Origin of the sequence: Candidatus Methylopumilus planktonicus (assembly GCF_006364715.1) — a bacterium.
Classification (GTDB): Bacteria; Pseudomonadota; Gammaproteobacteria; order Burkholderiales; family Methylophilaceae; genus Methylopumilus; species Methylopumilus planktonicus_A.
Window position 1 is genome coordinate 1211104 of record NZ_CP040984.1, and the last position, 57671, is coordinate 1268774.

The 57671-nt window shown below is 38.4% G+C and carries 57 protein-coding genes and 1 riboswitch (2 of these 58 only partly in view); of the genes, 31 read left to right on the forward strand and 26 right to left on the reverse strand.

What is annotated here, in order from left to right; translation table 11 throughout:
• The 8 genes in view from lipA to lysA are tightly spaced (at most 50 nt apart) and all read left to right on the forward strand, a layout consistent with a single transcriptional unit that may run on beyond the window.
• Positions 1-897: the 3' portion of a lipoyl synthase gene (gene lipA, locus FIT63_RS06340; protein WP_140007054.1), read on the forward strand. It extends 57 nt beyond the left edge of the window; the window shows 897 of its 954 coding nt (coding positions 58-954); its start codon lies beyond the left edge, outside the window; it ends in the stop codon at positions 895-897.
• Entirely contained in the window at positions 898-2193 is a 1296-nt protein-coding gene (gene gshA / locus FIT63_RS06345; RefSeq protein WP_140007055.1) for a glutamate--cysteine ligase, read from the forward strand.
• The gene (gene gshB, locus FIT63_RS06350) at positions 2193-3116 is read left to right on the forward strand and encodes a glutathione synthase (protein WP_223259906.1); all 924 of its coding nucleotides are present in this window, start codon (positions 2193-2195) and stop codon (positions 3114-3116) included. The genes gshA and gshB overlap by 1 nt, the downstream gene beginning before the upstream one ends.
• Positions 3103-4152 (forward strand): FAD:protein FMN transferase, encoded by a 1050-nt coding sequence (locus FIT63_RS06355; protein ID WP_140007056.1) that lies wholly within the window; start codon positions 3103-3105, stop codon positions 4150-4152. Before gshB ends, FIT63_RS06355 begins: the two co-directional genes overlap by 14 nt.
• Positions 4136-4510 carry a NusG domain II-containing protein gene (locus tag FIT63_RS06360; RefSeq protein ID WP_189342289.1) on the forward strand — a complete coding sequence of 125 codons (375 nt, stop codon included), beginning with the start codon at positions 4136-4138 and terminating at the stop codon, positions 4508-4510. Before FIT63_RS06355 ends, FIT63_RS06360 begins: the two co-directional genes overlap by 17 nt.
• Positions 4491-5012, forward strand: coding sequence for a Gx transporter family protein (locus FIT63_RS06365; RefSeq protein WP_140007058.1), 522 nt, complete (start codon positions 4491-4493; stop codon positions 5010-5012). Before FIT63_RS06360 ends, FIT63_RS06365 begins: the two co-directional genes overlap by 20 nt.
• Positions 5013-5062: 50 nt before the next feature.
• Positions 5063-5209 (forward strand): LPS translocon maturation chaperone LptM, encoded by a 147-nt coding sequence (lptM, locus tag FIT63_RS06855; RefSeq protein ID WP_189342291.1) that lies wholly within the window; start codon positions 5063-5065, stop codon positions 5207-5209.
• Complete coding sequence (gene lysA / locus FIT63_RS06375) at positions 5206-6453, forward strand: diaminopimelate decarboxylase (protein ID WP_140007060.1); 1248 nt, start codon at positions 5206-5208, stop codon at positions 6451-6453. Before lptM ends, lysA begins: the two co-directional genes overlap by 4 nt.
• Here the strand turns inward: lysA and purU are convergent.
• Positions 6450-7304 (reverse strand): formyltetrahydrofolate deformylase, encoded by an 855-nt coding sequence (purU, locus tag FIT63_RS06380; protein WP_140007061.1) that lies wholly within the window; start codon positions 7302-7304, stop codon positions 6450-6452. The two genes, lysA and purU, sit on opposite strands and share 4 nt — an antisense overlap.
• Before the next feature lie 97 nt (positions 7305-7401).
• Between purU and ispH the strand changes: the two genes are divergently transcribed.
• The 4 genes from ispH to FIT63_RS06400 are packed head-to-tail and all read left to right on the forward strand — an operon-like array spanning position 7402 to position 10322.
• Entirely contained in the window at positions 7402-8343 is a 942-nt protein-coding gene (gene ispH, locus FIT63_RS06385) for a 4-hydroxy-3-methylbut-2-enyl diphosphate reductase (RefSeq protein WP_140007062.1), read from the forward strand.
• 2 nt (positions 8344-8345) lie between these two features.
• A complete protein-coding gene (nudB, locus tag FIT63_RS06390) occupies positions 8346-8795 on the forward strand; it encodes a dihydroneopterin triphosphate diphosphatase (RefSeq protein WP_140007063.1) in 450 nt (149 codons plus the stop codon).
• 12 nt (positions 8796-8807) lie between these two features.
• Entirely contained in the window at positions 8808-9905 is a 1098-nt protein-coding gene (gene nadA, locus FIT63_RS06395) for a quinolinate synthase NadA (RefSeq protein ID WP_140007064.1), read from the forward strand.
• Positions 9906-10322 carry an HIT family protein gene (locus FIT63_RS06400; protein WP_140007065.1) on the forward strand — a complete coding sequence of 139 codons (417 nt, stop codon included), beginning with the start codon at positions 9906-9908 and terminating at the stop codon, positions 10320-10322. It begins immediately after the preceding gene.
• Here the strand turns inward: FIT63_RS06400 and FIT63_RS06405 are convergent.
• The 5 genes from FIT63_RS06405 to FIT63_RS06425 form a co-directional block, all read right to left on the reverse strand.
• Positions 10311-10619 (reverse strand): (2Fe-2S) ferredoxin domain-containing protein, encoded by a 309-nt coding sequence (locus FIT63_RS06405; RefSeq protein WP_140007066.1) that lies wholly within the window; start codon positions 10617-10619, stop codon positions 10311-10313. The two genes, FIT63_RS06400 and FIT63_RS06405, sit on opposite strands and share 12 nt — an antisense overlap.
• Positions 10620-11489, reverse strand: coding sequence for an energy transducer TonB (locus FIT63_RS06410; protein WP_189342293.1), 870 nt, complete (start codon positions 11487-11489; stop codon positions 10620-10622). It lies immediately after the preceding gene.
• Positions 11490-11498: 9 nt separating this feature from the next.
• Complete coding sequence (gene mpl / locus FIT63_RS06415; RefSeq protein WP_140007068.1) at positions 11499-12863, reverse strand: UDP-N-acetylmuramate:L-alanyl-gamma-D-glutamyl-meso-diaminopimelate ligase; 1365 nt, start codon at positions 12861-12863, stop codon at positions 11499-11501.
• Positions 12864-12868: 5 nt separating this feature from the next.
• Entirely contained in the window at positions 12869-16636 is a 3768-nt protein-coding gene (metH, locus tag FIT63_RS06420; RefSeq protein WP_420886437.1) for a methionine synthase, read from the reverse strand.
• Positions 16637-16717: 81 nt separating this feature from the next.
• Positions 16718-16954, reverse strand: a complete 237-nt coding sequence (locus FIT63_RS06425; RefSeq protein WP_139868619.1) for an accessory factor UbiK family protein — start codon at positions 16952-16954, stop codon at positions 16718-16720.
• A 210-nt stretch (positions 16955-17164) separates the two neighbouring features.
• On the opposite strand from FIT63_RS06425, the gene FIT63_RS06430 reads away from it, so the two are divergent.
• The 5 genes from FIT63_RS06430 (at position 17165) to pqqA (ending at position 21420) form a co-directional block, all read left to right on the forward strand.
• Positions 17165-18025, forward strand: a complete 861-nt coding sequence (locus FIT63_RS06430; RefSeq protein ID WP_140007070.1) for a TorF family putative porin — start codon at positions 17165-17167, stop codon at positions 18023-18025.
• Between the two features lie 72 nt (positions 18026-18097).
• On the forward strand, positions 18098-18436 hold the full coding sequence (locus tag FIT63_RS06435) for a P-II family nitrogen regulator (protein WP_046489006.1): 339 nt from the start codon (positions 18098-18100) through the stop codon (positions 18434-18436).
• A 16-nt stretch (positions 18437-18452) separates the two neighbouring features.
• Positions 18453-19943 (forward strand): ammonium transporter, encoded by a 1491-nt coding sequence (locus tag FIT63_RS06440; RefSeq protein WP_140007071.1) that lies wholly within the window; start codon positions 18453-18455, stop codon positions 19941-19943.
• Between the two features lie 93 nt (positions 19944-20036).
• On the forward strand, positions 20037-21236 hold the full coding sequence (locus FIT63_RS06445; RefSeq protein WP_140007072.1) for a hypothetical protein: 1200 nt from the start codon (positions 20037-20039) through the stop codon (positions 21234-21236).
• A 112-nt stretch (positions 21237-21348) separates the two neighbouring features.
• Positions 21349-21420: a pyrroloquinoline quinone precursor peptide PqqA gene (gene pqqA / locus FIT63_RS06450; RefSeq protein WP_012777389.1), complete on the forward strand. Its 72-nt coding sequence runs from the start codon at positions 21349-21351 to the stop codon at positions 21418-21420.
• A gap of 48 nt (positions 21421-21468) precedes the next feature.
• Here pqqA and mltA read toward each other — a convergent pair whose 3' ends face one another.
• Genes mltA through thiS form a run of 4 tightly spaced genes read right to left on the reverse strand, consistent with a single transcriptional unit; the run spans position 21469 to position 24107 of the window.
• Positions 21469-22722 (reverse strand): murein transglycosylase A, encoded by a 1254-nt coding sequence (gene mltA, locus FIT63_RS06455; RefSeq protein WP_140007073.1) that lies wholly within the window; start codon positions 22720-22722, stop codon positions 21469-21471.
• Positions 22723-23106: a Co2+/Mg2+ efflux protein ApaG gene (gene apaG, locus FIT63_RS06460; protein ID WP_046489013.1), complete on the reverse strand. Its 384-nt coding sequence runs from the start codon at positions 23104-23106 to the stop codon at positions 22723-22725.
• Between the two features lie 4 nt (positions 23107-23110).
• A complete protein-coding gene (locus FIT63_RS06465; protein ID WP_140007074.1) occupies positions 23111-23902 on the reverse strand; it encodes a thiazole synthase in 792 nt (263 codons plus the stop codon).
• A gap of 1 nt (position 23903) precedes the next feature.
• The gene (gene thiS / locus FIT63_RS06470) at positions 23904-24107 is read right to left on the reverse strand and encodes a sulfur carrier protein ThiS (protein WP_140007075.1); all 204 of its coding nucleotides are present in this window, start codon (positions 24105-24107) and stop codon (positions 23904-23906) included.
• 108 nt (positions 24108-24215) lie between these two features.
• Here thiS and FIT63_RS06860 point away from each other — a divergent pair, with 108 nt between their 5' ends.
• Complete coding sequence (locus tag FIT63_RS06860; RefSeq protein ID WP_189342295.1) at positions 24216-24377, forward strand: hypothetical protein; 162 nt, start codon at positions 24216-24218, stop codon at positions 24375-24377.
• On the opposite strand, the gene FIT63_RS06475 is transcribed toward FIT63_RS06860, so the two are convergent.
• From FIT63_RS06475 to FIT63_RS06500, 6 genes are all read right to left on the reverse strand, one after another.
• Positions 24374-25111 carry a dienelactone hydrolase family protein gene (locus FIT63_RS06475; RefSeq protein WP_140007076.1) on the reverse strand — a complete coding sequence of 246 codons (738 nt, stop codon included), beginning with the start codon at positions 25109-25111 and terminating at the stop codon, positions 24374-24376. The genes FIT63_RS06860 and FIT63_RS06475 overlap by 4 nt on opposite strands.
• 83 nt (positions 25112-25194) lie before the next feature.
• Positions 25195-25398 (reverse strand): hypothetical protein, encoded by a 204-nt coding sequence (locus FIT63_RS06480; protein WP_140007077.1) that lies wholly within the window; start codon positions 25396-25398, stop codon positions 25195-25197.
• A 70-nt stretch (positions 25399-25468) separates the two neighbouring features.
• On the reverse strand, positions 25469-25840 hold the full coding sequence (locus tag FIT63_RS06485) for a hypothetical protein (protein ID WP_223260410.1): 372 nt from the start codon (positions 25838-25840) through the stop codon (positions 25469-25471).
• Entirely contained in the window at positions 25837-26769 is a 933-nt protein-coding gene (locus tag FIT63_RS06490; RefSeq protein ID WP_189342296.1) for a S1 family peptidase, read from the reverse strand. Before FIT63_RS06490 ends, FIT63_RS06485 begins: the two co-directional genes overlap by 4 nt.
• Before the next feature lie 122 nt (positions 26770-26891).
• Entirely contained in the window at positions 26892-27572 is a 681-nt protein-coding gene (locus FIT63_RS06495; RefSeq protein ID WP_140007080.1) for a TSCPD domain-containing protein, read from the reverse strand.
• Positions 27573-27596: 24 nt separating this feature from the next.
• Entirely contained in the window at positions 27597-29759 is a 2163-nt protein-coding gene (locus FIT63_RS06500; protein WP_140007081.1) for an adenosylcobalamin-dependent ribonucleoside-diphosphate reductase, read from the reverse strand.
• A gap of 264 nt (positions 29760-30023) precedes the next feature.
• Here FIT63_RS06500 and FIT63_RS06505 point away from each other — a divergent pair, with 264 nt between their 5' ends.
• Complete coding sequence (locus tag FIT63_RS06505; protein ID WP_140007082.1) at positions 30024-31289, forward strand: 3-deoxy-D-manno-octulosonic acid transferase; 1266 nt, start codon at positions 30024-30026, stop codon at positions 31287-31289.
• Here the strand turns inward: FIT63_RS06505 and FIT63_RS06510 are convergent.
• Together FIT63_RS06510 and FIT63_RS06515 are read right to left on the reverse strand one after the other, a co-directional pair.
• Positions 31279-31824, reverse strand: coding sequence for an isochorismatase family protein (locus tag FIT63_RS06510; protein WP_140007083.1), 546 nt, complete (start codon positions 31822-31824; stop codon positions 31279-31281). The genes FIT63_RS06505 and FIT63_RS06510 overlap by 11 nt on opposite strands.
• A gap of 6 nt (positions 31825-31830) precedes the next feature.
• On the reverse strand, positions 31831-32484 hold the full coding sequence (locus FIT63_RS06515) for a protein-L-isoaspartate O-methyltransferase family protein (protein ID WP_140007178.1): 654 nt from the start codon (positions 32482-32484) through the stop codon (positions 31831-31833).
• Positions 32485-32580: 96 nt separating this feature from the next.
• Positions 32581-32677: riboswitch (TPP riboswitch) on the forward strand.
• A gap of 37 nt (positions 32678-32714) precedes the next feature.
• Here FIT63_RS06515 and thiC point away from each other — a divergent pair.
• From thiC to mutY, 4 genes are read left to right on the forward strand one after another with little or no spacing between them, the layout of a single operon-like run.
• Positions 32715-34610 carry a phosphomethylpyrimidine synthase ThiC gene (gene thiC / locus FIT63_RS06520; RefSeq protein ID WP_140007084.1) on the forward strand — a complete coding sequence of 632 codons (1896 nt, stop codon included), beginning with the start codon at positions 32715-32717 and terminating at the stop codon, positions 34608-34610.
• Positions 34611-35411, forward strand: coding sequence for an undecaprenyl-diphosphate phosphatase (locus FIT63_RS06525; protein WP_140007085.1), 801 nt, complete (start codon positions 34611-34613; stop codon positions 35409-35411). It begins immediately after the preceding gene.
• 2 nt (positions 35412-35413) lie between these two features.
• Positions 35414-36061, forward strand: a complete 648-nt coding sequence (locus tag FIT63_RS06530; RefSeq protein ID WP_189342299.1) for an exopolysaccharide biosynthesis protein — start codon at positions 35414-35416, stop codon at positions 36059-36061.
• Positions 36058-37080: an A/G-specific adenine glycosylase gene (gene mutY / locus FIT63_RS06535; RefSeq protein ID WP_140007087.1), complete on the forward strand. Its 1023-nt coding sequence runs from the start codon at positions 36058-36060 to the stop codon at positions 37078-37080. Before FIT63_RS06530 ends, mutY begins: the two co-directional genes overlap by 4 nt.
• Here the strand turns inward: mutY and FIT63_RS06540 are convergent.
• The gene (locus FIT63_RS06540; RefSeq protein WP_139874932.1) at positions 37069-37503 is read right to left on the reverse strand and encodes a GNAT family N-acetyltransferase; all 435 of its coding nucleotides are present in this window, start codon (positions 37501-37503) and stop codon (positions 37069-37071) included. The genes mutY and FIT63_RS06540 overlap by 12 nt on opposite strands.
• 72 nt (positions 37504-37575) lie before the next feature.
• Between FIT63_RS06540 and FIT63_RS06545 the strand changes: the two genes are divergently transcribed.
• On the forward strand, positions 37576-38004 hold the full coding sequence (locus FIT63_RS06545) for a DoxX family protein (protein WP_139874933.1): 429 nt from the start codon (positions 37576-37578) through the stop codon (positions 38002-38004).
• Between the two features lie 147 nt (positions 38005-38151).
• Positions 38152-38751 carry a cytochrome b gene (locus FIT63_RS06550; protein ID WP_139874934.1) on the forward strand — a complete coding sequence of 200 codons (600 nt, stop codon included), beginning with the start codon at positions 38152-38154 and terminating at the stop codon, positions 38749-38751.
• 2 nt (positions 38752-38753) lie between these two features.
• Here FIT63_RS06550 and FIT63_RS06555 read toward each other — a convergent pair whose 3' ends face one another.
• Genes FIT63_RS06555 through FIT63_RS06570 form a run of 4 tightly spaced genes read right to left on the reverse strand, consistent with a single transcriptional unit; the run spans position 38754 to position 43306 of the window.
• Positions 38754-39977 (reverse strand): ABC transporter permease, encoded by a 1224-nt coding sequence (locus FIT63_RS06555; RefSeq protein WP_140007088.1) that lies wholly within the window; start codon positions 39975-39977, stop codon positions 38754-38756.
• Positions 39978-40685, reverse strand: a complete 708-nt coding sequence (locus FIT63_RS06560; RefSeq protein ID WP_140007089.1) for an ABC transporter ATP-binding protein — start codon at positions 40683-40685, stop codon at positions 39978-39980.
• A gap of 3 nt (positions 40686-40688) precedes the next feature.
• Positions 40689-41891, reverse strand: coding sequence for an efflux RND transporter periplasmic adaptor subunit (locus tag FIT63_RS06565; protein ID WP_140007090.1), 1203 nt, complete (start codon positions 41889-41891; stop codon positions 40689-40691).
• A gap of 5 nt (positions 41892-41896) precedes the next feature.
• Entirely contained in the window at positions 41897-43306 is a 1410-nt protein-coding gene (locus FIT63_RS06570) for a TolC family protein (RefSeq protein WP_223259910.1), read from the reverse strand.
• Positions 43307-43609: 303 nt separating this feature from the next.
• On the opposite strand from FIT63_RS06570, the gene FIT63_RS06575 reads away from it, so the two are divergent.
• The 6 genes from FIT63_RS06575 (at position 43610) to htpX (ending at position 50920) form a co-directional block, all read left to right on the forward strand.
• Entirely contained in the window at positions 43610-44863 is a 1254-nt protein-coding gene (locus tag FIT63_RS06575) for a TolC family protein (protein ID WP_140007091.1), read from the forward strand.
• Positions 44864-46006: an efflux RND transporter periplasmic adaptor subunit gene (locus FIT63_RS06580; RefSeq protein WP_140007092.1), complete on the forward strand. Its 1143-nt coding sequence runs from the start codon at positions 44864-44866 to the stop codon at positions 46004-46006.
• A gap of 2 nt (positions 46007-46008) precedes the next feature.
• Positions 46009-49104, forward strand: coding sequence for an efflux RND transporter permease subunit (locus tag FIT63_RS06585; RefSeq protein WP_140007093.1), 3096 nt, complete (start codon positions 46009-46011; stop codon positions 49102-49104).
• An 18-nt stretch (positions 49105-49122) separates the two neighbouring features.
• The gene (locus FIT63_RS06590) at positions 49123-49458 is read left to right on the forward strand and encodes a P-II family nitrogen regulator (protein ID WP_140007094.1); all 336 of its coding nucleotides are present in this window, start codon (positions 49123-49125) and stop codon (positions 49456-49458) included.
• A 67-nt stretch (positions 49459-49525) separates the two neighbouring features.
• Positions 49526-50020, forward strand: a complete 495-nt coding sequence (locus FIT63_RS06595) for a glycine zipper 2TM domain-containing protein (protein ID WP_140007095.1) — start codon at positions 49526-49528, stop codon at positions 50018-50020.
• A gap of 18 nt (positions 50021-50038) precedes the next feature.
• Complete coding sequence (htpX, locus tag FIT63_RS06600; protein ID WP_140007096.1) at positions 50039-50920, forward strand: protease HtpX; 882 nt, start codon at positions 50039-50041, stop codon at positions 50918-50920.
• On the opposite strand, the gene hemE is transcribed toward htpX, so the two are convergent.
• The 3 genes in view from hemE to FIT63_RS06615 are tightly spaced (at most 38 nt apart) and all read right to left on the reverse strand, a layout consistent with a single transcriptional unit that may run on beyond the window.
• Positions 50921-51988, reverse strand: a complete 1068-nt coding sequence (gene hemE / locus FIT63_RS06605; protein WP_140007097.1) for a uroporphyrinogen decarboxylase — start codon at positions 51986-51988, stop codon at positions 50921-50923.
• Between the two features lie 38 nt (positions 51989-52026).
• A complete protein-coding gene (locus FIT63_RS06610) occupies positions 52027-53454 on the reverse strand; it encodes a glutamate synthase subunit beta (protein ID WP_140007098.1) in 1428 nt (475 codons plus the stop codon).
• Positions 53454-57671 carry the 3' portion of a glutamate synthase-related protein gene (locus FIT63_RS06615; RefSeq protein WP_140007099.1) on the reverse strand. 411 nt of this gene lie beyond the right edge of the window, so the window shows 4218 of its 4629 coding nt (coding positions 412-4629); its start codon lies beyond the right edge, outside the window; it ends in the stop codon at positions 53454-53456. Before FIT63_RS06615 ends, FIT63_RS06610 begins: the two co-directional genes overlap by 1 nt.

The following is a 57671-nucleotide window of genomic DNA, read 5'->3' on the forward strand; positions in this document are numbered from 1 at the left end:
ACTTCTAAAAACCCTATCAAAATTATTGAAGCTCCTCTCAAAGCCAAACCGCATTGGATCAAAATGCAGCTGCCTCAAAGTCAGCGATTTAATGAAATTAAATCAATTTTAAGAAAAAATAATCTTCATAGCGTATGTGAAGAAGCCAGTTGCCCCAATATCGGCGAATGCTTTAGTCAAGGTACTGCTACATTTATGATTCTCGGTGATCTTTGCACAAGACGCTGCCCATTTTGTGATGTCGGCCATGGAAGACCATTGCCACCTGATCCGGATGAGCCCAAAAAATTAGCCCAAACCATTCAAGAGCTCAATCTGAAATACGTAGTGATTACCAGTGTGGATCGTGATGATTTACGAGATGGCGGAGCACAACATTTTGTCGATTGCATTAAAGAGATTCGTAGCATTTCACCCAACACTAAAATAGAAATTTTAGTACCTGACTTTCGAGGCCGCCTTGATAAAGCGCTTGATATTTTAAGCTTGATGCCACCTGATGTGTTTAATCACAACCTTGAGACCATTCCACGGCTGTATAAAAAAGCACGCCCAGGCTCAGATTATCAGCACTCACTTAATTTGCTATTAAATTTTAAAATAAAGTTTCCTGACATACCAACGAAGTCAGGTCTTATGCTAGGGCTGGGTGAAACAAATACTGAAATCATTGAAGTGATGAAAGATTTGCGAGCTCACAAAGTTGAAATGCTGACCCTTGGGCAATATTTACAACCAAGCGTTCATCATCTGCCTGTTGATCGTTACGTCGATCCAAAAGAATTTGATGCTTTAAAAGAAGAAGCGGAACGCATGGTATTTTTATCGGTAGCAAGTGCCCCTATGGTGAGAAGCAGCTATCACGCAGATGTGCAAGCGCATGAGGCCCACAACTAAATGGTTCCTCATTTAAAAACCGCACTCACAGGACCTCTTCTTTCATTAGAAAAACATCTCATTCATGAAATGGCAAACATTGAACATTGGTTTCGCATTCAATGGTTAGAGCACGCAGCTCCCTTTTATGCATCTGTTGACTTAAGAAATGCAGGATTTAAATTAGCGCCTGTGGACACTAATCTTTTCCCAGGGGGTTTTAATAATTTAAATCCAGATTTTTTATCACTTTCTGTTCAAGCAGCGATGGTGGCAATTGAAAAAGTATGCCCTGAAGCTCATCGCCTTTTAATTATTCCTGAAAATCACACACGCAATATTTATTATTTAAAAAATTTATTTGAATTACAAAATATATTAAGAAAATCAGGTCTTGACGTACGCATAGGTAGTTTAGATATAACGATTTCTGAACCGATAACAATTGCAGTTGAAAATAATAAGTCTTTACTTATTGAGCCTTTAAAACGCATCAAAAATAGGCTAGTACTTGAAAATAAGGCGCTCGGTAATTTCGATGCATGTGCCATATTATTAAATAATGATTTGTCTGCCGGTATTCCTGATGTATTAAAAAATATTGAACAAAATTTAATACCCCCTCTTCATGCAGGATGGTCATCACGCAGAAAATCTCAACACTTTAAAGCTTATGACGAGGTCGTGAAATCATTTGCTGAATTTATTAAGGTAGATCCCTGGCTCATAAACCCTTATTTTGATCACGCAAGTGGCATTGATTTTCATGCAAGACAAGGCGAAGATGAGCTTGCGATAAAAGTAGAGCAAATTTTAAATAAAATACAATCAAAATATAAAGAATATAAAATTGAGCATGAGCCATTTGTGATTGTTAAGGCGGATGCTGGCACTTATGGCATGGGCATCATGACAGTGAAACATGGAGACGAATTAAGAAATTTAAATCGAAAATCCCGTAATAAAATGTCTGTTGTGAAAGAGGGCTTGGAAGTTTCAGAAGTGATTATTCAAGAAGGCGTCTATTCTGAAGAATGTATTAATGAAGCGGTCGCAGAGCCTGTCGTCTATATGATAGACCATTTTGTTATTGGTGGTTTTTATCGTGTGCATACCACACGAGGCAAAGATGAAAATCTTAATGCGCCTGGTATGCATTTCGTCCCTTTAGCCTTTGAAACTTCGTGCTCGACGCCTGAGATAGATGAGTCGCCCCTTTCAACGCCCAATCGATTTTATGCTTATGGTGTGATCGCTAGATTAGCGCTTCTTGCAGCGTCCATTGAACTCGAAACTCATGATCCAATAAATCAGTAATGTTGCCTATTCTCTTTATCATCGACCCACCACAGTCACTTCATTTAAAGAAGGATTCAACCTTTGCCTTAATGAAAGAGGCTGTTAAACAAAATCATGAAGTTTATTTTTGTTTGCAACATGACTTATATATTGATGCCAACCAATTATTCTGTAGAACACATCACTTTGATGTAAATATTTTTCCGAATCATGCAAAAACTTATGAAACTCATCCTGTTTCATTTTTTAATGCGCTCTTTATGAGAAAAGATCCGCCAGTTGACCAGGCTTATCTTCATACGACTTTCTTATTAGATATTGCTAAAAAATCAAATGTGAAGGTATTTAATAACCCTTCTTCTATTAGAAGTTGGAATGAAAAAATATCCATACTCCAGTTTGGTGATCTCATACCTAAAACTTTAGTCACAGCCAATTCAGAGATTGTGAAGCAGTTTTTTAAAGATCATGGCGATATCATTTTAAAACCGCTTGACGGCATGGGTGGCAAAAATATTTTCCGCGTCAGTGAGTTTGAAAAAAATCTTAATGTAATTCTAGAAATCATGACCAACCATGGCCATCAAATGATCATGGCCCAGCAATATATTCCAGAAATTAAATTAGGTGATAAACGTATCGTCATTATTGAAGGAAAACCTTTCCCTTATGCATTGGCTCGAATTCCTATGGAAGGCGAAACACGCGGTAATTTAGCATCAGGGGGCCAGGGCGTCGCACAAGTTCTATCAAAAAGAGATGAAGAGATTGCCATGATTGTAGGTAAAAAACTATTAAGTGAGGGGCTTCATTTTGTGGGGATTGATGTTATTGGTGATTTTTTAACAGAAATCAATGTAACAAGCCCTACCGGTATTGTGGAACTTTTTGAACAGACAAAACAAAATCCTGCAGAACTTATTATTAATGCGCTTCATTAAGTTTTTTTTTATAGTTTTAGGCTTTTCTTTTCTTCAGTCTTGCTCTAATCCATCCTTATACCAATCTAAACATTATGTATTTGGAACCATTGTAGACATTTCTATTTACGGTGAAGATGAAAAAAAAGCAGAAAAAGTCACCAAAGCTGTTCTTGAAGAATTTACAAGACTTCATAACTCTCTTCATGCTTGGGAAAAAAGTGATCTTACTAATCTCAATGAGTCTATTGCAAAAAATAAGCCTTATAGAAATGCCTCTTCAGAACTTATTGAAATTATTAAAAATGCGAGAGAACTAGAAAGGGCTTCAAACCATCTCTTTAACCCAGCTATAGGCGAACTCATCGATTATTGGGGATTTCATCAAGATGAATTTAATCCAATGCATCCAAATCAATCGAAAATAAAAAATCTTGTTGAAAGAGGTCCCTCGCTAGATCAGGTTCAGATTTCAGGATCAACCATTAAGAGCGTAAATCCTCACGTAAAAATTGATCTTGGTGGATATGCAAAAGGATATGCGCTTGACCAAGCTAGTAAAATCATTCATGCACATCATATTAAAAATGCGCTTATAAATATTGGTGGCAATATTATGGCAATCGGCCAACATGGTAATAAGCCTTGGCGTGTTGGCATACAAGACCCTAGAGGAGCGCAAGCGATTGCAAAAGTTGATTTACTTGACGGGTGGGCTATCGGGACATCGGGCGACTATCAACGGTATTTTATTAATGATGGCAAGCGCTATTGTCACCTTATCCACCCATTTACAGGGTACCCGGTCCAAGGTGTTTATTCTGCGACTGTCCTTATAGAGCCATCTCAAAATGCTGGTACTTTATCGGATGTATTATCTAAACCACTATTTATTAGTAAAAAAGAAGATAGAAAAGATATAGCGAAAAAACTTCGAATCTATCACTACTTAATTATTGAAGATAAACACATATCAATGACTAAAACGATGGCAGATAAAATTCAATTCTTAAATCCCAATACTCAACAAAATAATCAAATTGAAATTACGCTCTAAATTTTTTCTTGGTGATAGTCTTATTATTTTAATAAGTCTTGTCTTTATTATTTTTGCATTTAAGACTTTCTGGCATTTTGAAACAGGCAGTGTTGTGCAAGTAAACTTTCAAGGAAAAACATATGGAAATTTCAGTCTATTTCAAGACAAAAGAATTAGCCTGATAGGCAAGGAAGGTGAAAGCATGATTGAAATTAAAAATGGCCAGGCTCGCTTTAAGTCTGCTCCATGTAAAAATCAATATTGCGTTCAACAAGGCTGGATTAGTTTCACAGGACAAATACTGATTTGTATCCCCAATGAAATAAGTATTGAAATTTTAGGTAAAACGAAAGCTTATGACTCGCTCAATTATTAAAATTAAAACGACTTTGCTTGATCATCAAATTGCTCAGTTAAGCGCGGTTGCCATAGGGCTTAGCCTTATTGAATCGGTATTGCCATCTCCAATGCCAGGGGTAAAACCAGGCATAGCCAATATCATCACGCTTTACGCCTTATATCGTTTTAGTTTTAAAACAGCGGTGTGGGTGAGTATCTTAAGAGTCTTTGCAACAAGTCTCATATTAGGACAGTTTTTAAGTCCTACCTTTATGTTGAGCCTTACCGGATCAATCCTTAGTCTTTTGACTTTATATATTGGTATTAAATTACCATCTAAAATTTTTAGCCCCCTAAGCCTTTCCATTCTCTCTTCTTTTGCCCACATTGCAGGCCAACTTATCCTCGTTCGTTTATGGCTTATCCCTCATGCCAGCATCTATTATTTGATACCTATTTATAGTGCTGCTGCACTTTTATTTGGATTCATCAACGGATGGATTGCATACCGCTTACTCAAACAGCACAATTCCATATAACACTTCCAGAAAATGCTAAAATAAACAAAGTCAAAAAAGGTATAGACATCATGAAAAAATATCTATGTATTTATGTAGGCTTCTTCTTGCTTATTAACTTAGTTGGATGTGGAACTAAAGGTGGTTTATATATGCCGGATCATCCAGAAGTAAAATATCCTGGTGAATATAATAAAAATAAAAAAAATCCTACATGACATTTATTAGTTTAAAAAATGGCGCGTTACATGCCGAAGAGATTTCGCTTGAAGCTATTTCAAAACAGTTTGGTACGCCCACTTATATTTATTCAAAAAATGTGCTGATTAAAACTTTTGAGTCTTTTAAAAAAGGCCTTCTCAAAGTGGATCACCTTATATGTTTTGCAGTGAAAGCTAACTCTAATATTGCGATTCTTAATCTTTTTGCAGGCTTAGGAGCTGGCTTTGATATTGTCTCAGGCGGCGAACTTGAGCGTGTCATTTATGCGGGTGGTGACCCACAAAAAATTGTCTTCTCAGGTGTGGGCAAAACTGAATCTGAAATTACAGCCGCCCTAAAAGCGAATATATTATGTTTCAATGTGGAATCTAAAAGCGAACTTATTCGTATTCAAGAAGTTGCAGAGAAAATAAATATCAGAGCATCTATCTCTATCCGTGTAAATCCTGATGTCGATGCCAAAACTCACCCTTACATTTCAACAGGATTAAAAGACAACAAATTTGGTGTCGATTTTAATCAAGCGCTTTCGCTCTACCTTGATGCGAAAAGTATGAGTTATATTACTACTAAAGGCATTGATTGTCATATTGGCTCACAAATTACAGAACTTAAACCTTTTTTAGATGCACTGGATCGCGTACTTTCTCTTGTAGATCAACTTAAAAAAAATAATATTCATTTAAGTCATATTGATATCGGCGGCGGAATTGGTATTTGTTACCAAGACGAATCTCCACCTGACTTTGAAATTTATACAAAAGAAATCTTAAGTAAGATTAAAGACCTTAATGTCAAAATTATTTTTGAGCCTGGTCGAGCGCTTGTGGGTAATGCAGGTGTACTTTTATCTAAAGTTGAATATTTAAAACAAAATGATATCAAACACTTTGCCATCATTGACGCTGCCATGAATGATCTCATGAGGCCTACTTTATATGATGCTTATCATGAGATTAGGTTAGTTCGCGAACATGACGCGAAACCTCAATTGTTTGATGTCGTTGGTCCAGTATGTGAAAGTGGTGACTTTATTGCAAAAAATCGATCTTTGAAATTAAAAGAAAATGATCTTATTTGTATAATGTCGGCTGGAGCTTATGGCATGAGCATGAGTTCAAATTACAATTCACGTGGGCGCGCAGCGGAAGTAATGGTAGATCAAGATAAGCTTTATGAAATTAGAGCACGTGAAAAATCGAGCGACTTATTTAAACTCGAAAAGAAGCTACCGCTTTAATCAAAAATAACAGTTTTATTCCCATAAATAAGAATACGATTCTCTATATGCCAACGCACTGCTTTATATAAAACGATACGCTCTAAATCTCTGCCTTTTTGAATGAGATCCTCTACTTGGTCGCGATGTGAGATGCGATCGATATCTTGCTCAATGATCGGTCCCTCATCTAAGACCTCGGTCACATAGTGACTCGTGGCCCCAATTAATTTAACACCTCGCTCAAAAGCTCGATGATAAGGTTTGGCGCCAATAAAAGCAGGTAAGAAAGAATGGTGAATGTTAATCACGCGTTGTGGGTAACGTTTTATAAAATCTTCGCTTAAGATTTGCATATAACGAGCAAGGACTATGAAGTCGACGTGATATTTATCAAATAATGCAAATTGCTCTGCTTCAGCTTCTTTCTTTTTATCTTTTTCAAGAGGGATATGAAAAAAGGGAATGCCATAAAATTCAGCAAGCTTTTGTGCATTTAAATGATTACTAATAATGAGGGGAATATCACATTGAAGCTCATTATTTTTATAGCGATGAAGTAAGTCTGCTAAACAATGATCGTATTGTGACACCATAACCGCCATGCGAGGTTTGTCTTTGGACAGCTTTAATTCCCATGTCATCTTATAAGTTTTGGCAATAACCTCAAAAGCTTGCGCAAAAGAGGCTTCATCTAAAGAAAAGTCTTTTAAATCCCATTCAACACGCATAAGGAAAAGACTATTTTCAGCATCTTGATGTTGGTCAGCATGCAAAATATTTGCATTATGTTGATATAAAAAATCTGCGATAGCTGCCACAATACCTTTAGCATCTGGGCAAGTAATTAATAAGGTCGCTGAATTTTTCATAGGATTATGTGTCTATTTTGAATAAAACGAATTATACATGGACAATCAGGAATAAAATAATGGGTCATCACTATCAAAACCCCTAAAATATAAACCTATGACAGATAAAATTAATATTCTTTTAGCTAACCCCCGCGGCTTTTGTGCGGGTGTTGAACGTGCCATACAAATCGTAGAAGAAGCGCTTATACAATATGGAAAGCCCATCTATGTGAGGCACGAGGTCGTTCATAATCAATATGTCATCAATGATTTGAAAAAAAGGGGTGCTATTTTTGTAGAAGATATCAATGATGTACCGAAGGGTGCACATGTGATTTTTAGTGCGCATGGTATTTCAAAGGTCATTCGCGAAGAAGCGAAGTTACGTGAACTTATTCCTATCGATGCGACCTGCCCATTAGTTACTAAAGTCCATGTAGAAGTAAACAAAATGCTTAATCAAGGCATGGATATTATTATGGTAGGACACGATGGCCATCCTGAAGTGGAAGGTACGATGGGTCAAATCGAAAAACATCAAGCAAACCGAAAAATGTATTTAATCGAAACTATTGAAGATGTCTCGAGTTTGATTGTTGATCGTCCAGATAAACTGGCCTATGTCACTCAAACTACACTTTCAATTGACGATACAAAAATAATAATCGACGCATTAAAAATAAAATACCCAAATATTCAGGGGCCTAAAAGTGATGACATTTGTTATGCCACACAGAATAGGCAAGATGCAGTCAAGACGATAAGTAGCCTTTGCGATCTTATTATTATTGTAGGCTCCAATAATAGTTCTAATTCAAGCCGCCTTAAAGAGCTGGCTCAAAGAGAAGGGGTGGAATCTTATCTGATTGATCATGAAGATTCACTTCAATCATCTTGGCTTCTCAATAAAAAAAATATTGGTATTTCTGCTGGGGCTTCCGCACCAGAGGAAAGCGTTAAAAATATTGTAAGTAAAATTGAAACACTTACAAAAGCATCCATTACTGAACTTTCAGGTATTGAAGAAAACATTATTTTTAAATTGCCTAAGATTTAAACATGTCTTTCAAAAAACCCATTTCATCTCTTGTGCTAATTTATACAGAGGATTTTAAAGTACTTCTTATGGAGCGCTCTGACAAGAAAGCCTTCTGGCAATCTGTGACAGGAAGTTTGGAAGAAAATGAAACACCAATAGAGGCTGCAGCAAGAGAGGTATTTGAAGAAACTGGGATTAATACAAATCAATACTTGCTCGAAGATTGGCACCTATCTCACGTCTATGAAATTTATGCCCATTGGCGATATCGTTATGCTCCTAATATCACGCACAACACGGAACATATTTTTGGTCTTAAAGTTCCATCTGTCATTCCAATTCAACTATCAGAGCATGAGCATGTTCAATACCTATGGGTAGATTGGAAAGAAGCCATGGATAAAGTTTTCTCTTGGACTAATGTTGAGGCCATTAAAAAATTAGCCGAAATGCATCAACTAAAACTGTAAAATAGGTGGTCTATGCAACTTGCTCAAATAAAATTTAATACGTTTGAATCTATCAGCGATGAAGATTGCCAACAAAGAATTATTGCAGCCAAAAATAAACTTGGTAAAAATTTAGTGATCTTAGGCCACCACTATCAGCATGAGTCTGTTTATAGACACGCAGGCTATACGGGTGACTCCCTTAAACTTTCTCGTGTTGTTGAGACACTTGACGCTAAATATATTGTGTTTTTAGGTGTGCACTTCATGGCAGAAGTCGCTAATATTTTATCAAGACCTGACCAATTGACAATTCTTCCAGACTTAGCTGCAGGTTGCTCAATGGCAGACATGGCCAATTTAAGCAAAGTAGAAAGAAGCTACCGAGAGCTTTCAAAAGTACTTTCATTTGACGAGGTTATCACTCCTGTCACTTATATTAATTCTGCAGCCGACCTTAAAGCTTTTTGTGGTGAACATGGGGGCATCGTTTGCACTTCAACGAATGCAACAAAAATTATTGAATGGTCATTTAAACAACGTGAAAAAGTTTTATTTTTTCCAGATCAAAATCTAGGTCGTTGGAGTGGTCACAAAATGGGTATTCCCTTAGATGAGATGCCTGTATGGGATCCAGATCTCCCACTTGGAGGTCTCACTGAGGCAGAGATTAAAAAAGCTAAGATCTTTTTATGGAAAGGTCATTGTGCAGTGCATCAAATGTTTCGCCTTCAAAATATTGAGCGCTTTAGACAAGAGCATCCGGATGGCAAAGTAATCTCTCACCCTGAATGCCCCTTTGAAGTTTGTGCTCATTCGGATTATGTGGGATCGACTGAATATATTTTAAAAACTGTCACAGAGTCTCCTAAGGGGACTAAATGGTTGGTGGGCACTGAACTTAATTTAGTCAATCGCCTTTCAAATCAAATGAAAGCTGAAGATAAACTTGTACAATTCATGTCGCATGTCATTTGTGAATGTTCAACTATGGCGCGAATTGACCCTCAACATCTTGCATGGTGTTTAGAAAATATTGTAAATAATGAGCCGGTTAATATTATTAAGGTACCTGAAGATGAGGCGAAGTTAGCTAAACTTACCCTAGATCGTATGCTTCAGGTGTCATAAATGACCTCATGCACGATTTGTAATCTTATTGAGGGTGAAATCATCTGGAGCGACAACATCCTTCGCGTTGTTCTTTTAGATCATCAAGATTACAAAGGTTACTGTCGTGTTGAATTGATTAGTCATACAAAAGAAATGACAGATTTAGATGAAACGCTTCAATTTAAAGTCATGCGCTGCGTATTTAAAGTGGAAGAGGTTTTAAGAAAAATCTTTAACCCTGAAAAAATTAACTTAGCAAGCTTAGGCAATAAAACGCCCCACATTCACTGGCATGTTATTCCTCGATTTAAAGAGGACCCGCACTTTCCAAATTCACATTGGGGAGAAAAGTTAAGAGAAGGCATGCATCAAACTATATCAACAAAAGAAAAAAAAGACTTGATTCAATTTTTAAGCCAATCCTTAGGCCAATAAGCGCGTTACTATTTTCCCTTGTTGAATATGGCTTTTGATAATTTCATCGATATCTTCCTCATCTATAAAGCGATACCAAGTAGCTTCAGGGTAAATTACAAGCAAAGGTCCTTCACCACATCTATCAAAACAGCCTGCTCGATTAATTCTCACTTTTGATTCACCATTTAGATCGAACGATTTAATTTTTGCTTTCATATACATGAACATGCTTTCAGCTCCCTTGTCGGAGCAACAAGCTTCACCATCCTCACGTTGATTTAAACAAAAGAAAATATGATGTTTGTAATAATTCATTTATTGGGATGACAAATGTTCGTCTTTCGTGAAAGTCCATGTTCTCGTTATGCTCAAAATATCTACTTCCTTTCTAATATCTTCAGGAAATGTAGCATAGGGAGCGCCTAATTCCACAATTTTTTTAGCCGCTTCATCCAGTATTTTAAATCCTGAGCTTTGATTAATTTCAATGCTATCGATTCTTCCATCAGGCTTTAAGGAAACCGTCATCCTTAGTTGGCCTGAAAATTTCTTTTCACGAGCTTCTTCTGGATAATTCATATTACCTAAAGTTTCTACTTTTTGCCTCCATGCTTCGGCATAAAGTGCATATTTATATTCTTTGGTCCGAGCGCCAATATATTTTCGTCTAGGTTGTTTTTCAAAATTAGAGATTTGATTTGAAAGTGCTGCATCTGATGCGCTAATTTCACTCGCGCTTGCTAGAACATCTTCCTTGCTAATAGATTTATTGATAGCTTTTGACTCTTTAGGCTGCTGAACTGCTTTAGGCTCATTCAATACTTGCGTGTCTTTTTTTACAATTTTTTCTTTTGACAAACTTGAAGCTCTTCCTTCAACTGCTTGATTGCCACGATTATTTAATTGAAATGTATTTTTATTCTCAGTAAGAATTGGTAGTGGCGATTTTTTATGAACATCTTTTTCTGTGTTACCACCCTTATCAGAATTACTTTGCGCTAGAACATCTGCATCTGTTTGATAGTTATTTTTAGAGTTTATTAAAATGACATCAATCTGAGAAAGCTTATTTTGAAATGGTTTAATAGGCTTAAAATGTATGAGTTGGATCGCAAGGAAATGGAGCATAAAGGATAAAAGAATTGAAAGCTTAAGAATATTATTCTTGTATATACTTTCATCCATAGGCATAAATTAAGCCAATCCCTTTAGTAAGGTTTGATGAATACCGTTGAAACTGCCATTACTCATCACAAGTATATGGTCACCTGATTTAGTCTCTTTTAAAATAGCTTCAACAAAAATTTTCATGTCTCGCCCTACAAATGATTTATTTTTTATAGGCGCTAAAGCTTCTTCGGCATTCCAAGTTAATTTCTCGCCATAACAAAATACTTGATCTGCATCTTTTAAACTTTCGGGTAGCGCGCTTTTCATCGTACCTAATTTCATTGTATTAGATCTTGGCTCTAAGACTGCAATAATTCTCGCTTTGCCAACTTTAGCTCGTAATCCTGCAAGCGTTGTTGATATCGCTGCTGGATGATGAGCAAAATCATCATAAATTGTAATACCATTTTTTTCACCGATACATTCCATTCTACGTTTTACATTTTTAAATGTTTGTAACGCTTCTATCGCATCTTCTAACGAAACACCGACGTGGTGAGAAGCAGCAATTGCGGCTAATGCATTCATACGATTATGATGGCCTAAAAGATCCCAAGATAAAGCACCTATCAATTTACCAAGATTTAAGACTTCAAAAGATTGATCTTGATTAACTTTACCAACTGATAAGCCTTTTTTACTCCCGATATATGCTTTTTCAGACCAGCAACCTTTTTCAATCACTCTTTTTAAACTGTCTTCTTCATCATTAATAATGACGCGTCCGATACCGGGTACCATACGCACCATATGATGAAATTGAGTTTCAATCGCATGAAGATCAGGAAAAATATCTGCATGATCATATTCAAGATTATTTAATATCGCAGTTTTGGGATGGTAATGCACAAACTTAGAGCGTTTATCAAAAAAAGCTGTGTCATATTCATCTGCTTCAATCACAAAAAAGGGTGAAGTTTCATTCGACGCATTTTTTTGTGGCAAACGAGCTGAGCCATCAAAATTGAGTGGAACACCGCCAATAAGAAATCCTGGTGCATAACCATTAAACTCTAAAATCCAGGCAAGCATGGATGTTGTGGTTGTTTTACCATGTGTCCCTGCAACTGCAAGTACCCATTTGTCCTTTAGAATCGCTTCATAAAGCCATTGCGGCCCTGATATATAAGGCAAGCCTTGATTCATAATTTCTTCCATCAAAGGATTTCCACGGGATACCACATTACCAATTACATAGAGATCTGGCTTTAATTCAGTTTGTTTTTTATCAAAACCTTCGATGAGTTCAATACCAATGCTTTGTAATTGGGTGCTCATAGGTGGATAGACATTCGTATCGCAACCTGTCACTCGATACCCTGAAGCATTGGCTAAGGATGCCACGCCACCCATAAATGTTCCGCAAATACCTAAGATATGAATGTGCATTTTTTTTATGATAAATTAGGTGCCAACCATTTTTTTAAATATTCAATCGATACATCTCGACGCTTAGCCATATCTTTTAATTGGTCATCCCCAATTTTATCAACGCTAAAATATTGCGCTTCTGGATGTGCAAAATAAAAACCTGACACGGAAGCAGCAGGTGTCATCGCGAATGAATCGGTAAGATGCATATCGATTTCATCTAATCTTAGATGCGTAAAAATGTCTTTTTTAACCGTATGATCCGGACATGAAGGATAACCAGGTGCAGGACGAATACCCTTATAAGCTTCTTTAATAAGGCCTTCTTTATCTAAATTTTCTTCTGCTGCATAACCCCACAAATCTTTTCTTACTCGCTCATGCATATACTCAGCAAATGCTTCAGCTAAACGGTCAGCTAGAGATTTAAACATGATGCTACTGTAATCATCACTTTTACTTTGAAATTCTTTTTCATATTTTTCCATGCCTAATCCACTCGTCACAGCAAAGACACCGATGAAATCGTTAATGCCAGACGATTTAGGTGCAACAAAATCAGATAAGCATTGATTAGGTTTTTGTATATTATCCACTTTTGGTTTTTCAGATTGTTGCCTTAAGCCATAATATGTAAATAAAGTTTTAGTTCGTGACTCATCTTCATAGATTTCTATATCATCATCGATACTATTCGCTGGATAAAAAGCCACTACGCCATTGGCAACTAGTGCACGGTTGTTGATAAGTTTTGTGAGCATAGCTTGTGCTTCATTAAAAACTTGTGTCGCACTTTTTCCCACAACAGGGTCATTTAATATCGCTGGATAAAAGCCAACCAAATCCCAAGTCTGAAAGAATGGGCTCCAATCGATATAAGGTGCAATTAAATTGAGATCAATATTTTTAAATGCACGTTTACCAATAAATTTTGGTACTTTAGGTGTATATGTTTTATCAAATTGAAGTTTTGATTTATTAAGTCTTGCTTCTTCAAGCGATAATAATTTCACACCTTTTTTATTAGCATGTTGTTCGCGCGCGCGCGCGTAATCTTTTTCAATATCAAGAATGTATTGATCTTTTTGTTCAGGCGTTAAAAGAGATTGCATGATTGCTACAGATCTTGATGCATCAGGCACGTAAATGACTGGGCCATCATAATGAGGCGCAATCTTCACCGCGGTGTGAGCACGTGAGGTTGTAGCACCCCCGATAAGAAGTGGCGTTTTTAACCCTCTAAAGTGAGGGTCTCGCTGCATTTCTTTTGCGACATGTGTCATTTCTTCCAATGATGGCGTAATAAGTCCAGACAAACCAATAATGTCAACATTCTCTTTTTTAGCCATCTCTAAAATTTCCGTACATGGCACCATCACACCCATATTGATGACTTCGAAGTTATTGCATTGCAAAACTACTGATACAATATTTTTACCGATGTCATGCACGTCACCTTTCACTGTGGCAATGAGCATCTTGCCTTTAGGTTTTGAAACGACACCAGTTCTTTTTTCTTCTAATTTTTTTTCTTCTTCAATAAAAGGCACTAAATGAGCGACAGCTTGCTTCATCACTCGCGCGGATTTAACCACTTGCGGTAAAAACATTTTACCTTGGGCAAACAAATCACCAACCACATTCATACCATCCATCAATGGACCTTCAATGACATGAATAGGTCGCCCTTCTTTTTGCATCGTTTCTAATCGCGCTTCTTCAGTATCCTCTAAAATAAAATCTGTAATGCCGTGGACCAGCGCATATTCAAGTCTTTTATGGTTGCTCATTGGTTCAGTATCTGTCCCTCGCCAGTTGAGTGTTTGAACTTCTTTTTTACCCCCTTTTAAGGTACCGGCAATTTCGATCATTCTATCTGTAGCATCGGGTCTTCGATTAAGCACAACGTCCTCAACACGCTCTTTAAGTTCAGGATCTAGATCGTCATAGACACCCATCATGCCTGCATTGACAATCCCCATGGATAATCCAGCTTTGATTGCATGATATAAGAAGACTGTGTGAATCGCCTCACGAGCTGCATCATTACCTCTAAAGCTAAAACTGACGTTAGATACACCGCCTGAAATTTTTGCATGTGGGAGATTTTCTTTAATCCATCTCGTAGCGTTAATAAAATCAACAGCATAATTATTATGTTCCTCAATGCCTGTTGCAACAGCGAAGATATTGGGATCAAAAATTATATCCTCAGGAAGAAAATGTATCTTTGATGTTAATAAGTCATAACCACGTTTACAAATTTCTATTTTTCTTTGGTATGTATCAGCCTGACCCTTTTCATCAAATGCCATAACGATCACTGCCGCACCGTAGCGTTGGCATAATTGTGCTTGACGAATAAATTCAGTCTCACCTTCTTTTAGTGAAATTGAATTAACAATTGCTTTACCTTGTACACAACGTAATCCTGCTTCAATGACTTCCCACTTGGATGAATCAATCATGATGGGAATCCTAGCTATGTCAGGTTCAGAGGCGACCAAATTTAAAAAATACTTCATGGCTTTGAGTGCATCAAGCATGCCCTCATCCATATTGATATCAATGATTTGTGCGCCATTTTCAACTTGGTGTCGCGCTACTGATAGCGCCTCATCATATTTTTCATTAATAATTAAATTTGCAAATACTTTTGAGCCTGTCACATTCGTTCGTTCACCCACATTCACAAATAAGGAATCATCTCTAATTAAGAATGATTCGAGCCCTGAAAGTCTGGTCACAGTTTCCACGTTTGGAATTTCGCGAGGTTTGATATTTTGTATTTCATCCACAATTGCCTTGATATGCTGAGGCGTTGTACCGCAACATCCTCCTGCAATATTGACAAAACCACTCATCGCAAAATCTTTAAGTAAGGATGAAGTATCCTTGGGGGTTTCATCAAAACCTGTATCTGACATCGGATTAGGTAAGCCTGCATTGGGATAAATACAAGTATATGTGTCTGCAATTTTAGACAATTCTTCAGCGTATGGTCGCATGAGTGCCGCCCCTAACGCGCAGTTTAAACCGATCGTCAAAGGCTTTGCATGTCGCACTGAATTCCAAAAAGCTTCCACTGTTTGTCCTGATAAAATACGACCTGAGGCATCTGTTACTGTGCCAGATAACATAATCGGCAAACGTAATTTGTTTTCTTCAAAATATGTTTCGATTGCAAAAAGAGCAGCTTTGCAATTCAAGGTATCAAAAATCGTTTCAACAAGAAGAATGTCAACGCCGCCTTCAACCAAAGCTTTCACTTGATTGAAATAACTATTTTTTAATTCTTCAAATGTAATATTACGCACTCCAGGATCATTTACATCGGGTGAGATCGATGCAGTTTTAGGGGTAGGGCCAACAGCACCTGCTACAAATCTTGGTTTATCTTTAGTTGAAAATTTTTCCACCGCCTGGCGAGCTAATTTGGCTGACGCCACATTCATTTCATAGGCTAAATCTGACATTGAATAATCGTCTTGCGCTATTTCTGTTGCACCAAAAGTATTAGTTTCAATGATGTCAGAGCCTGCTTCTAAATAAGCTTCGTGAATACTTTGAATGATTTGAGGTTGAGTGAGACTTAATAGCTCATTATTGCCTTTAAGAAATAATTCTCGCTGTCCTTTTGGCGCTGAAAATTTTGCAAAACGACCATCACTACCCCCGCGATAATCCTCTTCCGTGAGTTTATGTTGTTGAATCATGGTCCCCATGGCACCATCCATAAATAGAATTCGCTCAGCCAAAAGCTTTCTTAATATTTTTTCTTGATCAGTCATGAAATCCTGTGACATTAAGTTTTTAAAGATGTGTTACGCATATTTGTTTTGCATAGAGTGTAGCAAGAACCCAAAAGGTCATTATTTTTTACGCGCTTCAATCTCGGACAGTTTCTTTTCTAGCTCTTCTAATTTTTGACGGGTACGTTTTAAGACTTCCGTTTGAACATCAAACTCTTCTCGAGTGACAAGCTCCATTTTAGTGAACATGCCCTTTAATAGTGCATCGATATTCTTTTCAATATCAGGCAAAGGCGAATCTTTCACTATCTCTCTGATTTTATTAGATATTTCGTTTAATTTTTCGTTATTTAACATGGTAAATTTCCTTATGATTCAAGAGTTTATCAGATTTAAACTCACATTAAGTGCATACCATCCTAATGCTATCTATCGCGGTATTTACTAACTCATTGATTTTAATATAATAAGTGAGTTGGCACAGTAATTGCTTATATTATTGTGTGAATATAACAATAATTTAGTCACATTATTTTTCAGGAAATTTTTACTCAAAGGAGTTTTAAAATGCGTAAATCGCTTATTACAACAGCAGTATTAGGGGCTCTTGCAGCACCTTCGTTCGTATTTGCTGCCGATTCTGCACCTGGCCTTACAGTTGCATATAACGTTGGTCTTTATAGCCAATACATTTTCCGTGGTTTAACACAAACAGATCGTGGCCCAGCCGTTCAAGGTGGTGTTGATTTAACTCACTCAAGCGGGTTTTATCTTGGTGCTTGGGCAACCAACATCAGCTGGTTAAGAGACAATTATGGCACTGATCCAGCTATTGCGGTTCCAGCTTACACAAGTGGTGGCCGTGTTGAGCTGGATTTATATGGTGGCTATCGTTACACATTTGGTTCTGGTGTGGGTATTGATTTAGGTGCTCTTCAATATGTTTACCCAGGTAGCCGCGATTCAGCTAATTTCGCTAAAGCTAATACTACAGAACTTTACGGTGCTCTAAGTTATGGCTGGGTCCAAGCAAAAATATCAACAGTAGTTTCGCCTGGCGCTTGGACAATCGGTAATTATCCAAATGCGCTTCCTGGTGCGAAAAATGCGCACGGCACTTACTACGCAGAACTTAATGCAACAATTCCTGTAAGCGACTTAATTGGTGCAAAAGATGGTGCTGCATCAGGTATTACAGGCATTGCTCACATAGCTCGTCAAGACTTTAATGCTGGCTCGCCAAACGATGCAGCATCTTACACTGACTACAAATTAGGCCTTCAAAAGTCATTTAGCGAAGGTGCTTTGAATGGGGTTAACGTTGGAGGCTACTGGACTTATGCAAACACCAAAGATGTTGCATGGACATTTGCTGGACGAAATATTGGTGACAGCACCGGTACAGTATTTGTACAAAAAACGTTCTAGAAGTAATTGTTAAGATAAGAGCCTAAGGCCAAGGCCCTTTCTTAATTTTTTTAAACCTTAAGGGGAATTAACATGAAATTTGTAACAGCAATCATCAAGCCATTTAAGCTAGATGAAGTTCGTGAAGCTCTCTCCTCTATTGGAGTTCAAGGAATCACAGTGACCGAAGTCAAAGGTTTTGGTCGTCAAAAAGGCCATACGGAACTTTATCGCGGCGCCGAATATGTCATCGACTTTTTACCTAAAGTAAAAATCGAAGCAGCCATCCCAAATAAATTACTCAAACGTGCAGTCGAAGCGATTCAAAAATCGGCACTCACCGGCAAAATTGGTGACGGCAAAATTTTTGTGATGGAACTTGAAGAAGTTTATCGCATACGAACTGGTGAAGCCGGAGAGGACGCTCTTTAATCAGAGGACTAAAATTATGAAAAAATTATTATCAACTTTCGCACTAATTAGCTTTTTATGCCTAAACTTTTTAGGTATGACGAGTATGAGTTTTGCTGATGAAGTAACTTCAGCAAAAGCTAGCGATGCTGTCACTTTAGTTGCAGATGCAGCGCCAGCTGAAAAACTTGCTGAAGCAAATGACGAGCCTCCTGCACCCACACCTAACAAGGGTGACACTGCATGGATGATCGTTGCTACGGCTCTCGTGACTTTAATGGTGATTCCGGGCTTAGCACTCTTTTATGGTGGCTTAGTTCGCTCTAAAAATATGCTCTCTGTATTGATGCAAACTTTCGTTGTATTTTCACTCATGGCTGTTTTATGGGCTATCTACGGTTACAGCGTTGCATTTACAGGTGGGAGTCCATTCTTTGGTGGCTTTAGTAAATTATTCTTAAGCGGCATTACACCAGATTCAGTGGGCGCTACTTTTAGCAAAGGCGTTGTGATTCCTGAGTTTATCTTTGTAGCTTTCCAATTAACTTTTGCGGCTATTACGCCAGCTTTAATTATTGGTGCATTTGCTGAGCGTATGAAATTTTCAGCGATACTTTTATTCTTAATCATCTGGTTTACATTTGCTTACTTACCGATGGCTCACATGGTTTGGTATTGGGACGGTCCAGATGCAATCACTGATGCTAAATCATTAGAAACTGTGATTGGAAATGCAGGCTGGTTATGGGCTAAAGGTGCGCTAGATTTCGCAGGTGGCACAGTCGTTCATATTAATGCGGGTATCGCAGCGCTTGTAGCTGCCATCATGGTGGGTAAAAGAATTGGGTATGGCAAAGAAGCCATGCCTCCTCACAGTCTTACACTCACGATGGTTGGTGCATCTTTACTATGGGTGGGTTGGTTCGGTTTCAATGCAGGTTCAAATCTTGAAGCGACAGGATTAGCAGCGTTAGCTTTCGTAAATACAATGCTTGCTACTGCAGCCGCAACACTTTCTTGGATCGCATTTGAATGGATCTTAAAATCAAAACCATCTATGTTGGGTGCAGCATCAGGCGCAGTCGCTGGTCTTGTAGCAATTACTCCAGCATGCGGATTTGTAGGTCCAATAGGTGCGCTTATTATCGGTGCAGGTGTATCTCCGATCTGCTTATTCTTTGTATCTAAAGTTAAAAAGGCTTTTGGTTACGACGACACACTTGATGTTTTTGGTATACACGGTGTGGGCGGTATCTTTGGAGCAATTATGACCGGCGTATTCGTAAGCCCAGCCCTAGGTGGTACCGGTGTTTATGATTATGTTGCAAATAAAGTAGGTGAGTTTGATATGCATACACAAGTCATCTCACAATTATGGGGGGTAGGTACAGCGATTGTGTTATCTGCAACTGTATCTTATGTTGCATTGAAACTGATCGATATGACGATTGGTTTACGTGTAAAACCCGATGCTGAGCGTGAAGGCTTAGACATCTCTGAACACGGCGAACAGGCTTACTATAAATAAAATATCCTGGAAGTAGTGACTTCTCAAGGGCGCTTTTTTTAGCGCCCTTTTTTTATCCATAAAATTTAATCGCTTAAAGTTATAATAGAGCCCATGTTTAAAAAGTTTTCTTTTTTCAATCACGCATTTCTTAGGAATGCTTTTTTACTTATTTTAAGTCCCAAGCTTTTTTTCAATCACGGGCACATTCCTCCTAAGAACCATAAAATTCCAAATCGCTTTTTTGGATTAAGTCTCACCATTGAAGATTTAATCGAAGACCCCATAGGTGTTGTTGAAATGTGTCGTCAGCATAAAATTCGAGACGTGACACTTCTTATTCCATCCAATCGTATCAGTGAATTTAGTGCAACATTTATGGATGACCTCATTGGGCATGACATTAAATTTAATCTCAAGCTAGTCCTGATTGATGAGGAAGATATCTATCTTCAATGGCGAGAGATTTTAGATCTTACCTTGCTAGGTTATCAAACTCATATTGCATCCATAGAAATTGAAATGACGAGCTTTACTCAAAAAGCATTGCATATGTTCTTAAATATTTGGACCATGACGTTTAATATTGCGAGACTTAAAAAGATTAAAGTCGCAGGCCCATCTATTCCATCATTTAGCCCCTTCTTTAATGACATGGTATTTAAGCTCTTAAAAGACAAATATCAACTACCGGATATTCACACGATTAATTTAACCAACGAAATGGATAAAGAGCCTGAGCTTATTTATTCAAATTTCTTAATCCCCAAATTAGGTAAACTTTTTAGATTCAATCTCATAAAAAAATTAGCGCTCATTCAAAGAATTGCTGAAAGTTTTAATATCAAAACCGTTTATGGGACGATTGAATTAAAGCGTCATGAAATTACTTCCTATACCCTGCGAGCGATTTCTTTGCTGATTGCCTCTGGCCGACTCTCAAAACTATATGTGCCTTACAGGAATGCTGAAGGTATTCTTTTTCTAGTGGATCGTATGGAGGGCATGACTTATCTGGGTTCTTTATTTCATGATGCATCTTTCGAAATTCATCACTTCAAAAATGAGAAAGAACAAATGCATGCCATATGGGCGCGAGATGATAAGACTTTAAATCCAGAGAGTTTTTATCATATTGAAGATATCTATACAGCTAAAATCTATGACAGCCATGGTGACATGATTGATCGCAATCAATTCAAAATTACAGATACGCCGATCTACCTGGTCTGGAGATCGATGGATCCTATTATCTTCATTGATACACCAAAAGCCTTAGATCTTAATGTCACCAATATCATGGCTCTATCATGAAAATCATGAGGTCCAATTCATTACCTGTTCCGTGTATTTAATATTGATGCAGCCTATAGTTCCTTCAATGCATCTTGAATGCAGATCGTTTAACCCTTATAGGAGAAATATTATGTGGACAACTCCAGCAGCTACAGAAATGCGTTTTGGCTTTGAAGTAACTATGTACGTAATGAACAAGTAATTGTTCGTTAACTACGGTTACATAAAAAAGGAAGCTTAGCTTCCTTTTTTATTTGGAAGCTTCCTCAATACGATTGCGTTTCATGGAAAATTCTTGCGTCGCGATTGGGAATACATAATCCTTAGGGAGTAATGCCCAAATTTTTCCCTGTTGTTTCATCGATCCCGCTTTTCTTCCCGCCTCTTCCCCAGTGCCCCAATAGAAATCTGCGCGAACACCGCCTCGAATTGCCCCACCTGTATCTTGAGCAACCATTAAGCGATCGAGAGAATCATTGGTATTAGGTTGGGTTGTAGATAAGAAAATAGGCGCGCCTAATGGAATAAATTTAGGATCGATCGCAACACTTCGCTCAGCTTCAATCGATACCCCTAAAGCGCCAATCGGACCTGGTAAATCATTTGGTAATTTTCTAAAAAACACATAGCTAGTATTCATATTTAAAAATACTTTAAGTTTCACAATATTTTTTCTAGCCCAATTTTTGATACCTTCCATCGAAGCTTCAGCCATAGTGATTTCTTTTTTCTGAATGAGTGCTGAACCGATCGCTTTAAATGGATGGCCATTTTGATCGGCATACCCAATTTGCATAGTTTCTCCATTATCAAAGTGAATAATGCCTGATCCTTGAATCTCTAAAAAGAAAGCCTCTACAGGATCTTCTACCCAAACAATTTCATTACCTGCCAAAGGGGTGCCTTGCCCATCAATCTCGGCTCTTGATAAGTAAGGGACTAATTTGTTTCCCACTACTTTCCCACGCAAACGTTTTGATTTAAGTTCTGGATAAACTTCACTTAGATCCACAGTAATCAAATCTTTGGGCGTTGTGTAAAGTGGGATTTTGTAATGCGACGTTTTAACCTTACTACCTTTTAAGATAGGCTGATAATAACCAGTGATCATGCCGGTTTCAGAGCCATCGATATTACTTGCGATATAAACATTAAAATAGTTTTTAAAATAGTTTTGTATATTTTCATCACTTGGCTCTTTGATATCATCCGCAAGATCACATACTTTTTTCCAAGCATCTTTTTGTTTTAAAGCAGAACAGCTTCTAAGCCATGCCGTCCAAGCAGGTAAAAGATTGTCATTTTCAAATGAGGATTCAATTGTGCTCCAGTCTGATTTCTTTAGAAGGCCGTAATCAGGAATTTTTGTTAAATCTTCTTTTTCTGTTTTAATTTTTGGGCAATCACAATTAGATTTTGTAACAGAAACTTTTTCTCCCTTATTGGGAACATCTACGCATGAGACAAGAAATAAAGTAAGTAAAAATATAATGAAATGTCTCATTTAATGGAGCGTCCTTGGCATCGATAAAATAAACATAGGAATTTCTGCATCAAATGATGTGCCATCTTCGGACACCATCTGATAACTGCCGTGCATGGAGCCTACAGGTGTGTTAATTTCAGTCCCGCTTGTATAAGTATACGACTCATGCGGTTGAATCAGAGGCTGTTCACCGACTACCCCTAAACCTTTCACTTCAAAAGATTCTTCATTAGCGTCTGTAATAATCCAATGACGGCTCACAAGCTGCGCTGGAATCAATCCATCATTGCTGATCGTAACGGTGTAATTGAAAAAATAACGGTTATGCTCAATGCTAGATTTTTCTTCTACAAAATGAGTTTCAACATTAATACGAATCGCATGTAATTTTGAAGATCCCATAATATTAGGAAATCATGCCTTGTGTGGGGGAGGTGGGAGATGCTGAATATAATTTCTTAGCCATTCGTCCTGCAAGGTATGCTTCGCGCCCAGCCTCAATGGCTTTTTTCATAGCACCTGCCATCATGATTGGATCATTCGCACTTGCAATGGCTGTATTCATGAGGACACCTTCGCAACCTAATTCCATCGCAATCGCAGCATCTGATGCGGTACCCACACCTGCGTCTACTAAAACAGGGACTTTTGCATGTTCAATAATAATTTGTAAATTCCATGGATTTAAAATGCCCATGCCAGAACCAATGAGAGAAGCCAAAGGCATGATGGCACAGCAACCAATATTTTCAAGTTCTTTTGCCACAATCGGATCATCTGATGTGTACACCATCACATCAAAACCTTCTTTAATTAAAACTTCTGCGGCTTTTAAAGTTTCCATCACATTGGGATAAAGTGTTTTAGGGTCACCTAAGACTTCTAACTTGACAAGCGTATGGCCATCTAATAATTCTCTGGCCAAACGAAGTGTTCTCACCGCATCATCGGCTGAATAACAACCTGCCGTATTAGGAAGATAAGTAAAATGATTGGGTGGTACAAAATCAAGAAGGGATGGCTCGCCTTCATTTTGCCCAATATTAGTTCGGCGAATCGCAACTGTAATAATTTCTGCACCACTCGCATCAATCGCGAGTCTTGTTTCCTGAAAATCTTTATATTTACCAGTACCTACCAATAGTCTTGATTGGTAACTTTTACCTGCGATGATAAGTGAATCTTTTTTTTGTGCCATCTTAACCACCACCAACTGCGCCAACAATTTCTAATTGGTCGCCATCTTGGAGCAAGATATTTTGGAATTCAGATTTTGAAATAATCATACCGTTCTTTTCGATTGCAATTCGCTTACCTAAAAGATTAAGTTGTGTGACTAATCCTTCGATTGTCATCGAAGTGTCATCAAAAGATTTTATATTACCGTTAATTTTAAGATTCATGGATATGGCTTTATTCGTCAAACATTGAATTTTTAAATAAATTTAGAGTCCTAATTCAATGGAACACAATTCCATAGAGTTAAATACAATCCCAAAAGGAAAAGCTATATGCAAAATTATAATACAGATTCGCTGAATACATTGCCTCAGAACAAAGACGAGACAGATCATTTAATTTCGTTGGAAAAGAAAAACACGCCGATTGAATTAACTACCGATGAAAAGCTTCGCCGTAAACGTTGGCTCGAGTCGATCTCAGATTGCGTTTAAGCAAGTTTGCGTTGGAAAAGTTTTAAAGCTAAGTCATAACCTAAAAGTGCCAACTCAGGATCATAGCGCTCACCTTCGTCACGCATAAAGGCATGTTGGCCATTAAACTCATGCCACGTAAATGCTAATTGAGCATCAAGCATTTTTTCATAAACGACTTTACGACCTTGTTCTGGAATATGGTTGTCTTGTTTGCCCCAAATCATTAGAAGCTCACCCTTGATGTCTTTTAAGCGATTCATGGAATGCTGATTAGGTTTGTTTGGAATCACATTGGTATGTAAATCTGTCGCATAAAAACATGCGGTGGCTTCAATTTCAGGTTGTAGTGCTGCTCTATAAGCTAAGTGCCCGCCGATACAAAATCCCATAGCCCCGATATGACCTGAAAACCAAGGTTGTTTTTTGATCCATGCAATCATTGCTTGATTGTCAGCGTCATAACCCTCAACGTCTTTTGCTGACTTATCCGCATTACCTTTATCACGTCCTGCGTCGTCATAAGCTAAGACTGTACCAATCGGATTTAACTCGTGAAAGACTTCAGGCACTAAGACAGTGAATCCATGACCCGCAATGATTTTGGCTGCACGTTCAATCGGACCTGTTTGCTGAAAAATTTCTGAATAAAAGAGAATTGCGGGGGTCTTTTTATGCGTGAGAGGCTTATGCACATAAGTACGCATAATGCCTGTAGGGGTATTTAAATCAACAAATTCTGACTGAATTAACATGCTTCATCCTAAGCTTAATAAGGGGTTAATAGAAAAACGGAAGCCCTTATTTTACTTGATTCGAAGCGAGTTTAAAGTGAATTTTAGTAATCTGAACTGCGGCCTGTGGAGTAATTTAAAGGGGCATCATTTTGCCACTCACCGCAGTCGACGCATTGATGATCTTCCATGGTCGGGCAATATTGCAAATGAGTTGCCTTACACTTAAAACAGCTTGAAGCCTTTTCGTGGCGATCATGAATCTCCGCAGATACTTTATCACTTCCAAGACCATACTTATTATCCATAAGACCCCCTTAAAAAATCAAATGGTGATGAAGCTTTAATGTACGCCTCGTTTTTATGAAGCGCAAGTGGCTATTTTAACTTTTGTACCTGACATTTTTGATAGGTTAAAACATCACCCTCTTTAATGTAAGTCTCAGGGTCATTGATCTCTAATGTGGTCGACTCATTGGTATAAGTATTTTTTAAGGCGTCTACTTGTTTCAAACCAAATTCACGATTCGGGAAAGTAATCCACATCTCTTTTCCGCCCTCGAGTGCTTTTATATAAAACTTCTTATTTTTTTCACACTGATATAAAGAAGCCCCTAGAGGAGCAGTCGAGAGTTCACGATAATCACCGTTCAGCATAGGTAAATTTACTTCAGGTATCTTCACGCTCCCACAACTTGAAATGAGAAATGACATACTTAACAATATCAATTGTTTAAAACTTAGTTTCATTGTGCTTCCTGCAATAGGGATTCATCTAACTGACTTAACAATGTCTCAATCGCCAAAATTTGATTGGTATCATTATTAACTTTTGCAATCTTTAATAAGTAAAACTGTGCACGTGCATGACGAGAATTTTTCTTGACAACCTCGTCTAATACTTTCTTTGCTCCCACATAATCTTTTAGCTCAAATTGAGATAAAGCTTTAGTAAAAATTGCTTCGAGAGATTGAGGTTCACTTTTAAGCCAAAGGCTTGAAATCTCAAATAAACGGCCCCATTGCTTCTCTCGCTCAGCATCATAAGTTTGCATAAAATAAGGGCGTTTATCTAAGGGCGCATCCCAGAAAGGCAATTCAGTTTGAGCAGTCAATTCTATATCTTTACCTTGCTGCAATAAATTTTTTATCCACTCCACAGGAATACTATAAAAATAAGCAAAGCGTCCTGGGCTTTTAAAAGTAGTCACTCCAATCAGTTGCCCCTCGTCGTCGAAAAGCCCTCCGCCAGAAGCTCCCATAGCAAAGCCAGTTGAGGAGTGAATGATATTTTCATTATCGAGAGAATATAAAGCTTTAATTTGCCCATACGACACAACTGGTTTAACAGCATTGCCACTATAACTTTTTGAAAAAACTGATTGCTCGTATGTGAGTTTTTTAGTGTCACCCAAAACAACCGGTTTAATATTTAAAAACTTAAATTGGAGTATGCATAAATCATGGCGCCAGTCTGCTTTCATGCTGACAGGAGCAAATCGCTCACCATATTTTGCAATTTGTACCCCTTGAGAGTTAGCTATAACATGACAATTAGTTGCAACTTGATCTTCAGCTACAACAATGCCTGAACCAACTCCATGGCCCCCTTTAGAATCAAGCACATGAACCTTCACGATTGAAGGTGAAACAGCAAAAGTAACCTCACTTGAAGCCATTGCAAACACTATTTGAGGAATGAAAAATAGTAGGGTTAAAAATCGATACATAACGAAAAAAATTTAACTTAGGAAACAGTAGATGACGAACTAGAAAGCTTAGTTCCATAAAAATTCAAAACTTAACCACATTTACTGTCGCCACAACTTAAGCATGTGAGACATCCATCCATCATGATGACTGCTTTAGTTTGGCATTTGCTACAAAGTTGTGAGCCTTTTGGATATCCTGTGCTGTCCATTTCTTCAGAATTTTTTACCATATATTCAGCACGCTTTTCCTCCATCAATTTTTTTTGATGTTCATCAGGTAAAGCTTTTTTAAGCATACCAATATCGATTAAATGTTGTTCAACCACTTCTCCAATTTCAGCCACTAAACTCGGCACGTACTTACCGCCTTTTTTAAAGTAGCCGCCATTAGGATCAAATACGCTATGAAGCTCTTCGACCAAGAATGTCAAATCGCCACCTTTTCTGAATACAGCAGACATGACACGCGTCAAACCTACAATCCATTGGAAGTGATCCATATTTTTTGAGTTGATAAAAATTTCAAAAGGCCTGCGGTGTTCTTGCGGTGTGCCTTCATTCATGATGATGTCATTGATTGTGATATAAAGTGCGTGCTCAGTCACAGGTGTTTTCACTTTATAAGTGGAGCCTGTAATTTTTTCAGGACGGCCTAGAGGCTCACCTAGCTGCACAACATTTTGGTTTTCTTTCTGAGTTAGCGCATTCGCTTTATCTTCTTCAGAAACAACGTTATAACCTACGATTTTTTTTTCAATTTTAATTGCCATTATTTTCCTTTAATTTCTTAAGTCTTAGAACTTACCGTAATAACCTTCTTTTAACGCATCGTAAAGATTCGCTGCTGAATGGGTCTCACCATCATATTCAATCTCTTCGTTACCCTTCACTTCAACTTGAGAACCATCGTCCAAAGTAAATTTATACGTGGTGTTCTCTAAGTCTTTTTCCGTCACTAAAACACCTTGGAAAGCCTCAGGATTAAATCTAAAAGTTGTACAACCTTTAAGGCCTTTGTCATAGGCGTATAAATAAATATTTTTAAAGTCTTCGTAGTCGTAGTCGGTTGGCACGTTGATCGTTTTAGAAATCGAACTATCAATCCACTTTTGTGAAGCCGCTTGAATATCGACGTGCGCTTTCGCTTGAATCGTTGAGGAATCTAAAAAGTAATCTGGTAATTTTTCATCTTCTTTTTCTGAGAACGGCATCGCATTTGAATTAATCAATTCGCGATACGCTAATAATTCGTATGAGTAGACATCCACTTTTTCTTTTGATTTCTTACCTTCACGAATCACGTTACGACTATAGTGATGCGCAAAAGAAGGTTCAATTCCGTTACTTGCATTATTAGCTAAAGACAATGAAATTGTGCCTGTCGGTGCAATTGAACTATGGTGTGTGAAACGCACACCTTGTTTAGCAATCTTATTACGAAGGCCTTCAGGGAATTGCTGCATATAGCGACTATATTTACCGAGCAATACCTTGCCTTTCACTTTAGCGCCCACTTTAATACCATCGGCTGCCATCTCAGGTCGCTTAGCTAGCATGTCGGCAGTCACTAAAAACTCTTCTTCCATAATGGGAGCGGCACCTTTTTCATCGGCTAAATCAATCCCTGCTTCCCAACCCACCTCGGCCAAAATACGGCTCACTTCGTCAGTGAATTTTAAAGAAGCATCGTCACCATATTGCATTTTAAGCATCGTGAGTGATGAACCTAAACCTAAGTAACCCATACCGTGACGACGTTTACGTATGATTTCTTTGCGTTGCTCTTCTAAAGGTAGGCCATTAATTTCAACCACGTTATCTAACATACGTGTAAAGATCGCAATCACTTCTTTATATTCCGCCCAATCAAAAAATGCTTCATCGGTGAAAGGTTTTTTAACAAATTTTGTTAGGTTCACAGAACCTAACAAACAAGCACCATAAGGTGGGAGAGGTTGCTCGCCACACGGGTTGGTGGCTCGAATGTTTTCGCAGAACCAGTTATTGTTCATTTCGTTCACGCGATCAATCAAAATAAAACCAGGCTCAGCAAAATCGTAAGTTGATGACATGATGATGTCCCACAAACGTCTTGCTTTAATAGTTTTGTAAACGCGGCATGCAACTTTACCTGCGTCAATACCTTCCGCCTTAGTGAGGTACTTACCTTTAACAGGCCACTCTCTCCAAACCACTTGGCTTTCGTCATTCACATTTAAACCATCAACGATGGATTCTTTTTCCGTGACAGGGAATGCTACTTTCCAATCACTGTCTGCCTTGACCGCCTCCATAAATTCTTTAGTGATCAAACATGAAAGATTAAATTGACGGAGTCGACCGTTTTCACGTTTTGCTTTAATAAAGTCAGTGACATCTGGGTGGGCAATATCGAAAGTTGCCATTTGCGCGCCACGTCGGCCACCAGCAGATGATACGGTGAAACACATCTTGTCGTAGATATCCATAAATGAAAGTGGGCCACTTGTATAAGCGCCTGCGCCTGCCACAAAAGCACCTTTCGGTCTTAAGGTTGAAAATTCATAGCCAATACCGCAACCTGCTTTTAAGGTGAGTCCTGCTTCATGCACTTTATCTAAAATGCCAGACATGCTGTCTTCCACGATGCCTGATACCGTACAGTTAATCGTCGAGGTCGCTGGCTTATGTTCTAGTGCCCCCGCATTCGAAGTAATACGACCTGCTGGGATAGCGCCGCGTCTTAATGCCCATAAGAATTTTTCATACCATTCTTCTCTTTTAGCTGGAATTTCAACATCTGCTAAAGCTCTAGCCACACGCACAAAGGAATCATCAATACTTTTATCAACATGCTCGCCCTGTTTTGATTTCAAACGATACTTTTTATCCCAGATATCTAGTGAAACATCTTGAATCGGTATTTCGTGGTCTTGATGGTCACTTAATGTGGACTTTGGACGAACAGCTTTGAGCATGAATTTCCCCTGAATTATTCTTTATTTAAATATATTTACTAAATTTGGTGCTACATGGTATTTTTGCCTAAAACCACAATATATAGTGGTTTTGTAGACATATTATCCATGGTCTAGTAGTCCGTCAATTGAAATCTATGCACAAATTTAGGGCAAAAGTTAACCCCTATTTTTCGAGGTTAATTTTTAAAACTTAAGCAAGACCTTTCTTTAAAAATAAATTAAACACAAGTTCATCAAGATGGTTTATGCGAAAATATCCTCATGATTCGCTTTTTCTATAGCCTTTTAGTTTATTTTCTTCTGCCATTCACCTGCTTTAAGCTGATTTACCGCGGTTTTAGACAGCCTGACTACCTAAAATATTGGGGTGAACGCTATGGTTTTTATAGCGCTTCTACAAAAAAAATCTGGGGCGCACGAAAAATACTTTGGATCCATGCTGTTTCTGTCGGTGAAACGAAAGCTGCAATTCCATTGATTAAACTTTTTTTAAAAAAATATCCGCGTCATTATTTACTCATCACACATGGAACACCAACAGGAAGAGCGACTTCAATTGATATTAAAGATTCTCGAATTAGCCGTATCTATCTTCCTTTCGATACACCCGATGCCACAAAAAGATTTTTAAGTACCTTTAAACCAGAAATGGCACTCTTACTTGAAACAGAGCTTTGGTTTAATTTAACTCATCAAGCCTTTCAAAAATCCATTCCACTTTACTTAGTGAATGCGCGATTATCTGAAAAATCTTTTCAACTTTATAAAAGAATTTCACTCCTTGTGAAACCATCCCTTCAAGAACTAAAAGGTGTGCTAGCGCAAACAAGGGATGATGCGAAACGCTTTGAAGCGCTTGGTGCGAAGAACGTTGAAGTGATGGGCAATTTAAAATTTGATGTGACTCCTCCGCGTGATACAAATAAACAAAGTGCAGCACTCAAAAAACATTTGCATTTAAAAAATCAGTCGGTACTTTTGATTGCGAGCTCAAGACAAGATGAAGAAGAAATTATTTTGCAGCACTTATTAAAACTTCAATATAAAAATCTCGTCACAATTTTTGTACCGCGACATCCGCAACGTTTTAAAGAAGTTGAGCTCTTGTTAAAAAAATATCGTGCATCTTTTATTAAGCGCAGCGATAAAAAAATCAAAGTCAAACCTTACCAATTTATTTTAGGCGACTCTATGGGTGAGATGTACAGTTATTACACCTTAGCAAATATTGCGCTTATGGGTGGCACGATATTGCCTTATGGCGGACAGAATCTCATTGAGTCCATGGCGATGAAAGTGCCAGTGATTTTAGGTCCTCACACTTATAACTTTCATTATGTATCGAATGAGGCCATCCGGACTGGTGCGGGATTGAGAATTCATACATTGGATGAATTAGAAAAAGTCTTACCTCAAATGCTTAAATCATCTTCTCAATTAAAAATGAAGCAAGCATGCAGCGAAATGATGCATTCACATCAGGGCGCTACATTAAAAATCTTAAATAAAATTAAATCTATGATTTGATAAGTTTTGCGATAATTTTAAAGTGATCCCCTTCGGCCGCACGCAACCATTCAAAAATCACCGACTCTATATTAGTTACCACAATACCTTCTAATCTTAATCGCGCGATCGCATTTTGGTGATGAAGGCTCGATCTTGAAAGTGTTGCATCTTCTAGCACAAACACTTCTTTGCCTGCTGCTTTTAAAGCTAATGCTGTTTGTAAAATACAAATATGTGTTTCTAACCCACATAAAATAATTTGTGGTCTTGATTTCACCAAGGCACTTTTAAATTTAGATTCATCAAGGCATGAGAATGCTTTTTTTTCAATGGCAGGATTGAGTAGTAATGTTTTTAATTTTTTGACTGTTGATCCCAAGCCTTTCGGATATTGCTCCGTATAAAAACAAGGCACTTCTAAAATTTTTGCTGCTTGAATGAGAACGCTTGATGCATCAATGACTTTTTTAATTTCACTTTTGGGCATGACATCCACAAGCTTGTCTTGGATATCAATCACCACAACCTGACTTAAAAGTTGATCATTAATCATTTGAAATTAAAACACAAATGTATTTTCATGTTTAATGTATAAAGAAGGCACAACTGTTTCAAATAAAACTTCTTCTTCAAAATCTTGATTGCTCGATCTTGTAATTAAGGTCGCTTGCATCGAGGGTGCTTCGCCCAAAATGGCTAAGAGTCTGCCATTCACATTCAATTGATTTCGAATACTTTCTGGCAGAAGAGGTAAAGAACCCGCAAATAAAATAGCATCATAGGGTTGATTTTTTAGCCAGCCCAATGAACCATCACCTGTCACAAATGTAATATTGTTAAGTTTTATTTTTTGACAGTTTTGTTTAGCAAGTTTTGTGAAATAAGGATTGATGTCCACTGATACTACGTTTTTAACTAAACTTGCCGTGAGCGCTGTGAGATAACCACTTCCAGAACCCACCACCAAGACATGGTCTTTTTTTTGAAGTGACAAAGATTGAATGAGTCTTGCTTCTAATTTAGGCGACAACATGCACACATGATCATACAAAGGAATTTCAGTATCCGCGAAAGCTACTCCCTGATATTCCGTCGGTACAAATTTTTCACGCGGCACTTGATGAAGTAAATTAAGCACTTCGGGATCTAAAACTTCCCAAGTGCGAATTTGCTGCTCAATCATATTAAAACGATGCTGTTCAATAGGGTTCATTGTCATGTGCCCATTATAACCAAAGAAAAGTTCATCATTTTGATATAGATTAAATATAAATCTAACTTGCATTTCATGGGGGTTTCGCGTAATTTTATGAGGTGCTAGGGGTCCACCTTTATAAGGTGGTGAGAAAAACCCTTTGAACCTGATGCGGGTAATACCGCCGTAGGGAATGCAGTCCTCTAAAAGACTCCTTACGGTATGACAAAAAATTTAAGGAGTAATTCATGAACGCCACCGATAAAGAATTAAAAAAAAATATTGATCAATTTTTAAATGAAACAGCGTCTCTCGATCCTGAAGCGCTCAAATCTTTTGCAAAATCTAAAAAAGTCTATATCACGGGTTCGCGTCCTGATTTAAAAGTTCCTTTTAGAGAAATATCTTTATCCGATACACCTTCATCTTTTGGTGCTGAAAAAAATCCGCCAGTCATGGTCTATGACACTTCAGGCCCTTATACCGATCCTGATTATCAAATTGATATTCGTAACGGACTTCCCTCATTACGGTCTCAGTGGATCAATGAAAGAAATGACACCGAATTTTTAGACGGTCCTACATCTATCTTCGGACATGAACGTAAAACAAATCCTGATCTTGCCAAAATGCGTTTCAATTTATTAAGACAGCCACGACGTGCAAAAACAGGTAAAAATGTGTCGCAAATGCATTACGCTAGACAAGGGATTGTCACGCCCGAAATGGAATACATTGCCATTAGAGAAAATCAAAGGCGTGAAGAAATGTCTGCTTTGTTACAAACACAACATCCAGGTCATGATTTTGGCGCTGATATTCCTCAACTTATCACACCTGAATTTGTCAGGGATGAAGTAGCTCGCGGTCGAGCCATCATTCCTGCCAACATTAATCATCCTGAAACAGAGCCCATGATTATTGGTCGTAACTTTTTAGTGAAAATTAATGCCAACATAGGTAATTCGGCACTAGGTTCTAGTATCAGTGAAGAAGTTGAAAAAATGGTGTGGGGTACCCGTTGGGGTGCGGATACTGTGATGGATTTATCAACAGGAAAAAACATTCACGAAACACGTGAGTGGATTATTCGTAATAGTCCTGTACCAATTGGAACCGTACCTATTTATCAGGCACTCGAAAAAGTGGATGGTAAAGCTGAAGATCTTACTTGGGAAATTTTTAAAGACACGCTCATCGAACAAGCAGAACAAGGTGTCGATTATTTTACGATTCATGCGGGTGTGAGATTGAGTTATATACCGATGACGGCAAAACGTATGACTGGTATTGTCAGTCGCGGTGGGTCAATTATGGCTAAATGGTGTTTAGCACATCACGAAGAATCCTTCCTCTACACACACTTCGAAGACATTTGCGAAATCATGAAAGCTTATGATGTCAGCTTTAGCTTAGGTGACGGCTTAAGACCTGGCTCGATTTATGACGCGAATGATGAAGCTCAGTTTGCAGAACTTAAAACTTTAGGTGAGCTCACACAAATTGCATGGAAACATGATGTGCAATGCATGATTGAAGGCCCAGGACATGTGCCGATGCACCTCATTAAAGAAAACATGGATCTTCAGCTTGAACATTGCGGCGAAGCTCCTTTTTATACATTAGGCCCACTGACCACCGACATTGCTCCAGGTTATGATCACATCACATCTGGTATTGGTGCCGCGATGATTGGTTGGTATGGGTGTGCAATGTTATGTTACGTGACACCTAAAGAGCATCTAGGTTTGCCTGATAAAGAAGATGTAAGAGTAGGCATCATCACTTATAAAATTGCAGCGCATGCGGCCGATCTTGCTAAAGGTCATCCAGGCGCACAAATCCGTGACAATGCTTTATCGAAAGCACGTTTCGAGTTCCGTTGGGATGATCAATTTAATTTAGGTTTAGATCCAGAAAAAGCAAAAGAATTTCACGATGAAACCTTGCCGCAAGAAGGCGCTAAACAAGCACACTTTTGCTCCATGTGTGGTCCGCATTTCTGTTCCATGAAAATCACACAAGACGTCAGAGACTATGCTGCATCTAAAGGCATGAAAGAAGATGAAGCATTGAAAAAAGGTATGGAAGAAAAATCAATTGAGTTTATTAAAAAGGGCGTTGAGATCTACCAAAAAACTTAAATGGATCTCTCACTTTATTTTTCAAGTTTGATTCTAGGGCTTATTGAAGGAGCTACTGAATTTTTACCTGTGAGCTCTACAGGGCATTTGATTATTGCGGGTGAGCTTTTAAATTTTAAACAAACTTCCGCCAATGTTTTTGAAATCTTCATTCAATTAGGTGCCATTCTTGCAATTGTGGTTGAGTATCGCAGAATACTTTTTAAAGTCGCAAGTGGGGCCCTTCATGATAAAACTTCTCAAGACTTTGTCTTACGTCTCTTCATTGCATTTTTGCCTGCAGCAATCTTAGGTCTTTTATTTCATAAACCGATTAAAGCTTATTTATTTTCACCGCTTTATGTCTCACTCGCGCTCATTTTAGGTGGCATTGTGATGATAGCCATTGAAAAACGTCCATTAAAAGTAAATACAAAAAGTACAAACGATATCAACAGGATGCAGGCATTTAAAATTGGTTGTGCGCAATGTTTATCATTAATTCCTGGGGTTTCCAGAGCAGCTGCAACAATCATGGGTGGTATGCTCACAGGATTAAATCGTCAAACAGCCACTGAATTTTCTTTTTATCTTGCGATCCCCATCATTACGGCAGCATCCCTTTTTGATTTACTCAAAAATTTCCAAGATTTAACCATGCAAGATTTACCTATTTTTGCGATAGGTTTTGTCACTGCATTTCTAAGCGCTTATGCTGTCATTAAACTTTTTATTCGTTTTGTAGCAACACATACCTTTATTTCTTTTGCCTGGTATCGCATCATCTTAGGCATTCTTGTTTTTATTTATTTTAGTGGATGATCATGTCTAACCATCGAGCACTTATTCAAAAAATCCATGGCATAGCTAAAAAAGCGGCACGTCAACCTGTCACCATCGAAGAAGGTTTGTCAGCACTCAATCATTTTGGATTTTCACTCATTAGTTTTTTATTAGCACTCCCGTTTATGCAGCCATTTCCAGTGGGTCCTATCAGTGTATTAGGAGGGGTTACTTTCGCAGCATTTGGCTGGCAAATTTTAAAAGGGTATACCGTCCCGCATTTGCCTCAGAAAATAAACGGGATTGTTTTAAGTGCTGATAATTGGCGACGCATTACAAATGCTGCCATTAAAATTATTCAGTGGACTGAAAAATTTACTAGGCCACGTTTAGCTTTGTTAATTCGAGGTTCTTTAGGTGTCAAAATTGAAGCTTCTATTCTCATTCTCTCAGGTGTCCTCATGGCCGTTCCTTTTGGCATACTCCCATTAAATAATTTCTTCCCAGGCCTTGCCATTTTATTTTGTGCATTAGGTCAACTCCATAAAGATGGATTTTTTATTTTGATTGCATTCTTTTGGATTCTTTTTACCATTCTTTATTTTGCTGCATTTTTTATAGGTCTCTATCTTTTAGGGCTAGAAGGACTGCATAATTTCAGCCACTGGCTCCATCAACTCGTTTCATGAAATCATTTGCTGACCTCTTAATTACTTGGCATGCCAAGTCAGGTCGGCACCATTTACCCTGGCAGGAATCAAAAAACCCTTACAATGTTTGGGTATCAGAAATCATGTTGCAACAAACTCAAGTTGCAATTGTCATTGATTATTATCATCGATTCATGAAAAAATTCCCGACCATTAAGGCATTGGCAGATGCCGATGAAGAAGAAGTCATGCAATTATGGAGTGGTTTAGGATATTACCGCCGTGCGCGTTTTTTACACGAAGGTGCTCAAATGATTATGGAAGAGATGGAAGGTGTCTTTCCTTCTCAATTCGATATGATGATGAAAATACCTGGCATTGGACGCTCTACCGCAGGTGCCATTTCAGCATTTTCGTTCAATCAAAAAAAAGCAATTCTCGATGGTAATGTCAAACGTGTCTTGAGCCGCTATTTTTTAGTTAGAGAATGGACAGGATTACCTAAAACAGAAAAAAAATTATGGGGTTATGCTGAGTCGCTTCTTCCAGATAAAAACATTGCAACTTATACGCAAGCACTGATGGATTTAGGCGCTACCGTATGCAGCAAAAAAACTTTGTGTGAAACTTGCCCATTAAAAAAAACATGCCTTGCATTTCAGAAGAATAAAGTGCATCTGGTACCAGCTTCTCGACCTCATAAAAAAATTCCAAATGAAACAACACACATGGTCATTGTTAAACATCATGACGAAGTTTTACTTATTAAGAGACCTCAGGGAGGTATATGGGGTGGGCTATGGTCGCTACCTCAGTATGAAGATCAAGCTGCGACATCTAAAGCTTGGATTAAAAAACATTTCGGATTAGAAACGAGCTTGATAGAAAAGGATCTTAAAGCTTCAACGACATTCACGCATTACAAGCTCGATATTACTTACAGTATATTGGAAGCTAAATCACAGCGCGCTAAATCTCCTCACACGTGGCTCTCAATAAATACTCTTGAGGGTGCAGCCATTCCTGCCATCATCAGGAAAATACTTTTAAAACTCTAATGTCATATCGCGGTGCAGTATTTCAGCATCCAAATATGTGTCGCCCGTAACTTCAAATCCAAACTTCACATAAAAATTGATGGCGTTACATTGAGCACTGATATGAATACTAGAGAGTTGTTTAAGTTTTGCAGTCACAATCGCATTTTCTATTAAAGTGCTCCCAACACCTTGACCTCGATATTTTTTTAATACTGCCATGCGTCCTAATTGCATTTGACTTTTAATTACAATAGCCCTCGCACACCCAATAGCTTCCTCATCTTTAAAAACTAAAAAGTGTATTGCCTTTTCATCCATGCCATCCCACTCTAATTCAGGCGTCACTTTTTGTTCTTGAATAAATACTTTCTCGCGAATATTCTTGAGTTGCGCATGGCTATCTATCCACTTTACGATCTCAACTTTCAGATTATTTTTCATAAGTGAAATGCTTGCATCTTAATGCTGTTAGAGGCATGATGTGTTTTCTTTATATCTAATTTTAAGGATTATATGAATAAATTTTTACCTGCTATTGGACGTGTATTTATTGCACAAATTTTTCTTGTATCCATTCTTATATCACTTAACGGCATTATGAACACACCTGATGGTTATATTGCCTACCAAAATGGATTGATGAGTCATGGTCTTCCAGGTATTTTTGCTCCGATCTCCGTCATTGTGCAACTTTTTGGTGGCTTTGCTCTCTTTGTGGGTTTTAAGACAAGACTGTTTGCACTTATATTAACGGTTTATACATTTATCAATGCATTGTCTTATTTTTATACCGCTACATTACTGCCCTCTCCGGTGTTCCTGATTCCGCTTCAACAAGCACTTCAGTACACAGCGATTACAGGCGGCCTTATTATTTTAATGCAGAATCCGGTCACGATCTTTGCGCTTGATAATGTAACAAACACAAAAAAACGTAAATAAGATTTATGAGCATTTAAAAAAGCAGCCATCAAGGCTGCTTTTTTTATATTGATCTATGTCACATATTGTTATCAATCATGGTTAGCATTAAAATATCTCATTAAGTTAGAATAGAACTTATAGTTTACTAATATTAAGGAATTTATTATGGCAGCAGCATCCACAAAATATACAAAGACCGCGATCGTCCTTCATTGGCTCATTGGTTTTGGCATTATCTTTATGTTTTTATTAGGCTGGTATATGGAGGGCTTACCGAAAGAAGCTCCTAAAGCTATGAGTTTTGATTTATTTGATTTAGGCATTTATACATGGCAATTATCTGAAGAAACTTCACCGCGTTCTTTTTACTTTAATTTACATAAATCAATTGGTATTACGATCTTAGCTCTTATTGTATTTAGAATTTTTTGGAGAATTACACATCCAGCACCAGCGCTTATTAAAACCATGAAAGCTTGGGAAAAGAAATTAGCGAATGCTACCCACCATGCTTTATATCTCATTATGGTGTTATTGCCTGTATCAGGTGTAGTAATGGCACTCTCTAGTAAATACGGCATTAAATGGTTTGGTATCCCTTTAGCAGAAGGCTTTGGCAATGAAAGTGTGAGAGACTTCTTTAAAGTGATACATGAAAATATTGGTATATTACTACTCGCTCTTTTTGCCCTTCACGTGCTTGGTGTTCTTAAACATACATTTGTGAATAAAGATGGCACTTTAAAGCGCATGACGTTTAAATAAATTTATTGATATCTTAAAGCTTCAATTGGATGAAGCTTGGCGGCCTTAGTTGCTGGATAATAACCAAAGAAGACACCCACACTCGCGGCCACTGAAAAAGCTAATACGATGGATCGCATTGAAATTAAAATTTCAGCGCCCACCATTTTTTTTACAATAAGTGCACCGCCCAATCCAAGCGCAATTCCAATCACGCAACCTACAATAGAAATCACACACGCCTCTAAAAGAAACTGAAGCAGAATATCTTTTTCACGCGCGCCTATCGCCATACGAATGCCGATTTCACGAGTGCGCTCAGTGACGGACACCAACATGATATTCATAATACCGATGCCACCTACAAGAAGCGAGATAGAAGCAATGGCTCCCAATAACATCGACATCGTTTTTGCAGTTTCACTTGCAGTTTTGGCCATAGCCGTTAAATTTCTCACTGAAAAATCACTTTCTGCATTTTCACGGATATTATGTCGCTGACGAATCAAATCGTTAATCGCATCTTCAGCAACCCCCATATATTTTTCTGATTTGGCCTGCGCCATGATCATACGAACACTTCCTGGAATTTGATTACCAAATAATTTTCTCTGCGCTGTTGTGATGGGGACAATAATAGTATCGTCCTGATCTCGGCCATCGAAGCTTTGTCCTTTACTTTCTAATACACCCAAAATCATAAATGGGCTTTTTTTAATACGAATCGTTTTACCAATAGGATCTATATCATCACCAAATAAATTTTCAGCAACTGTTTTTCCAATGAGTGCCACACGATTTGCAGAGCGAATATCAGCATCTGAAAATAATTCTCCGCTATCGACATTCCATCCGCGAATAGAAAAATAGGTAGGGGAAGTGCCAATAATCGATGTATTCCAATTGTTACCTGAAAAAATGATCTGTGCATTGCCAGTACTTATCGGCGCAATGGCTGCAATATCTTCCAAGTCCCCAACCGCATTCGCATCATTTATATTGAGCGCTGAAGAATTGCCTGACCCACTTCTTGAGCCTGAGGCGCTTGAAGAGCCCGACAAAATCACGAATAGATTACTACCCATCGAATCAATAGAACGTTTAATAGATTGTTGAGCGCCTTCCCCGATGGCCATCATCAATACCACAGCGCCTACACCAATCACCATACCTAACATAGTTAAGAATGTGCGAAGACGATTTGCACCCATGGCATGCCAAGCTTCGCTCAACATGGGAAAAAACATTTAAGCCTCTACCTTTTCTTTTTTATTGCGGTGATCTTCTACAATTTTTCCATCTAAGAAACGCACTTGTCGGCTCGCGTGATCAGCAATATCGTTTTCATGAGTAACAATAATAATGGTGTTTCCAATTTGATTAAGCTCATCAAATATTTTCATAATTTCATCGCTCGTTTTACTGTCTAAATTACCTGTAGGTTCATCAGCCAAAATAATGCGCGGTTGATTAACAAGAGCTCTTGCAATAGCGACTCGCTGCTGCTGTCCCCCTGAAATTTGACTCGGCTTGGAATCAAAATAATTGCCTAGCCCCATTCTTTCTAAAATATTTTTAGCTATCTTTGTTCTTAATTCTTTTTGATCTTCAGCATAAACTAATGGCAATGATACATTTTCAACTAATGTTGATCGCGCAAGTAAATTAAATCCCTGAAAAACAAACCCAATGGTTTTGTTACGAAGTTTTGCTAGCTCATTACTACTTAAAGATTTAACAGAATGTCCATCGAGCATGTATTCCCCTTTGGTAGGCCGATCTAGGCAACCTAAGATGTTCATGAAAGTTGATTTACCTGAGCCTGAAGGGCCCATGATTGCAACATATTCGCCATCATCAATCGCAAGATTCACATCTTTGAGAACAGGAAAAACGCCTGCAGCAGTATCGTAATCTTTATAAAGACCCTGAATCTCAATGACTTTTTTTGTCATAGATTAAAAGACTCGTGGCGGACGACTAGGGCCTTGTGCATTTGAACCGCCCGGTTTTTGATCTGTTGACATGTCAGCCGTAATCACAAATTCATTAGGCTTAATATCTGAAGTCACTATCTCAGTATATTTGCCATTCGTAATGCTTGTTTTAACCCTAATCATTTCAGGCTTGTTATTTCTTAAGACATAAACTTTGCCAGAACCTAAACCGTCGTTCTTTGTTTTAGCTTTATTGTCATCTGATTTTTTATCTTTCTTCATGGCTAATTTCATTTCTTCATTTTTAGGTCGATAACGTAAAGCCGCGTTAGGTACCAATAAAACATTGTCATGTTTTGCAAAATTAATATTCACGTACGCTGTCATGCCTGGTAATAAAAGTTGATCTGGATTGTCCACTGAAATCACGACGTCATAAGTCACAACATTCGCTGTATTTGTTGGATTGAGTCTAATTTGTTTAACCATACCTTCAAAATTTTGATTAGGAAATGCATCTACATTAAATTTAGCTGTTTGGCCGACTCGAATACGGCCAATATCTGCTTCCGCATAACTTGTATCGATTTGCATCTTGGATAAGTCTTGCGCAATTTTAAATAAAGTCGGTGTTTGTAAGCTTGCTGCCACCGTTTGACCGACATCCACCACACGGTCCACAACAACACCTGCAACAGGTGACTTAATAATGGAATAGCCATAATTCGTTTGATCACGTTTGAGTTGTGCTTTGGTCGTACTTAATTGTGCTTCGGCAGATTTTAGAGCTTGAATCGCTTGATCGAGCTCTTGTTTAGATACATATTCTTGTTGTAATAAGTTTCGCATTCTTGCTTCATTCGCTTTGGCTAATTCGAGTGAAGCTTCATTATTTTTTACATTACCTTGAGATTGTGCAATTTGTGCTTTAAATAATTCATCTTCAAGCTCTAAAAGGATTTGGCCTTTTTTTACCTGATCGTTATAGTCTGCGTAGATTTTTTTAACACGACCTGAAACTTGGGTGCCCACATTCACAAGCGACACAGGATTGATCGTACCATTGGCTGTCACATTTTGTTCAATATCGCCCATCGTGACTGGCTGGAGTCGATATAAATCTTCAGGTTTCTTTTTATTCGAGAGTTGATACACATAATAAGCACCAAATAGAAAAGCTAAAATTAAAGCAATATTAATTAAATGGGTGGCTAATTTTTTCATATGTTTTACTGTCTTTTCTTTTCGGGCAATTTTTGAATCATTGCATTATCAAGGACGCCTATCGATTGAGCAAGAGTTGTTCTTGCAATATTCCAATTTAAAACCGATTGTATTTTTTGTTGTTTTGCATTGGCTAAAGCGCTTTGTGCATTGAGCGTATCAATAATATTTCCAACGCCTTCTTTGTAACGTCCTAATGCTACGCGCGAAGATTCTTCAGCGCTTAAAAGTAAGACATTAGACGCAGTAATCGATTCATTTGCTGTCTTTAAATTTTGATAAGCCGTCCAAACATCAAGGGATACCTGAAGTTTTAGCTGGTCTCTTTTTGAAGCATTCAGTTCTGCAGTGGCTTCAGCTGAACGAATAAGATAAGTAGGTTTATATCCTTCAAAAAGAGGAATACTTAAAAAAATGCCGAGTTGCGAAGTATTTTGAGAGGTTTGTCCTAATAAATTTTCATCATATTGATTGGAAGCGTCAATCCTAACTTTAGGTTTAGCATCTGCTTTGACGGACTCAATTTTAGCTAATGAAGCTTTTAGTTGTGCTTCACTAGCCATTAAGTCAGGCCTTTGAAGTCTTGCCTGCTCAATTAAAGCATCAATATCTTGATCTATTAATTCAGGAATATCATCAAGCTTGCTGTCAGCAATTTGAAAATTAATATTTGCAGGCGCTCCCATGACATTAGCAAGATTTCCATAAGCCACTTTCAATGTGCCTTCGTTTCTAAGTTTAGTCAGTGTGGCATTAGCAAATGAGGTTTGCGCTTGAAGCTTATCTGCAGGGGTGGCAACACCTGCAATATACTTAGCCTCGGCTGATTTAAAACTTTCTTGGGAAAGGCGCTCAGTCTCAATCGAGGCATTGAGAATTGCTCGACTTGCATGGACTTGATAAAACGCATTCACTGAAGCTAATAGAACAGTTTGGACTATTGCATTTTGAGTAGCGCTTGCTGCTTTTAAAAGCTGATTAGCATTTTCAAAATTAGCATCGCGACTGCCGAAATCATACAAAAGATAAGATGCAACAATTCTGTTTGTAGCATTTGAATAGTTCGTTGTCCTATTTTTATTTTCTGTTGCGGATAATGTATCTGTCACTGATGGAAAGAAGAGTGATCGCGCTACGCCAACTTGTGCTGCTTGAACTTTAGCGTTTGCATAAACTTCTCTTGTTTGAGGGTTATGACAAAGTGCCGCTTCGGTGACTTCAACCAAAGATAAAGGTTTGTCATAAGCCTTCTGACTGCATGGGTCACCTCCTGATGAATCGATATAACCATCTGGGATAAGTTGAATATTTCCTTCTTTTAAATCCTTGTCTGAATACCATATTGATTCAAGCGCGTGAGCTGGAATAAGGGCTCCTAATAAAGAAAAGGTAAGAAAAAAACGAGGAAAATTCAAATGTGAAAATCTTTTTAAAAAAAGCTTGTTAAGTGCTTCATATAGACAAAATCTTAGCATGGGTTGTGACAAATAGACTAGATTCAAGCCTATTTAATTCAAAAAAAGGGGTAATTACTTGGCTAAACTTTAATAATGATCTTGGGTTATTAAATCGACAAGATAAAAAAGGCAATTTTTTTATGCCTGTTTTAAGCTCAAAATTTAATTCTGATTCGTTGTTAAAAGCCTTAATTTTTTAGGGATTAAAAACCTCGAGAATCAGTGTTAAAATCAATTATTCCTAGTATAATTTTTTGTAACATGTTGAAAAATCTAAAAAAAATCCTATATATTGCTTTAATTAATTTAAGTCTAAGCATTTCAGCAATTGCATCACCCAACTTTACTTTGCAGGACTTAATAGATATTGCAAAAAGGGAAAATCCTATTTTAGATGTTCTTAAAGCTAAAGAGGACGCAGCCAGATCAAGTGTTGTGACTGCTGAATCTTATCTTAATCCAGAAATTGAGCTCGGCACAGGGCCCTCTCGTTTTAGAACGCCGAATTACAGTGCTAATCAACGAAGAAATTATGGGGTAAATATATCCCAACCTCTTGAGTTTCCAAACGTTCGTGGCGCAAAAAAAGCGGTTGCCGAATCCAGAGTCAATTACGCTTCATCTGTCACCGAGGCCACAATGATTAATTTGTCGTTACAAATTAAAAAGGCTTTCTATGATGTACTTCAAAACGAAGCTGTCTTAAAAATTGCCGAGGGTGATCGTGATGCATTAAAAAATATCCGCGAAAAGGTTGCTCTCCGAGTCGAGGTTGGCGAAGCACCGAGATATGAATTAATTAAAGCAGATACAGAATTGGTTGCAGCACAAAGAGATGCGGATGCCGCGTTATTACGAATTTCTGAGAGTAAATTTTATCTCAGAGGCTTGGTCAGTAAATCACTTACTGATTCATTTAGTTTAGTAGGCTCACTTCCTCCGAGTGATATTAATCTTAACGCTGATTTATTAAAAAATGAAATTACTAAAAGTCCAAAATTAAAACAAATCAAAGCCTCAGCAGATATTGCAGAAAATCGATTGCGATTAGAAGAGAAACTTATCAATCCAGGATTAACGCTTAATGCTGGCGTTGATCAAGATCCTGATATTACAAGCTATCGTTTTGGCGTAAGCATCCCCATTCCTATTTGGAATCAAAGACAAGGACAAATAGGCGAGGCGGCGGCTGGATATAGAGAACTACAAGCGCAATATACAGACCAGGAATTGGCTCTAAAGCGAGACATTGAGTCTGCTTTTCAGCGCTACCTCATTGCTCAACAGCAGGTTAAAACTTTTGAGTCAGGCCTTCTGAGTCAAGCAGAATCAGTCTTAAAAGTAGCTGAGGCAGCTTATCGCTATGGGGAGCGAGGTATTCTCGAATACTTAGATGCACAAAGAACTTTTCGTTTAGTTCGCAAAGACTATCTAGCATCAAAATATGATTACATTGTAGCTATTTTAGAAATTGAACAACTATTAGGTATGGATATCCTGGAGAATAAAATTTAAATGAAAAAACTTGTTAGCCAATTATTTTTAATTTTCGTGAGTACATTATTGCTTTCGGCTTGTTCGAAATCAGAGAACGTGAGTGAGCAAAAAAAATTAGATCCCTTAGAGATTATGATTACTCCAGAAATCCAAAAACAAACTAAAAATGAAGTAGTCAAGTATCAAGATGTCGGGGAAACACTAATGATTCCGGGTCGCCTTGAAACACAAAATCGAAAGCTTGTAAAAATTGGCTCCCCTATAACAGGAAGAGTGAGCGATCTTTATGTCAGCCTTGGCGATGTTGTAAAAAAAGGCCAGGTGCTTGCAAAAGTAAACAGTATCGAACTGACTCAAACACAACTGACCCTTATTAAATCAACGCAGCTCATTGGACTAAAAACCAAAGCAGTTGAGCGAGCTAAACTTCTATTCGAAGCAGATGTAATTAGTAAAGCTGAAATGCTACGCATTGAAAATGAGCTTGATGCAGTTAAAGCAGATTATAGGGCGAGTCGCGATCAGCTTATGGTGTTGGGTATGAATGAAAAGACGCTAGAAAAATTAGAATCTTCAGGTCAAATCAATTCATATGGTGACGTGATTAGTCGATCTGATGGCATTATTATCTCTCGCGCAATTAATTTAGGTCAAATTGTTAATCCTCAGGATAATTTATTCCATGTAGCTGATCTTTCAAAGCTATGGGCCGTTGCTAACATTCCTGAGCAGCAAGCTTCTTTTATTCAAAAAGATGAAATCGTGACCATTGAAATTCCTGCGCTAGAAAATAGAAAAATTGAAGCAAAAATTATATTTGAGGGAAGTATTGTTGATCCAGAAACTCGTACTGTTTTGGTTCGGACTGAAATAGACAATCAAAGTTTATCTTTGAAGCCCGATATGCTCACTTCAATGTATATTCAAGCAAAGAAAGTTTCAAGGCTTGCTGTTCCAACTGCAGCTATTGTAAGAGAAAATGATCGAAATTATGTGTTTATTCAAAACAGTCCAAAAACTTATAGATTGCGAGAAGTTCAATTAGGGCATAAAGATGGAAATCTCATCACCATACTAAGCGGCTTAGCTGAAGGTGAAACCATTATTTCAGATGGCGCTTTTCATCTGAATAGTGAACGCAAGAAAAAAGAGCTTGAATAGTTATGATTGAAAAAATTGTCAGGGGATCTCTCCAGCAAAGACTCGTAGTTTTAGTCTTTGCATTTGCGCTGCTTGTCGCAGGATTTTTTGGTGTCAAAAAATTATCTGTAGACGCGTTTCCTGACGTCACAAATATTCAGGTGCAAATTGCAACACCAGCACCTGGAAAATCACCGGAAGAAGTCGAACGATTTATAACAATTCCTATTGAAATAGCAATGACCGGCTTGCCAGGCGTGACCGACATGCGCTCACTCAACAAAAATTCACTTTCGATTATCACGTTAGTTTTCAATGACAATACAAACGTCTACTTTGCAAGACAGCTGGTCATGGAAAGATTAATGGAGGTGATGGAAAAAATGCCTGATGGCATTGTGCCTGTCTTAGGTCCTGTATCTACAGGCTTAGGTGAAATATTTCAATACACCCTGGATAAGCCAGGTGATGAAAACAAAGAAATATCTCAAGAAGAGCTTACAGAGAGACGGACTATTCAGGACTGGGTAGTGCGACCTATGTTGAGAAGTATCCCCGGGGTTGCTGAAATTAATTCATTTGGTGGTTTCATTAAACAATATCAGGCGCTAGTAGATCCTGATCGTTTAAATCATTATGGAATAAAACTACATGACGTTTATGTGGCGTTAGCCAAAAACAATGCCAATAGTGGTGCAGGGGTTCTTCCTCAGTTTGATGAACAGTTTCTAATTCGCGGTGTAGGCCTTATTCAAAATTTAGATGATATTCGTTCTATTGTTTTAAAGGAGCGCAATGGTGTACCTGTCTTCATGAAGGATGTCGCGGAAGTCAAATTAGGTCATGAAGTGCGTGTAGGTTCTTTAGTTAAAAATGGTGACACCGAAGCAGTCGGAGCTATCGTCATGATGATTAGGGGTGGTAATGCGAAAGAAGTTGTGACACGTATCAAAACTAAAGTCGATGAAATTAATGAAAAAAAATTGCTTCCTGGTGGCCTTCAAATCAAATCGTTCTATGATCGAAGTAAGCTTGTTGATTCTGCATTATTTACTGTGGTTAAAGTGCTCATTGAGGGTGTGATCCTCGTTATTGCAATTCTATTTTTATTCTTAGGTGATGTGAGATCAAGTTTAATTGTGGTCATGACTTTACTTTTAACGCCACTTATCACATTTATTGCGATGAATTATTTAGGTATCTCAGCAAACCTCATGTCGCTCGGGGGTCTCACGATTGCAATCGGTCTCATGGTGGATGGCTCAGTGGTGGTGGTAGAAAATACGTTCCATCGGCTGGGGCATGACAAATCTAATAGCAAGCTTCGTGTGGTATTGGAATCCGCCACAGAGGTAGGTAAGCCAGTTCTATTTGGTGTAGGCATTATTATTCTTGTATTTATTCCGCTCATGACTTTAACTGGGATGGAAGGAAAAATGTTTAGCCCTTTAGCAATCACAATCGCCATAGCACTTTTCATTTCACTCGTTCTTTCTTTCACTCTCACTCCTGTGTTGTGCTCATATTTTTTAAAAGGGGGTAGCGGTGAGGATACTAAAATTATTCAAGTGATCAAGGCGCCTTATCTTAAATTGCTTGATCTATCATTGAATAATGAAGTCAAAACCATTTTGATTGCAGCAAGTGTTTTCGTACTATCTATTATTGTATTACCATTTTTAGGTACTTCTTTTATTCCTGAAATGAAAGAAGGAACGCTTGTGGCCAGCATTACGCGTATGCCCAATATTTCTTTGGACGAATCCATTGATATGGAGAAAAAAGCGACCAAAGAAATAACAAGTGTCCCAGGTGTTTTAAGCGTTGTATCTAATATAGGTCGGGGCGAAAGTCCTGCAGATCCTCAATCACAAAATGAATCACAAGCAGTGGTAAGTTTAAAAGATAAGGGTGAATGGCCTAAAGGCTGGACGCAAGACACTATCTCTCAAGAAATCCAAAGTAAATTGAAAACGTTATTGGGAGCACAAATTGTCATGATGCAACCTATCTCTGCAAGAGTTGCTGAACTGTCTACCGGTGTGAGAGCTGACGTAGCAGTTAAAATATTCGGAGAGGATATAAAGCTTCTTAAAGCTAAGGCAGATGAAGTGGCAAGATTAGCAGGACATATTAAAGGTGCGGCAGACATTAAAATTGAAAAAGTATCAGGGCAAGGATATCTAAATATCAATCTAGATAGGCAAGCTCTTGCGCGCCATGGATTCAATGCGTCTGACGTAAATGATCTGATTGAAACTGCGATTGGTGGAAAGATTGCAACTCGAGTTTTTGAAGGCCAAAGAAGCTTTAGCGCCGCAGTAAGGTTTCCTGAAGATCATCGTAGTGATGTCGAAACTATTAGCAATACACTTCTTACCTCTCCTAACGGATCTAAAATTGCATTAAGAGATTTAGCTTCTATTGAAATTAAAGATGGTCCAGCTCAAATCAGTAGAGAGTATGCGAAAAGAAGAATTGTTGTGGCTATGAATGTTAGAGATAGAGATCTGGGTGGTTTTGTAACAGAACTGCAGACTAAATTAGAGTCTAAATTAAAACTTCCTGATGGATATTATTTTGTGTATGGCGGGCAATTTGAAAATATGCAGCGTGCATTAAATCATCTTGCACTCATTGTGCCCGTGACTATTCTGGCAATCTTTTTCTTACTGTTCATTTTATTTAATTCAATTCGCTATGCCACTATGATTATTACTGTTCTGCCATTCGCTGCTATTGGCGGAGTATTTGGCCTAGCTGTTACAGGCGAATATCTCTCGGTCCCTGCGTCTGTTGGTTTTATTGCCTTATGCGGTATTGCTGTTTTAAATGGCGTTGTTTTAATCACATGCATTCAACAATTACGCATAGAAGGGATGTCTCAAGTAGATGCGATTCGAGAAGGTTGTAAACAAAGATTAAGGCCTGTCCTCATGACAGCAACAGTTGCTCTTCTTGCGCTCGTCCCATTTTTATTCTCTACGGGCCCTGGCTCTGAAGTTCAAAAACCCCTTGCTATTGTTGTCATTGGCGGTCTTATTACTTCAACCCTTCTCACGCTTCTTGTTTTACCGACGCTTTATAAAAAATTTGAAGAAAAAAATATTGAAGCTTAAATTGATAGGACAACTACTATGAAAGAAATTAAAGCAATCATTCCCCCTCATCGATTACCTAAAATTCGCTCAGCAATGAGGAATCTTAAAAATTTCCCTGGCATGACAGTCACCAAGGTTGATGGTTGTGGTCACGGCTTAAAAAAAATCACTGATGATTTAAAACAAGATCTAACAGACTACACACCAAAAATTCTCATTCAAATGCTAACACCTGATGATCTGGTAGAAGGTATTTTACAAATTATTGTCGAAGTTGCACATACAGGCCAACAAGGCGATGGTTTGGTATGGGTGACCCCCATTGAACGTATGATTCGTCTCTCTGAAAAAATTATTGTAGAAGAAGATTAATTTTTTATAGAGTTGAACTTAATGTATTAATGATTTATCTTATTCATATATAACACAAGGAAATGTCATGAAAAAAATCGCGGTTGTTTTATCACTTCTTACGAGCACTTTAGGTTATGCCGCTGATTTTTCTGATATGGCAACTGTTAAACGAGTGACACCTCGCTATATCGAAGTCAATCGTCCTATTTCTTCATGCCAAACAACCACTGAAGCCGCTCCTCCAAAAGAAAAAGGTATTGCAGGTGCCATTATTGGCGGTGTCGCTGGTGGCTTACTTGGCAGTCGTGTAGGTAAAGGGAGTGGAAAAGTAGCTGCAGGTGCAGTAGGTGCAGCAGTCGGAGCAGTTGTAGGTGACCGTATGCAAAATGACGATACAACGGCGGATGCTCGCAATACTGAACGTTGCACACAACGTGACAATTACCAAAGAGTTCAAGAAGGGTATATCACTGTGTTTTCATATAACGGTCATGAGTTTGAAGAAGAAACAGAAACAAAATACCGTGTAGGTCAAAAGGTGCCAGTGCAAGTGAACGCAATTGTTGATCAAACTAACTAACGAAAGCTTATTTTTAAGATGAAGCGTATCTTTTATTTTCTGGTTACCAATCTTGCAATTGTTTTAGTACTTTCAGTGACCATGCGACTGCTTGGTGTAGAGCCTTTTCTTAATGCGAACGGACTTAATTTAAATAGTCTATTAATTTTTGCAGCCGTCATGGGCTTTGGCGGTGCTTTCATTTCTCTTGCTATTTCAAAATGGTCAGCTAAAAAAATGTCGGGTGCTGTGACGATTGAAAATCCTAAAACGCCTGATGAAATTTGGCTTATGAATACGGTTAAAAAACAATCGGAAACCGTTGGCATTCAGATGCCAGAAGTTGCCATATTTAATTCACCCGTCGTCAACGCGTTTGCCACTGGCATGAGTCGCAATAGCTCTCTTGTAGCTGTTTCTTCAGGCTTACTTGAAATGATGACAAAAGATGAGGCAGAAGCAGTCATAGGTCATGAAATATCGCATATTGCAAATGGCGACATGGTCACACTCACTTTAATTCAAGGTGTCGTAAACACTTTTGTATTATTCTTTTCTCGTGTCATCGGTTATACGGTGGATAAAGTCGTTTTCAAGACCAGACAGGGCACTGGTCCTGCATTTTTTATCACAATGATTATTTCAGAATTGCTTTTAGGTGTCTTAGCATCCATCGTTGTCATGTGGTTTTCTCGTCAACGCGAATATAGAGCTGATATTGGCGGCGGGCAACTTGCAGGCAACCAAAAAATGATTGCAGCACTTCAACGCCTTAAATCACAATACGAATCAAGTGCTTTACCAAAATCAATTGCAGCATTAGGCATTTCAGGCGAACAAGGGATGGGACTTAAAGAATTATTTTCAACTCATCCAAGCCTAGATGATCGTATTGCTAGACTTAAGCAAAATACAAATTAATTATTGAGTGTGAAACTGCTTACTATATTCACGCACAGTGGTAAGCATGACATCTACATGTTCAGGTGGTGTGTGCTCTGTAATACCGTGACCTAAATTAAATATATGGCCATGGCCATGGCCATACCCATCTAATATTCTTTTTACCTCTTTTTCAATAGCTTCGGGTTTCGAGAGCAGAATGGCTGGATCTAAATTACCTTGAATGGCCAAGCGATTGCCCTCTTTTTCTCTTGCTATTTTAATATCGGTTTGCCAATCTAAGCCTAAGGCATCTGATCCTGCTGAGACTTGGTCTTCTAACCAGAGACCACCACCTTTAGTAAACATAATAGATGGAATTTTTTTGTCGCTCATCATTTTTAAGCTCGACAAAATCACTTTCATATAAGGTAATGAAAATTCTAAATAGCCTTGATGAGATAGTGCTCCACCCCATGAATCAAAAATCATAATCGCATCAACACCCGCTTCAATTTGCGCGTTCAAATATTGCGTCACTGCTTCTGTCGTTGTTTTTAAAATGTGATGGAGTAAATCAGGACGGCTATAAGCCATTTTTTTAATAGTTAGAAAATCAGTCCCACCTTGACCTTCTATCATATAAGTCGCTAGCGTCCATGGACTTCCAGAGAATCCAATTAAAGGTACGCGTCCTTGCAATGCTTTTTTAATTTGCGACACAGCATCGACCACGTACTTCAAATCTTTAGCAATATCAGGAATTTTTAATTTATAAATATCTGCTTCTTCACGTAACGGCCTTTCAAACTTAGGCCCCTCACCTGCCACAAAATATAAACCTAATCCCATCGCATCAGGTACTGTCAAAATATCTGAAAATATAATAGATGCATCAAGAAGTGGATATCGATCAAGTGGTTGTAATGTCACTTCAGTTGCAAAGCTTGGATTTTTACAAAGGCTTAAAAAGTCTCCGGCTTTTTGACGTGTGGCTCGATACTCCGGCAAATAACGACCTGCTTGACGCATCATCCACACAGGTGTGTATGTTGTAGGTTGTCGATGAAGCGCTTTTAAGAAAGTGTCGTTTTGAAGTGTAGTCATAAATGATTTTTAAAACTTTAAAAGTAAAGTTTTAAAAATTAACGTGGAAGAGTAGATGTTCCCATTAAGAATTCATCTACAGCGCGAGCACATTGGCGGCCTTCACGAATAGCCCACACAATGAGAGATTGTCCGCGACGGATATCGCCTGCTGCAAATACTTTAGCTTTAGATGTAATGTAAGCCTCCTTACCTTCGGTTGTTGCTTTCACATTACCGCGCTGATCTTTATCTACACCAAAAAGATCTAGCATTTTTTGTTGGGGACTTACAAATCCCATTGCGAGCAATACGAGATCTGCTTTCATTTTAAATTCTGAATTAGGTACTTCTGTCATCTTGCCGTCTTTCCATTCAACTCGAGCTGCGATGATTTCTTTGACATTACCATTTTCACCTACAAAACTTTTTGTGGTGACTGACCAATCGCGCTCACAACCTTCTTCATGTGAACTTGATGTACGAAGTTTTAAAGGCCAATTTGGCCATACCATTTCTTTATTTTCTTTGACTGGAGGCTGTGGCATCAATTCAAACTGTGTGACTGATGTTGCGTGATGACGATTCGATGTGCCCACGCAATCAGAACCAGTGTCACCACCGCCAATCACGACCACATGTTTACCTGTCGCCAGAATTTGGTTTTGCAATTTATCCCCTGCCACTACTTTATTTTGTTGTGGTAAGAAATTCATTGCAAACATGACGCCATTAAGTTCGCGTCCAGGAACGGGTAAGTCACGTGGATGCTCAGCACCGCCCGCTAAAATGACTGCATCATAATTATTTGTAAGTTCATCAGGCTTCACATTTTCACCAATGTTTTGGTTCACTTTGAAAACAACGCCTTCAGCTTCCATTTGTTTCATTCGGCGGTCGATGTGTGTTTTTTCCATTTTGAAGTCAGGGATACCGTAACGAAGCAGTCCGCCAATACGATCATTTTTTTCATACACAGTCACTGCATGCCCGACGCGAGCAAGTTGCTGTGCCGCTGCCATACCTGCTGGACCAGAACCCACAATAGCAATTTTTTTATTGGTTTTATGTGTTGGAATTAAAGGTTTTACCCAATTATTTTCCCAAGCCTTGTCAATAATGGCATGTTCAATCGATTTAATACCAACGGCATCATCATTAATATTTAGTGTACATGCGGCTTCACACGGAGCCGGGCAAAGACGGCCCGTAAATTCTGGAAAGTTATTTGTGGAATGTAAAACCTCTATCGCTTCTTCCCAATTTTGGTTATAAATTAAATCATTCCAGTCAGGGATGATGTTATTAATTGGGCAACCTGTTGTGCAAAATGGAATACCGCAATCCATACAACGTGCACCTTGTTTTTTCGCTTCATCGTCACTTAGGTGAAGTACAAATTCTTTATAATTTTTTAGGCGTTCTTGTGGTGGTATATTTTGTTCGCTAATGCGATCAAATTCCATGAAGCCGGTGACTTTTCCCATTATGCAGCTTCCTTTGTAAGTGACGCATGAAGTTCATTCAACGCACGTTTATATTCGTTTGGCATCACTTTAATAAATTGCGCTCTTTCCTTATCCCAGTTATCTAAAATAAATTTCGCACGTTCACTGTCAGTGTATTTGTGATGTTTTTCAATGAGCGTTTTTAAAATCACTTCATCGGGTTGATTTAAATGTTGAGGCACATGAGCCTGCGCTTGTTGTGTCTCTACTTTTTCTAATGACACCATGGATGGATTGCAACGTTTTACAAATAAACCATCTTCATCATATACATAAGCAACACCGCCTGACATACCTGCTGCAAAATTTTGTCCAGTATTACCTAATACGACCACAGTACCACCTGTCATGTATTCGCAACCATGATTTCCTACACCTTCAACTACTGCAGATGCCCCTGAATTCCTCACACAGAAACGCTCTCCTGCCACACCACTAAAATAACTTTCTCCTGTCGTAGCACCGTACATGACTGTGTTACCTACAATAATATTTTCATGTGACTTCACTTTAAATGCTTTCGGAGGTTTAATTACGACACGTCCGCCACATAAACCTTTAGCTACATAGTCATTGCCTTCGCCAATAAGTTCCATAGAAATACCTTGTGCCAAGAAGGCTGAAAAACTTTGTCCAGCAGTACCATTTAAAGTAATTTGAATGGTGTCTTGCGGTAAGCCTTCATGCCCATAACGTTTTGCAATTTCATGAGATAACATGGTGCCGACGGTACGGTTTGTATTTTGAATCGGTAAATTAATAGTGACTTTTTCACGTTTTTCTAATGCGGGTTTTGATAATTTAATAAGTTCATTATCGAGCGCATGTTCAAGACCGTGTGACTGCTCTTCGCTATGTCGGCGAGACACTTCTTTTTCAATATTCGGCTGATAGAAAATTTTACTAAAATCAAGTCCTTGAATTTTCCAGTGCTCAATACTAGCTTGTGTATCAAGTAAGTCAGTACGACCAATCAAATCATCGAATTTATGGATACCGAAAGATGCCATCAGTTCACGCACCTCTTCGGCGACGAAGAAGAAATAATTCACCACATGTTCAGGCTGACCTGTAAAACGTTTTCGCAATTCTGGATCTTGTGTGGCTACACCTACTGGGCATGTATTTAAATGACATTTACGCATCATAATACAACCTTCAACAACGAGCGGTGCTGTAGCAAAACCAAACTCATCTGCACCTAGGAGTGCGCCGATCACTACATCGCGACCTGTCTTCATTTGTCCATCCACTTGAACAGTGACACGTCCACGCAAACGGTTTAGCACTAACGTTTGTTGTGTTTCAGCGAGTCCAATTTCCCAAGGCGTCCCTGCATGTTTAATCGATGAAATAGGTGATGCACCTGTACCGCCGTCATGGCCTGCAATCACAATGTGATCAGATTTTGCTTTTGCAACACCTGCAGCCACAGTTCCCACACCCGTTTCAGATACCAGTTTGACTGAGATACTTGCACTTGGATTTGCATTTTTCAAATCGTGAATAAGTTGTGCTAAATCTTCGATGGAATAAATATCGTGATGCGGTGGTGGTGAAATAAGACCCACACCCGGGACTGAGAATCGAAGTTTTGCAATATAAGCACTCACCTTATGGCCTGGAAGTTGTCCGCCTTCACCAGGTTTTGCACCTTGTGCCATTTTGATTTGGATTTGATCGGCTGAACTTAAATATTCTGCAGTCACACCAAAACGACCTGACGCTACTTGTTTAATCCGTGAGCGCAGTGAATCACCTTTTTTAAGTTTAATATCACTTTCAATTAAGTTAAGACCAATGACATTTGCCACCGTATTATCTTTGTCTAAAGTTAAGAAACGTTTTGCGTCCTCGCCACCTTCGCCAGTATTTGATTTACCACCGATACGGTTCATAGCAATTGCTAAGGTGGTGTGCGCTTCTGTTGAAATCGACCCTAATGACATCGCACCAGTTACAAAACGTTTAACGATTTCTTTTGCAGATTCCACTTCATTTAATGCAATTGCTTTGTCATTCGTTTTTAACTTAAATAATCCGCGCAAAGTCATCTGACGTTTTGTTTGATCATTAATTAAGGCTGCATATTCTTTATACGTGTCGTATTGATTAGTTCTTGTCGCATGTTGTAATTTGGCAATCGAATCAGGTGTCCACATATGATCTTCACCGCGCACTCTAAATGCATATTCACCACCTGCATCTAATGCATGGGCTAATACGGGATCAGATCCAAAAGCAGATTGATGAATGCGCATGCTTTCTTCTGCAACTTCTTCAATGCCAATACCTTCAATATTCGTAGCTGTTCCTTTAAAGTATGCATTAATGAGTTGAGAGTTAAGTCCCACTGCTTCAAAAATTTGAGCGCCACAATAAGATTGGTAAGTTGAGATACCCATCTTAGACATCACTTTGTAGAGGCCTTTGCCAATCGATTTAATAAAGTTCTTGTGAGCAAGAGCATGATCAGACGACATAGCATTCATCGATTCATAAGCCAACCACGGACAAATTGCTTCTGCACCATAACCGCCTAAAAGTGCAAAGTGGTGTACTTCACGGGCAGAACCAGTATCTACAACTAAACCAGTATTCGTTCTTAAACCTTCACGCACAAGATATTGATGCGTCGCCGAAGTCGCTAACAATGCTGGAATCGCAATACGATCTTTGGATTGATTGCGATCAGATAGGATCAGAATGTTATAGCCATCCTTCACAGCCTTATGTGCAGCCTGACGGAGTGTATCGATGGCTTTTTTCATGCCATAAGCATCGTCTTTTTTAAGGCCTTTCACATCGTAAGTAATATCAAGTACGAGTGATTTATAGGCATCTTTTGTGAGCTTAGAAATATTTTTCAACTGCTCTAAGTCATCGAGCGTTAAAACTGGTTGACTTGTTTCAAGGCGGGTAGTGGGTTTTGTTTCTTCCACCGCTAGTAAATTCGGTTTGGGTCCAATGAATGTTACAAGCGACATCACTAACTCTTCACGGATCGGATCGATCGGCGGATTAGTCACTTGCGCAAATAATTGTTTGAAGTAGTTGTAAATGAGTTTTGGTTTTTTTGAGAGAACAGGGAGCGCAGCATCATTGCCCATAGAGCCTGAATTCTCTTCACCGTTCGCTACCATAGGTTGCAAAATAAATTTGATATCTTCTTGTGTGTAACCAAAACTTTGTTGCGTATCGAGAAGTGTAGCTTTAAGTTCTGTCTTACTATTTGTTTTTGGGAAGTCACCTAAGAAATAACGTGAGCTATCAATCCACTGACGATAAGGTTTATGCGTTGCTAACTCTTTTTTGACTTCCTCATCATCGACGATGCGGCCTTTTTCAATATCGATGAGAAGCATTTTGCCTGGTTGTAAACGCCACTTCTTAATAATTTTTTCTTGAGGAAATTGCAACACACCCATTTCGGATGCCATCATGACGACTCCGTCGTCGGTCATTAAATAACGTGCCGGACGTAATCCGTTTCGATCAAGTGTCGCACCAATCATTCGGCCATCCGTAAATGCAACAGCTGCTGGGCCATCCCATGGCTCCATGAGTGCAGCGTGATATTCATAGAATGCTCGACGATTTTCATCCATCATAGGATTACCGGACCATGCTTCTGGAATCAACATCATCATCGCGTGCGGAAGACTATAACCACCGGCAACGAGTAACTCTAAACAATTATCAAAACATGCGGAGTCAGACTGGCCTTCAACAATGAGTGGCCATAACTTTTCTAGGTCATCACCCAATAATTGGGACTGCATACTTTCATGTCGTGCACGCATCCAATTTATATTACCTTGCACCGTATTAATTTCACCATTATGCGCAATCATTCTAAATGGATGTGCTAAATCCCAAGCGGGAAATGTATTCGTTGAGAAACGCTGATGCACTAAAGCTAATGCTGATGTGACACGCTCATCTTTTAAATCTAGGTAATAAGTATCCACTTCATTTGCAAGGAGCATGCCTTTATACACAATCGTGCGACTTGAAAGTGAAGGAATATAAAACTGTGCGGGATCATCGAGCCCTAATTTTTTAATACTATGTTCGATGCGTTTACGAATGACAAAAAGTTTTCGTTCAAAATGATTTTGATCTTTGACTTCCTTGCCTTGAGCAATGATCACTTGTTTAATATTCGGCTCTAAAGCCTTCGCAGCATCTGCGAT

Bases quoted from the DNA above. Each gene is read 5' to 3' on its own strand.
- gshA (WP_140007055.1), top strand. From the start codon at position 898: ATGGTTCCTCATTTAAAAACCGCACTCACAGGACCTCTTCTTTCATTA.
- gshB (WP_223259906.1), top strand. From the start codon at position 2,193: ATGTTGCCTATTCTCTTTATCATCGACCCACCACAGTCACTTCATTTA.
- FIT63_RS06355 (WP_140007056.1), top strand. From the start codon at position 3,103: ATGCGCTTCATTAAGTTTTTTTTTATAGTTTTAGGCTTTTCTTTTCTT.
- FIT63_RS06365 (WP_140007058.1), top strand. From the start codon at position 4,491: ATGACTCGCTCAATTATTAAAATTAAAACGACTTTGCTTGATCATCAA.
- lptM (WP_189342291.1), top strand. From the start codon at position 5,063: ATGAAAAAATATCTATGTATTTATGTAGGCTTCTTCTTGCTTATTAAC.
- lysA (WP_140007060.1), top strand. From the start codon at position 5,206: ATGACATTTATTAGTTTAAAAAATGGCGCGTTACATGCCGAAGAGATT.
- purU (WP_140007061.1), bottom strand. From the start codon at position 7,304: ATGAAAAATTCAGCGACCTTATTAATTACTTGCCCAGATGCTAAAGGT.
- ispH (WP_140007062.1), top strand. From the start codon at position 7,402: ATGACAGATAAAATTAATATTCTTTTAGCTAACCCCCGCGGCTTTTGT.
- nudB (WP_140007063.1), top strand. From the start codon at position 8,346: ATGTCTTTCAAAAAACCCATTTCATCTCTTGTGCTAATTTATACAGAG.
- nadA (WP_140007064.1), top strand. From the start codon at position 8,808: ATGCAACTTGCTCAAATAAAATTTAATACGTTTGAATCTATCAGCGAT.
- FIT63_RS06400 (WP_140007065.1), top strand. From the start codon at position 9,906: ATGACCTCATGCACGATTTGTAATCTTATTGAGGGTGAAATCATCTGG.
- FIT63_RS06405 (WP_140007066.1), bottom strand. From the start codon at position 10,619: ATGAATTATTACAAACATCATATTTTCTTTTGTTTAAATCAACGTGAG.
- FIT63_RS06410 (WP_189342293.1), bottom strand. From the start codon at position 11,489: ATGGATGAAAGTATATACAAGAATAATATTCTTAAGCTTTCAATTCTT.
- mpl (WP_140007068.1), bottom strand. From the start codon at position 12,863: ATGCACATTCATATCTTAGGTATTTGCGGAACATTTATGGGTGGCGTG.
- metH (WP_420886437.1), bottom strand. From the start codon at position 16,636: ATGACTGATCAAGAAAAAATATTAAGAAAGCTTTTGGCTGAGCGAATT.
- FIT63_RS06425 (WP_139868619.1), bottom strand. From the start codon at position 16,954: ATGTTAAATAACGAAAAATTAAACGAAATATCTAATAAAATCAGAGAG.
- FIT63_RS06430 (WP_140007070.1), top strand. From the start codon at position 17,165: ATGCGTAAATCGCTTATTACAACAGCAGTATTAGGGGCTCTTGCAGCA.
- FIT63_RS06435 (WP_046489006.1), top strand. From the start codon at position 18,098: ATGAAATTTGTAACAGCAATCATCAAGCCATTTAAGCTAGATGAAGTT.
- FIT63_RS06440 (WP_140007071.1), top strand. From the start codon at position 18,453: ATGAAAAAATTATTATCAACTTTCGCACTAATTAGCTTTTTATGCCTA.
- FIT63_RS06445 (WP_140007072.1), top strand. From the start codon at position 20,037: ATGTTTAAAAAGTTTTCTTTTTTCAATCACGCATTTCTTAGGAATGCT.
- mltA (WP_140007073.1), bottom strand. From the start codon at position 22,722: ATGAGACATTTCATTATATTTTTACTTACTTTATTTCTTGTCTCATGC.
- apaG (WP_046489013.1), bottom strand. From the start codon at position 23,106: ATGGGATCTTCAAAATTACATGCGATTCGTATTAATGTTGAAACTCAT.
- FIT63_RS06465 (WP_140007074.1), bottom strand. From the start codon at position 23,902: ATGGCACAAAAAAAAGATTCACTTATCATCGCAGGTAAAAGTTACCAA.
- thiS (WP_140007075.1), bottom strand. From the start codon at position 24,107: ATGAATCTTAAAATTAACGGTAATATAAAATCTTTTGATGACACTTCG.
- FIT63_RS06860 (WP_189342295.1), top strand. From the start codon at position 24,216: ATGCAAAATTATAATACAGATTCGCTGAATACATTGCCTCAGAACAAA.
- FIT63_RS06475 (WP_140007076.1), bottom strand. From the start codon at position 25,111: ATGTTAATTCAGTCAGAATTTGTTGATTTAAATACCCCTACAGGCATT.
- FIT63_RS06480 (WP_140007077.1), bottom strand. From the start codon at position 25,398: ATGGATAATAAGTATGGTCTTGGAAGTGATAAAGTATCTGCGGAGATT.
- FIT63_RS06485 (WP_223260410.1), bottom strand. From the start codon at position 25,840: ATGAAACTAAGTTTTAAACAATTGATATTGTTAAGTATGTCATTTCTC.
- FIT63_RS06490 (WP_189342296.1), bottom strand. From the start codon at position 26,769: ATGGCTTCAAGTGAGGTTACTTTTGCTGTTTCACCTTCAATCGTGAAG.
- FIT63_RS06495 (WP_140007080.1), bottom strand. From the start codon at position 27,572: ATGGCAATTAAAATTGAAAAAAAAATCGTAGGTTATAACGTTGTTTCT.
- FIT63_RS06500 (WP_140007081.1), bottom strand. From the start codon at position 29,759: ATGCTCAAAGCTGTTCGTCCAAAGTCCACATTAAGTGACCATCAAGAC.
- FIT63_RS06505 (WP_140007082.1), top strand. From the start codon at position 30,024: ATGATTCGCTTTTTCTATAGCCTTTTAGTTTATTTTCTTCTGCCATTC.
- FIT63_RS06510 (WP_140007083.1), bottom strand. From the start codon at position 31,824: ATGATTAATGATCAACTTTTAAGTCAGGTTGTGGTGATTGATATCCAA.
- FIT63_RS06515 (WP_140007178.1), bottom strand. From the start codon at position 32,484: ATGAACCCTATTGAACAGCATCGTTTTAATATGATTGAGCAGCAAATT.
- thiC (WP_140007084.1), top strand. From the start codon at position 32,715: ATGAACGCCACCGATAAAGAATTAAAAAAAAATATTGATCAATTTTTA.
- FIT63_RS06525 (WP_140007085.1), top strand. From the start codon at position 34,611: ATGGATCTCTCACTTTATTTTTCAAGTTTGATTCTAGGGCTTATTGAA.
- FIT63_RS06530 (WP_189342299.1), top strand. From the start codon at position 35,414: ATGTCTAACCATCGAGCACTTATTCAAAAAATCCATGGCATAGCTAAA.
- mutY (WP_140007087.1), top strand. From the start codon at position 36,058: ATGAAATCATTTGCTGACCTCTTAATTACTTGGCATGCCAAGTCAGGT.
- FIT63_RS06540 (WP_139874932.1), bottom strand. From the start codon at position 37,503: ATGAAAAATAATCTGAAAGTTGAGATCGTAAAGTGGATAGATAGCCAT.
- FIT63_RS06545 (WP_139874933.1), top strand. From the start codon at position 37,576: ATGAATAAATTTTTACCTGCTATTGGACGTGTATTTATTGCACAAATT.
- FIT63_RS06550 (WP_139874934.1), top strand. From the start codon at position 38,152: ATGGCAGCAGCATCCACAAAATATACAAAGACCGCGATCGTCCTTCAT.
- FIT63_RS06555 (WP_140007088.1), bottom strand. From the start codon at position 39,977: ATGTTTTTTCCCATGTTGAGCGAAGCTTGGCATGCCATGGGTGCAAAT.
- FIT63_RS06560 (WP_140007089.1), bottom strand. From the start codon at position 40,685: ATGACAAAAAAAGTCATTGAGATTCAGGGTCTTTATAAAGATTACGAT.
- FIT63_RS06565 (WP_140007090.1), bottom strand. From the start codon at position 41,891: ATGAAAAAATTAGCCACCCATTTAATTAATATTGCTTTAATTTTAGCT.
- FIT63_RS06575 (WP_140007091.1), top strand. From the start codon at position 43,610: ATGTTGAAAAATCTAAAAAAAATCCTATATATTGCTTTAATTAATTTA.
- FIT63_RS06580 (WP_140007092.1), top strand. From the start codon at position 44,864: ATGAAAAAACTTGTTAGCCAATTATTTTTAATTTTCGTGAGTACATTA.
- FIT63_RS06585 (WP_140007093.1), top strand. From the start codon at position 46,009: ATGATTGAAAAAATTGTCAGGGGATCTCTCCAGCAAAGACTCGTAGTT.
- FIT63_RS06590 (WP_140007094.1), top strand. From the start codon at position 49,123: ATGAAAGAAATTAAAGCAATCATTCCCCCTCATCGATTACCTAAAATT.
- FIT63_RS06595 (WP_140007095.1), top strand. From the start codon at position 49,526: ATGAAAAAAATCGCGGTTGTTTTATCACTTCTTACGAGCACTTTAGGT.
- htpX (WP_140007096.1), top strand. From the start codon at position 50,039: ATGAAGCGTATCTTTTATTTTCTGGTTACCAATCTTGCAATTGTTTTA.
- hemE (WP_140007097.1), bottom strand. From the start codon at position 51,988: ATGACTACACTTCAAAACGACACTTTCTTAAAAGCGCTTCATCGACAA.
- FIT63_RS06610 (WP_140007098.1), bottom strand. From the start codon at position 53,454: ATGGGAAAAGTCACCGGCTTCATGGAATTTGATCGCATTAGCGAACAA.